At 32.7% G+C, this 47,808-nt stretch carries 41 protein-coding genes and 1 tRNA gene; 20 read left to right on the forward strand and 22 right to left on the reverse strand.

Translation table 11 applies throughout. From position 1 onward, the window contains the following. Positions 1–404: 404 nt before the first annotated feature. Both ACJBCC_RS12940 and ACJBCC_RS12945 read right to left on the reverse strand, forming a co-directional pair. Entirely contained in the window at positions 405–1,931 is a 1,527-nt protein-coding gene (locus ACJBCC_RS12940; RefSeq protein WP_299103388.1) for an OmpP1/FadL family transporter, read from the reverse strand. Positions 1,932–1,966: 35 nt separating this feature from the next. After that, positions 1,967–2,977 carry a hypothetical protein gene (locus ACJBCC_RS12945; RefSeq protein ID WP_299103391.1) on the reverse strand — a complete coding sequence of 337 codons (1,011 nt, stop codon included), beginning with the start codon at positions 2,975–2,977 and terminating at the stop codon, positions 1,967–1,969. Positions 2,978–3,077: 100 nt separating this feature from the next. Here ACJBCC_RS12945 and proS point away from each other — a divergent pair, with 100 nt between their 5' ends. The 4 genes from proS (at position 3,078) to era (ending at position 6,284) form a co-directional block, all read left to right on the forward strand. Next, entirely contained in the window at positions 3,078–4,556 is a 1,479-nt protein-coding gene (gene proS / locus ACJBCC_RS12950; RefSeq protein WP_407557403.1) for a proline--tRNA ligase, read from the forward strand. Positions 4,557–4,664: 108 nt separating this feature from the next. Beyond that, positions 4,665–4,736, forward strand: a tRNA-Glu gene (locus ACJBCC_RS12955). Positions 4,737–4,759: 23 nt separating this feature from the next. Beyond that, a complete protein-coding gene (gene rpsT, locus ACJBCC_RS12960; protein WP_299103395.1) occupies positions 4,760–5,011 on the forward strand; it encodes a 30S ribosomal protein S20 in 252 nt (83 codons plus the stop codon). Positions 5,012–5,402: 391 nt separating this feature from the next. Further along, positions 5,403–6,284, forward strand: coding sequence for a GTPase Era (era, locus tag ACJBCC_RS12965; protein WP_299103397.1), 882 nt, complete (start codon positions 5,403–5,405; stop codon positions 6,282–6,284). 45 nt (positions 6,285–6,329) lie between these two features. Here the strand turns inward: era and ACJBCC_RS12970 are convergent, their stop codons facing one another. The 5 genes from ACJBCC_RS12970 to ACJBCC_RS12990 all read right to left on the reverse strand — a co-directional run bounded on the left by ACJBCC_RS12970 (position 6,330) and on the right by ACJBCC_RS12990 (position 18,157). Beyond that, a complete protein-coding gene (locus ACJBCC_RS12970) occupies positions 6,330–6,830 on the reverse strand; it encodes a GTP-binding protein (RefSeq protein WP_299103399.1) in 501 nt (166 codons plus the stop codon). A gap of 20 nt (positions 6,831–6,850) precedes the next feature. Continuing rightward, positions 6,851–8,734: an OmpA family protein gene (locus ACJBCC_RS12975; protein ID WP_299103401.1), complete on the reverse strand. Its 1,884-nt coding sequence runs from the start codon at positions 8,732–8,734 to the stop codon at positions 6,851–6,853. A 10-nt stretch (positions 8,735–8,744) separates the two neighbouring features. Next, positions 8,745–9,683: a type IX secretion system membrane protein PorP/SprF gene (locus ACJBCC_RS12980; RefSeq protein ID WP_299103402.1), complete on the reverse strand. Its 939-nt coding sequence runs from the start codon at positions 9,681–9,683 to the stop codon at positions 8,745–8,747. 15 nt (positions 9,684–9,698) lie between these two features. Then, positions 9,699–15,848, reverse strand: a complete 6,150-nt coding sequence (locus tag ACJBCC_RS12985) for a gliding motility-associated C-terminal domain-containing protein (protein ID WP_407557404.1) — start codon at positions 15,846–15,848, stop codon at positions 9,699–9,701. Between the two features lie 191 nt (positions 15,849–16,039). Next, positions 16,040–18,157 carry a LysM peptidoglycan-binding domain-containing protein gene (locus ACJBCC_RS12990; protein WP_299103404.1) on the reverse strand — a complete coding sequence of 706 codons (2,118 nt, stop codon included), beginning with the start codon at positions 18,155–18,157 and terminating at the stop codon, positions 16,040–16,042. Positions 18,158–18,522: 365 nt separating this feature from the next. On the opposite strand from ACJBCC_RS12990, the gene der reads away from it, so the two are divergent. The 3 genes from der (at position 18,523) to ACJBCC_RS13005 (ending at position 25,135) form a co-directional block, all read left to right on the forward strand. Beyond that, the gene (gene der, locus ACJBCC_RS12995) at positions 18,523–19,827 is read left to right on the forward strand and encodes a ribosome biogenesis GTPase Der (RefSeq protein ID WP_299103405.1); all 1,305 of its coding nucleotides are present in this window, start codon (positions 18,523–18,525) and stop codon (positions 19,825–19,827) included. Positions 19,828–19,833: 6 nt separating this feature from the next. Continuing rightward, positions 19,834–22,260: a T9SS type B sorting domain-containing protein gene (locus ACJBCC_RS13000; protein ID WP_407557405.1), complete on the forward strand. Its 2,427-nt coding sequence runs from the start codon at positions 19,834–19,836 to the stop codon at positions 22,258–22,260. A 94-nt stretch (positions 22,261–22,354) separates the two neighbouring features. Next, positions 22,355–25,135: an outer membrane beta-barrel protein gene (locus ACJBCC_RS13005; protein ID WP_407557406.1), complete on the forward strand. Its 2,781-nt coding sequence runs from the start codon at positions 22,355–22,357 to the stop codon at positions 25,133–25,135. A gap of 13 nt (positions 25,136–25,148) precedes the next feature. Here the strand turns inward: ACJBCC_RS13005 and ACJBCC_RS13010 are convergent, their stop codons facing one another. Genes ACJBCC_RS13010 through ACJBCC_RS13030 form a run of 5 tightly spaced genes read right to left on the reverse strand, consistent with a single transcriptional unit; the run spans position 25,149 to position 28,333 of the window. Continuing rightward, the gene (locus tag ACJBCC_RS13010) at positions 25,149–25,973 is read right to left on the reverse strand and encodes a YgcG family protein (protein ID WP_299103408.1); all 825 of its coding nucleotides are present in this window, start codon (positions 25,971–25,973) and stop codon (positions 25,149–25,151) included. After that, complete coding sequence (locus tag ACJBCC_RS13015) at positions 25,973–26,410, reverse strand: TPM domain-containing protein (RefSeq protein WP_407557407.1); 438 nt, start codon at positions 26,408–26,410, stop codon at positions 25,973–25,975. Before ACJBCC_RS13015 ends, ACJBCC_RS13010 begins: the two co-directional genes overlap by 1 nt. 11 nt (positions 26,411–26,421) lie before the next feature. Next, positions 26,422–27,018, reverse strand: coding sequence for a LemA family protein (locus tag ACJBCC_RS13020; protein WP_407557408.1), 597 nt, complete (start codon positions 27,016–27,018; stop codon positions 26,422–26,424). Positions 27,019–27,030: 12 nt separating this feature from the next. Beyond that, complete coding sequence (locus ACJBCC_RS13025; RefSeq protein WP_299103412.1) at positions 27,031–27,360, reverse strand: MerR family transcriptional regulator; 330 nt, start codon at positions 27,358–27,360, stop codon at positions 27,031–27,033. Between the two features lies 1 nt (position 27,361). Beyond that, positions 27,362–28,333, reverse strand: coding sequence for a M23 family metallopeptidase (locus ACJBCC_RS13030; protein WP_299103413.1), 972 nt, complete (start codon positions 28,331–28,333; stop codon positions 27,362–27,364). 131 nt (positions 28,334–28,464) lie between these two features. Between ACJBCC_RS13030 and alaS the strand changes: the two genes are divergently transcribed. Both alaS and ACJBCC_RS13040 read left to right on the forward strand, forming a co-directional pair. Further along, entirely contained in the window at positions 28,465–31,077 is a 2,613-nt protein-coding gene (alaS, locus tag ACJBCC_RS13035) for an alanine--tRNA ligase (RefSeq protein WP_299103414.1), read from the forward strand. Positions 31,078–31,114: 37 nt separating this feature from the next. Beyond that, the gene (locus tag ACJBCC_RS13040; RefSeq protein WP_407557409.1) at positions 31,115–32,068 is read left to right on the forward strand and encodes a GSCFA domain-containing protein; all 954 of its coding nucleotides are present in this window, start codon (positions 31,115–31,117) and stop codon (positions 32,066–32,068) included. A 14-nt stretch (positions 32,069–32,082) separates the two neighbouring features. On the opposite strand, the gene ACJBCC_RS13045 is transcribed toward ACJBCC_RS13040, so the two are convergent. Continuing rightward, positions 32,083–32,508: a HEAT repeat domain-containing protein gene (locus ACJBCC_RS13045; protein ID WP_407557410.1), complete on the reverse strand. Its 426-nt coding sequence runs from the start codon at positions 32,506–32,508 to the stop codon at positions 32,083–32,085. A 201-nt stretch (positions 32,509–32,709) separates the two neighbouring features. On the opposite strand from ACJBCC_RS13045, the gene ACJBCC_RS13050 reads away from it, so the two are divergent. From ACJBCC_RS13050 to ACJBCC_RS13060, 3 genes are all read left to right on the forward strand, one after another. Next, the gene (locus ACJBCC_RS13050) at positions 32,710–33,756 is read left to right on the forward strand and encodes a hypothetical protein (RefSeq protein ID WP_407557411.1); all 1,047 of its coding nucleotides are present in this window, start codon (positions 32,710–32,712) and stop codon (positions 33,754–33,756) included. Positions 33,757–33,860: 104 nt separating this feature from the next. Beyond that, the gene (locus tag ACJBCC_RS13055) at positions 33,861–35,801 is read left to right on the forward strand and encodes a tetratricopeptide repeat protein (RefSeq protein WP_407557412.1); all 1,941 of its coding nucleotides are present in this window, start codon (positions 33,861–33,863) and stop codon (positions 35,799–35,801) included. A gap of 9 nt (positions 35,802–35,810) precedes the next feature. Next, the gene (locus ACJBCC_RS13060; RefSeq protein WP_407557413.1) at positions 35,811–36,461 is read left to right on the forward strand and encodes a response regulator; all 651 of its coding nucleotides are present in this window, start codon (positions 35,811–35,813) and stop codon (positions 36,459–36,461) included. Here ACJBCC_RS13060 and coaD read toward each other — a convergent pair. Beyond that, on the reverse strand, positions 36,454–36,915 hold the full coding sequence (coaD, locus tag ACJBCC_RS13065; RefSeq protein WP_299103420.1) for a pantetheine-phosphate adenylyltransferase: 462 nt from the start codon (positions 36,913–36,915) through the stop codon (positions 36,454–36,456). The two genes, ACJBCC_RS13060 and coaD, sit on opposite strands and share 8 nt — an antisense overlap. Positions 36,916–36,969: 54 nt before the next feature. Next, positions 36,970–37,947, reverse strand: a complete 978-nt coding sequence (locus tag ACJBCC_RS13070; RefSeq protein WP_407557414.1) for a D-alanine--D-alanine ligase — start codon at positions 37,945–37,947, stop codon at positions 36,970–36,972. Between the two features lie 162 nt (positions 37,948–38,109). On the opposite strand from ACJBCC_RS13070, the gene ACJBCC_RS13075 reads away from it, so the two are divergent. From ACJBCC_RS13075 to ACJBCC_RS13090, 4 genes are all read left to right on the forward strand, one after another. Next, positions 38,110–38,658, forward strand: coding sequence for a PASTA domain-containing protein (locus ACJBCC_RS13075; protein WP_299103422.1), 549 nt, complete (start codon positions 38,110–38,112; stop codon positions 38,656–38,658). A gap of 9 nt (positions 38,659–38,667) precedes the next feature. Next, complete coding sequence (locus tag ACJBCC_RS13080; protein ID WP_407557415.1) at positions 38,668–39,705, forward strand: RluA family pseudouridine synthase; 1,038 nt, start codon at positions 38,668–38,670, stop codon at positions 39,703–39,705. A 581-nt stretch (positions 39,706–40,286) separates the two neighbouring features. After that, complete coding sequence (gene yaaA, locus ACJBCC_RS13085; RefSeq protein WP_299103424.1) at positions 40,287–41,045, forward strand: peroxide stress protein YaaA; 759 nt, start codon at positions 40,287–40,289, stop codon at positions 41,043–41,045. Positions 41,046–41,075: 30 nt separating this feature from the next. Continuing rightward, positions 41,076–41,798 carry a hypothetical protein gene (locus ACJBCC_RS13090; RefSeq protein WP_299103425.1) on the forward strand — a complete coding sequence of 241 codons (723 nt, stop codon included), beginning with the start codon at positions 41,076–41,078 and terminating at the stop codon, positions 41,796–41,798. Here the strand turns inward: ACJBCC_RS13090 and ACJBCC_RS13095 are convergent, their stop codons facing one another. After that, a complete protein-coding gene (locus tag ACJBCC_RS13095) occupies positions 41,799–42,173 on the reverse strand; it encodes a GNAT family N-acetyltransferase (protein ID WP_407557462.1) in 375 nt (124 codons plus the stop codon). Positions 42,174–42,178: 5 nt separating this feature from the next. Further along, on the reverse strand, positions 42,179–42,343 hold the full coding sequence (locus ACJBCC_RS13100; RefSeq protein ID WP_407557416.1) for a hypothetical protein: 165 nt from the start codon (positions 42,341–42,343) through the stop codon (positions 42,179–42,181). An 89-nt stretch (positions 42,344–42,432) separates the two neighbouring features. Between ACJBCC_RS13100 and ACJBCC_RS13105 the strand changes: the two genes are divergently transcribed. The 4 genes from ACJBCC_RS13105 (at position 42,433) to ACJBCC_RS13120 (ending at position 45,098) form a co-directional block, all read left to right on the forward strand. Continuing rightward, positions 42,433–43,239, forward strand: coding sequence for a tryptophan-rich sensory protein (locus tag ACJBCC_RS13105; RefSeq protein WP_407557417.1), 807 nt, complete (start codon positions 42,433–42,435; stop codon positions 43,237–43,239). A gap of 103 nt (positions 43,240–43,342) precedes the next feature. Then, positions 43,343–44,641 (forward strand): DEAD/DEAH box helicase, encoded by a 1,299-nt coding sequence (locus ACJBCC_RS13110; protein WP_407557418.1) that lies wholly within the window; start codon positions 43,343–43,345, stop codon positions 44,639–44,641. Between the two features lie 6 nt (positions 44,642–44,647). Further along, entirely contained in the window at positions 44,648–44,863 is a 216-nt protein-coding gene (locus ACJBCC_RS13115; RefSeq protein ID WP_407557419.1) for a DUF6500 family protein, read from the forward strand. Between the two features lies 1 nt (position 44,864). Further along, positions 44,865–45,098: a VF530 family DNA-binding protein gene (locus tag ACJBCC_RS13120; RefSeq protein WP_407557420.1), complete on the forward strand. Its 234-nt coding sequence runs from the start codon at positions 44,865–44,867 to the stop codon at positions 45,096–45,098. A 66-nt stretch (positions 45,099–45,164) separates the two neighbouring features. Here the strand turns inward: ACJBCC_RS13120 and ACJBCC_RS13125 are convergent, their stop codons facing one another. The 5 genes from ACJBCC_RS13125 to trpA all read right to left on the reverse strand — a co-directional run bounded on the left by ACJBCC_RS13125 (position 45,165) and on the right by trpA (position 47,620). Then, the gene (locus ACJBCC_RS13125) at positions 45,165–45,530 is read right to left on the reverse strand and encodes an EF-hand domain-containing protein (RefSeq protein ID WP_407557421.1); all 366 of its coding nucleotides are present in this window, start codon (positions 45,528–45,530) and stop codon (positions 45,165–45,167) included. A gap of 84 nt (positions 45,531–45,614) precedes the next feature. Further along, positions 45,615–46,070 (reverse strand): tRNA (cytidine(34)-2'-O)-methyltransferase, encoded by a 456-nt coding sequence (locus tag ACJBCC_RS13130; RefSeq protein WP_299103432.1) that lies wholly within the window; start codon positions 46,068–46,070, stop codon positions 45,615–45,617. 96 nt (positions 46,071–46,166) lie between these two features. After that, positions 46,167–46,553: a DUF805 domain-containing protein gene (locus ACJBCC_RS13135; protein ID WP_299103433.1), complete on the reverse strand. Its 387-nt coding sequence runs from the start codon at positions 46,551–46,553 to the stop codon at positions 46,167–46,169. A 70-nt stretch (positions 46,554–46,623) separates the two neighbouring features. Continuing rightward, positions 46,624–46,857: a hypothetical protein gene (locus ACJBCC_RS13140; RefSeq protein WP_407557422.1), complete on the reverse strand. Its 234-nt coding sequence runs from the start codon at positions 46,855–46,857 to the stop codon at positions 46,624–46,626. Between the two features lies 1 nt (position 46,858). Then, positions 46,859–47,620 carry a tryptophan synthase subunit alpha gene (trpA, locus tag ACJBCC_RS13145; protein WP_407557423.1) on the reverse strand — a complete coding sequence of 254 codons (762 nt, stop codon included), beginning with the start codon at positions 47,618–47,620 and terminating at the stop codon, positions 46,859–46,861. Positions 47,621–47,808 lie beyond the last annotated feature (188 nt).

Consider the following 47,808-nt stretch of genomic DNA (forward strand, 5'->3'; position numbering starts at 1 on the left):
CACAGTAGAGTATGACGAGCCAGGTACTGATATCCGTAAAGAATTTAAAGCCCATTTTACCTTGAAACGATAAAGAATAAAGGAGAATAACGATATAAAAAGGCCTAAACATGTAAAATGTTTGGGCCTTTTTTAGTTTACATATTTAATTGTACAGACAATACGTTAAGAAGGACTTATTAATTTAGATAATCAATACAGTTGTATTGTCTACTAACTCATTCTTAAGGGTATGAACATTTTGATGTTGTCTTGGAGTCATTTTTAACTTAGAGTTTCTACTACCAATATAAGTTCTTATTTGAGCTAAATAGATAGGCTTTCATCATAAGCAATAATCTATAAAATAAAAAAAACCAGAGAATTAAAATCCTCTGGCTGTAAATTAATTATGATTTACTTTATTAGATATCAAAACCTAAAGTCAAAATGAAATCTGAGTATTTAGATTGTAATGATGCAGAATCAGTAAGACCTGTATTATAAAGTTGTTGATTAAAATCTCTTTGCGACTGACTGTAAGCAAAATCTAAATTAAAATTTCCAAAGTTGTAACCTAAACCTAAAGAATAGCCATTTAAATCACCATAAAAATCGTTATCTTCATACGGACTTTCTTCGAAATGGTAACCACCTCTAAAACTTACTTGCTTGTATCGATATTCTCCACCAAGTTTATAAGATGCCGAAGTCGTTAATTCATTATTTATCTGATTATTTAGATTTGAGAATAAAATATCAGTTGAAGGCTTAAATTTTGAATTTGTATAATCCTTTACAGAGTAATCAAAACTAATTAATCCAGTTTTACCAAAGACATATGCTAAACTACCAGTAATTTTGCCAGGAGTTTGTAATTTATATTCTTCATAAATATTAATAATGTTGCCAATATAGCTAATTTCAGGATCTGCATTGTTAGAGTCAATACCTTGAGATAATTCATCACTAATTCTGTACCATGTTGGAGAGTTGTATGATAAACCTACTCTTAAATCATTAGTAATTTTAGCAATTGTACCTAATTGAAAAGAAAAACCACTACCTGTAGTGTTTAATAGATTTTCAAAAGCAATATTGTTTACAATAGACCCACTATTATTGTTTGTTTCTCTAAGTCGAGTTAATTTTTCATAGTTAATGAAGTGACTATTCAAATTTAATCCAAAGTATATTTTTTCATTATAATCAGCAGCAAAATTAAAAGCTAATTTTCCATTATAACCAGTTGATGCATAAAGATAATTCTGGTTAAAATTACCTGAAGCGACGTTAGACAAGTAATTAGTTTCATCATTGTTAGTTTCATCATCCAAATTTTCAGGATCTAAAATACCTGACCAATAACCTAAAAATGCTTGTTGAATAGAATATCCATTTTGTAATGTACCGATATCTGCATAAGCATCTTCAATAAATTCTCCAGGAAGGAGTTTCAAGATTCCAAAAGGAATAGTGTTATTGTTTGTAAAGGACAAGAAATAGCTATCTATAGAGGTTGTATTGGTACCACTAGCTACCCATTCGTCATCATAATCTGTAGAACGATCGTATGCAATACTTAACGTAAATTTTCTCCATTTAGAATTAGTATTCGCATTTTTAAATACAAATGCTGCTCCTAACTGATTTAAATCAACATTAGAATTTGATGAACTGTTTAATCCATTAAAATAACTTACATCATTTTTTTTATTAAACAGTCCTAATGATAAGGAGACTTCGCTATTATTAAAAATAGCAGATCCAGCAGGATTAATGTTTACACTAGATAAGTCACCACCTAATGCGCCAAACGCTCCACTCATGGCTCTAAATCTTGCGGTACCTTGGATTTCATCCATAGAATATCGTACAGCATCTGTAATATCTTGAGCTAAAATATAGGACGAGCTTAACAAGCCTATGCTTAACATAAGTAACTTTTTCATAATAATTTTTTTAAAATTTGGAATTAAACTCAAGTCTATCCTCTTCCTCTTCTGCTGCTAGATGAACTACTACTTCTACTGCTACCACTAGACCTAGAACTCGAAGATGATGATCTTACGCTTCCTGATGAGGAACTTCTAGATGATCGAGATGATCTCGTTGTAGTTGATCTTGAGTTACTTCTAGACGGCGTCGTTGTTCTAATTGTTCTGCTAGACGTAGATGATCTTGAAGATCTTGTACTTGGTCTAGTCGTTCTTGTTACATTAGTCGATCTTGACGATGGATTAGCACTTCTTAAACCAGAGCTTCTAGTTGTTGTGGCTGTAGATCTAGTTAATCTTCTAGTAGAATAATTTCTACTAGCTAGCGCTGAATTACTTCTTCTAGACAATGTAGTGTTAGTTCTTCTACTTAAGCTATTATTATATAACAATCCTCTTCTAGAATTATTGTAAGCATATCTATTACGTATTCCGTGATAACCATTAGCAAAACCATAGTTATGATAAGCATACCCAGAAAAGAACCAAGGTGACCCAAAGCCGTAGCCGTAATATCCTCCATAAGCCCAAGTATTATTCCAGCCTATTCCCCAAGGTCTACCCCAATGATTAAATCCGTATCCAAAGCCTCCATTCCACATCCATGGTGAATTGTAGCCATACCAGCCATTATCTATATAATTAATCGTTACAGAATTACTATTTTGTCCCCAACCACCATAAGGTGTTTGTTGTTCTATAGTGTCTTGAGCAGTTTCAACATAATCACTTTCATAAGCATCTATATCCGTAAAAATTTCACTTTCTTCGCTAATAGCATCCATTTCTGCAGAATTCTCAGCAAAGTAATTTTTATAATAATTAGAATTATTCGTTGAAGTTGTTACAACTGGTTCTTCGGTTTCATTTGCATCCGTAGAATAAATACCGTCATTATCGTATCCTGCGTATTGAAATGAACCACAAGAAGTGAGAATAGTAGTTAAACCGAGTACAACAATAAAAGGCATTTTTTTGAGTGTAAAAGTTTTAGTTTGCATATCTTTTTTATTTAATTGTTGAACAATGTAAAAATAGTTAGTTTTGTTGAACTATTTTAATATTTAACATAAGCACAATATCTGTGCCAAAACATAAAAAATGAGTAGAAATCTTACTAGTAGAGCTGAAGATTATTCTAAATGGTATAATGAATTAGTTGTAAAAGCTGATTTAGCTGAAAACTCAGCAGTTAGAGGTTGTATGGTTATTAAACCATATGGTTATGCTATTTGGGAAAAAATGCAAGCAGAGTTAGACAAGATGTTTAAGGAGACCGGACATCAAAATGCCTATTTCCCTTTATTTGTTCCGAAAAGTTTATTTGAAGCAGAAGAAAAAAATGCAGAAGGTTTTGCTAAGGAATGTGCTGTAGTAACACATTATAGATTACAGAACGATCCTGACAATGAAGGTAAGTTAAGAGTAGATCCTGAAGCAAAATTAGAAGAAGAACTTGTAGTAAGACCTACTAGTGAAGCCATAATTTGGAATACATACAAAGGCTGGATACAAAGTTATAGAGATTTACCAATTTTAATCAATCAATGGGCAAATGTAGTGCGTTGGGAAATGCGTACACGTCTATTTTTGCGTACAGCAGAATTTTTATGGCAAGAAGGACATACGGCTCATGCTACAAAAGCAGAAGCATTGGTAGAAGCTGAACAAATGAATGATGTCTACGCCAAATTTGCCGAAGGTTTCATGGCTATTCCTGTAATTAAAGGTGTAAAAACTGAAAGTGAACGTTTCGCAGGTGCAGTAGAAACGTATTGTATTGAAGCTTTAATGCAAGACGGAAAGGCACTTCAAGCAGGTACATCTCACTTTTTAGGTCAAAATTTTGCAAAAGCCTTTGACGTTAAGTTTACGAATAACGAAGGTAAGTTAGATCACGTATGGGCAACATCTTGGGGTGTTTCTACAAGGCTAATGGGAGCATTAATTATGACACATAGTGATGACAAAGGCTTGGTTTTACCTCCAAATTTGGCACCATCTCAAGTCGTTATTGTACCTATATATAAAAGCGATGAGCAATTTGATGCAATCACCGAGAAAGCAGAAAGTATAATAGATGAACTAAAAGCTTTAGGTGTAAGTTGCAAATTTGATAAAAGAACAACGCATAGACCAGGAGCTAAATTTGCTCAGCATGAATTACAAGGTGTGCCATTAAGAATTGCCATTGGACCGAAAGATTTAGAAAATAATACGATTGAGTTAGCAAGACGTGATACATTAACAAAGGAGATTGTTCCAATGGATGGTTTAGCTACTGTTATAAAGAATCTTCTAGAATTAATTCAGAATGAATTATTTAATAAGGCATTGACATATAGAGATGAACATATTACAGAGGTAAATGATTTTGAATCGTTTAAAAAAGTATTAGACACTAAAACTGGGTTCATTTCTGCGCATTGGGATGGAACTGCAGAGTCAGAACAGAAAATTAAGGAGATAACAAAAGCAACTATTCGTTGTATACCTATGAATAATAAAAAGGAGGAAGGTGCCTGTATTTACAGTGGTAAACCATCAACTCAGCGTGTGCTTTTTGCTAAGGCTTATTAATTTTTTTAAAAAAAATTGATTAGGTGTTGCAGAATTTAAAAATAGTTGTATTTTTGCATCCGCAATGGAAACGTTGTAGGTTCATTTAAATCATTTAATAACCAAAATGGCCCGTTCGTCTATCGGCTAGGACGCATGGTTTTCATCCATGTAAGAGGGGTTCGATTCCCCTACGGGCTACAATTTTAATAAGAATAAATATAATGGCAAATCATAAGTCAGCTTTAAAAAGAATTAGAAGTAACGAAAAAAGACGTGTACTTAATAAGTATCACCATAAGACGACTCGTAACGCTATAAAAAAGTTACGTGAAATCACTGATGCTAAAGAAGCTCAAACAATGTTACCATCTGTTATCAGTATGATAGATAAGTTAGCAAAGAAGAATATCATCCATTCTAACAAAGCTGGTAACTTAAAGTCACAATTAACTAAATATGTTGCTGCAATCTAGTTGTAGTTTCTACTAAGATATTGAAAAGTCTTTCCTCAACGGAAAGACTTTTTTGTTTTTACAGAGTCTATATTTTCTTTTTTAATAAATATTAAAAGCGATAATTCATAATATTTGTTAAGCACCTATCTCAGTCTTTATAAGCACTTAGGTTGTACTTGTATCGTAAATAAGTCTAATGGGTTTGCCAAAGAGACTGTGAACCTTGTAAATAAGACTTATAAAGTAGAATTTATTTAGAGCATTGATTTGGATATAGAACTTCTATAAGGGTTTGTTACGGTTCGATATAAGTATTTAGGTTCTGTGAGATATTCAATACTTTAATTACTAATCGTCACTTTTTTAAAATGTCATCAAATTAGTGCTACCTTTGTATAAAATTTAATGTATGCATAAAGCAGGTTTTGTAAATATCATCGGTAATCCTAATGTTGGAAAGTCAACATTAATGAATGCGTTTATAGGCGAAAAATTATCCATAATTACGTCTAAAGCCCAAACGACTAGACATCGTATTTTAGGTATTGTGAATGGCGAAGATTTTCAGGTCGTTTTAAGTGATACACCAGGTATTATTAAACCGGCTTATGAATTACAATCTTCAATGATGGATTTTGTAAAGTCTGCATTTGATGATGCAGATGTACTTATTTATATGGTAGAAATTGGTGAGAAGGAATTAAAGGATGAAGCATTCTTTAATAAAATTAAAAATTCAAAAATTCCTGTTTTATTACTACTGAATAAAATTGATAAATCTAATCAAGAACAACTAGAGGAGCAATCAGAATTATGGCAAAACAAAGTGCCAAATGCTGAATTTTTTCCAATTTCTGCCACAGAAGGTTTTAATGTACAGAACGTATTTAATAGAATTATAGAACTATTACCAGAATCTCCTGCTTTTTATCCTAAGGATCAGTTAACAGATAAGCCAGAACGCTTTTTTGTAAATGAAGCTATTAGAGAAAAAATCTTGATGCATTATAAAAAGGAAATTCCTTATGCAGTTGAAGTAGATACAGAAGAGTTTTTTGAAGAAGAAAATATTATTAGAATGCGATCTGTAATAATGGTAGAGAGAGAAACTCAAAAAGGAATTATTATAGGTCATAAAGGATCTGCTCTAAAAAGAGTAGGAGTAGAAGCTAGAAAAGATTTAGAAAAATTCTTTGGTAAGCAAGTGCATTTAGAACTCTATGTTAAAGTGAATAAAAACTGGAGAAGCAACCAGAATCAGTTGAAGCGTTTTGGGTACAATCAAAAATAGACTTGATTAGTTGTTACTAACGTATTTTTCTTAAAGATTCAATGCTTAGCGATAAGGATTTAAAACTTCATTCATAAAGTTATTCAATTGATGCATTTCAGGCATGCCTTTACTTCTTCCTATTCGTCCTGCAAAGTATAGAATAAACCAAACTAGAATCATTAAAAGTGCTAAGAAAAATTGAATTGAATAATTGCTTTTAAGTGTATAGTTAGTATATGTCCATATACTAAAACCTGTAAATAGGCCTGCCACCACAAAATGTAGAAACATAAATAGTGTCCATACAGTTGGGGTGGGTCCAAAAAGACCGTGAATTACGGACTTATCTTTTTCTTCGATATTAATTTCTAGATGCAATTGAGGTGACCAGAAATGTTGATCTTTCTTCTTGAATTTTATAAATACATGATCGTCAATTCGACTAACAACAAATTTAGATTGTGAAGTTTTTAATTTTTCAAATGCATTTAATAGGATATCATTATTTGTTGGTATGTCATATTTAAATCGCGGTCTTAATACAATATTATTTGATAACGCCATATCATGAAATGACTAAAATTTTATTTTAAGATAAGAAACTCGACACGTCTATTTATAGAGTGTTCTGTTTCTGTACAATTATCTCCACATGGAACTAATGGTTTAGTTTCACCATATCCTACTGATGTTAAACGTTCTCGAGGTATACCATTTTGAACTAAATATTCTAGTGCAGATTTAGCACGTTTATCAGATAAGTCTAGGTTAAACTGAAAGCCTGCTCTAGAATCCGTATGTGCACCAAGTTGTATCTCCATTCTAGGATATTTAACTAATAGTGCAACTAATACATCGAGGGTACTTGCTGCTTGAGGCTTAATATCCCATTTAGCAAAATCGAAATAAATATTTTCTAGTTGAATAAACGTATTACCAAAATCATCATCGGTGACGATATCTTCAGCATCCTTATAAGATTCAATTTCGAGCTCAATGTTAAATTCTATATTTCCCTTATCATTCGTATCAAAATACTCTAATTGAGGTATGTATTTAGGTTGAAAACCTTCAACTGAGTATTGCTGATTAGGTAGAGTTGGTAATTTATATTTACCATCTGCACCTACCACTTGTTCTGCCACTACATTACCGTCTTTATCAAATAAAGTAACGGTTGTGTTTGGTAAAATATCACCTGTAACTTTATCTGTTACCAACCCTTCTATAAAGTAAGTACGTTCTGTATCTATTCTTTTAAAGGTATAGATATTATCTAATCCAGATCTATTAGAGGATAAAAATCCTGTATTTAATGAGTCTACTACTACAAAGGCAAAATCATCTTTTTCACTATTAATAGTTTCTCCTAAATTAAGGGCATCTAAAAACTTATCGTTTCTTACCGAGCTAGAAAACAAATCTAAACCACCAAAGCCATGTTTACCATTTGAGGCAAAGTACAATGTACTGTCTTTAGCAATATATGGATATTGTTCTCGTCTAATAGTATTAATGTTATTTCCCAAATTTACAGGCTCACCAAAAGAATTATCACCTAAAATATCTACATAGAAAATATCAAAAGAACCTAAAGTATTTGGCATATCACTTGAAAAATACAATTTAGTTTCATCCTCGTTTAATGCTGGATGCATTGTAGAATATTCATTACTAGAAAAAGATACAGCTTCAACGTTTTTCCATTCATCATCCACTAATTCAGCTTTAAAAATACTGACAACAGCTATCTTAGTAGAATCTAAATCAATTCTTTTCTTAAGATTTCTTGAGAAATACATTGTTTTTCCGTCTTTGGTAAAAACGGCATTACTCTCATGTTGTTTTACTGTGTTTATTTTTTTACTTAAAGGTAAAATACTATCTAAAGTAATGGTGTCTCCTATAGAAACTTTAGCTTCATATAGATCTAAGTAAGGTTTACCATTCCATTGATAGTTTGGATTCTTAATGTTTTTTGTTGAAGCAAATACAATTTTGTCACCTTTTAGTCCTACACCAAAACTAGACCCACCAACATCTGAAGTAAGATTTACTAATTCGTATTCGTAAGGGATAATTCGTTTTAACAATGATTTAAAACTTTTGGTATTAAAAGGATTGTTCAAGTGATTTGTAGTAATCTCATCCGCTTCGTCATACTTTTTAATGCCTTTTAAAACATCAAAATATTTAAAATAGAATTCATCAGTAAGTTCTGCACTATCCTTTAAATCATAAACTTGTTTATAGGCTTTGTAAGCATTAGCAAACTCTGAATTATAATAATAGCAATCACCAAGTTTCTCTAAATTAGTTGCAGTCTTAGGCAAGTTTGTAAAGATTTCAGCAGCTTCGACATAGGCTCTATTTTCGTATAGCATATCTGCCTTGCTCTTAGATTGTGAGAAAGAAAATACACTAATTGTAAGTGTTGCTAATAGAATATATTGTTTAATCGTTTTCATTTGCTTTTAATTAGAAAAATCTTGGGGATTTATCGTAACCTTTCCCAAGTTTACCAATATTAAATAATAAAAATATTTCGTGAGATCCGGAATTAAAACGACCTAAGTTAGATAAAGTATGGTCATAGGCATATCCTATTCTAACAGCATCAGTCATTGTAAAATTCATCATGCCACTTACCGAATCCTCAAAGCGGTAACCTACGCCAAATTCTACTTTATTGTGAATTAAAACATTTGCGGTTAAATCTACAGATAGACGTGCGCCATCCACATGTTTTGCCATAAATGCATGTTTAAATTTATAATTTTCTCCAAAATCGATAACATACCCACCTGTAAAAAATACATGAATTTTATCTACACCTTCTGTTACAATTCCACTGTCTTCTTGTAAATATTTAGTTTCTAATAAATTTGGAGCCGAAAGCCCTAAATAATAATGTTCTGAGAATAAAAACAACCCTGCTCCAATATTTGGAAAAATATGGTTAATGTTTTCAGCATATGCTGGATCAGGTAGTGGGTCAGAATATACAAAGCCATCAAAATTAGTGCTGAAAAATGTCGCTCCGGCTTTAACGCCAAAGGAAAGTTTTGTAGTCTGACCTACGGGTAGTACATAAGCAATATCTGCATATGCATTGGTTTGTTTAACGACATCTCCAATTTCATCATGTACAAAAGAAATACCTCCTTCTAAACGATCTGTTATGGTTGAATGTGCAAAAAAAGTGGCGGTTGTTGGTCCTCCAATGGATCTAGCCCATTGAGATCTGTATAGTAAACCTAAATTCATTTTAGAACTATCATCTGTAGCGTAAGCAGGATTAATTACACTCATATTATACATGTATTGTGTATACTGAGCATCTTGCTGCGCATGAGAAAATAACCCTAAAACTAGAATTATAATTGTTATGCTATATGTTTTTATTTTACTGATCATTTTAAAGTTTCATAATTATCTATTTAAATAGACTCGTCCTTGTACAGCTTCTGTAATGCCATCATTAAATTCAAGTATATAAAAATAAACACCTACAGGTAGAACGGTATTGTTGTTTTTCCAAGTACCATCCCATTTAGGTGTATTAATATCGCCTTCATAGAGTATATTACCATATCTGTTATAAATACTCAGTTTAAAATTTGGGTAAAGATCATTTAAGAAAAGAATATCAAAAACGTCATTTATATTATCTCCATTTGGTGAAAAACCATCAGGAATTAATAAATCTCCTATACACTCAATAAAACTAATACTTACTTCTAATCTAATATTACTTTCACAACCATTAGTAGATCTAATTGCGCCATAATAAATAACACCCTCTTGTAACTCTGTTGTTGTAGAGTATAACGTTCCGTTTATAGGCTCATCATACCATACTATATTACCTCCTTGTACAACATTGCTAGATAAATCTGCAATGGTTGATTCTTGTTCTGCACAAAATTCGGTTCCATTTTCAATAAGTTCTGGAGTTTCAATTTCTTCCACAAATATTTTAATAGGATTAACAAAGCTTGTGTCTGCATTACAAGTTTGACCAAGTAAGAATAATTGAGATAAAGCTACTTCAGTTTCACCAGGATTCTGTAATAATGATTGTGGTATAGTAAATGAAGCTGTACCATTGACCACTGAAATTACCACTGTATTGGTAGAGGAATTGGCAAGACTTAATTGATATACAATGGCATAATTACCATCAGCTAATTGTGTAGCTCCAGTAATATTAATAATAGCATCTTCTTGGCCTATACACACTACATTATCATCTTGAACTTCCATGGTTAGACCAGTTACATCAGGGAAATCTACGATGTCTACTGTAACTGTAGCTACACTCGTTATATTACATTCTACCGTGATAATTGAGTAGGTATAAACTCCTGTAGCGTCAACGAGAGGATCAAAAACTCCAGTTCCACTTGCCAGAGCTGGAGACCATGTACCACCTGCTACAGGTGCACCTCCCAAGCTGTCAAATAAATCAACTTGGTTGGTATTGTCTATACAAATATTTAGAATGGCATCACTACCAGCACTTGGTATTGTATTTATAGTAACCACCACATCTGCGGTTGCTGGTGGACATGACGACGAACTATTAGAAACGGTATAGGTATATGTTCCTTCTGCATCTAAAGCTGGATCAAAAACACCAGTTCCACTTGACAGTGCTGGCGACCAAGTTCCTCCAGTTTCGGGAGTACCTCCTAAGCTGTCAAATAAATCACTAGGTAAATCATTAATACAAAATTCGATTGCTCCATTTGTTCCTGCATTATTTTCTGTAGAAAAAGTAACATCAACTGTTGCTGAACTTGTGCCACACGATGAAGTGATTGTGTATGTGTAAATACCTTCTGAATCAGAATTAGGATCAAAGATACCTGAGCCGCTTGTTAGTGTTGGAGACCATGTTCCGCCACCTTCAGGCGTGCCTATTAGACTATCAAATAAGTCAACAGATCCTATTGAAATACATAAGTCTAGTATTCCATTATTACCAGCATCTGGTCCTTCTGTAAATGTAACTACTACATCTGCCGTAGCTGTTGGGCAGCTAGATGAACTGCTTGAGATTGTATAAGTGTAGGTGCCTGCTAAATCTACTGCAGGATTAAAGACTCCAGTACCACTCGCGAGTGCTGGAGACCATGTACCACCAACTTGAGGTGTGCCACCTAAACTGTTAAATAAATCTGTTAATGGATCAGTATTACAAAACTCAATAGAGCCATCTGTTCCTGCATCATTTAAAGCAGAGAAATTTACTGTTACAGTAGCTGAACTTGTACCACATGAATTAGTTATTTGGTATGTGTAAGTTCCCTCTAAATCAATAGTTGGATCAAAAACTCCTGTTCCACTTGTAAGTGCAGGCGACCAAGTTCCACCCATTTCAGGAATACCAGAAAGACTATCAAATAAATCTACAGTCGCTGTACTATTACATAAGTTAAGTGTTCCGTTGTTTCCTGCATTTGCTAATTGATCTATTGTTACTGTTATCTCTGCAGTTGCAGTTGGGCAATTAGATGCACTATTAGAAATGGTATATGTGTATGTTCCGGCTGCATCTATTGACGGATCAAAAATGCCAGTTCCACTAACTAGAGCAGGTGTCCATAGTCCTCCTGTATTAGGTGTTCCTCCTAAGCTGTCAAATAAATCAACAGAAGTGTCTGTATTACAAAGTACTATAGATCCATTTGTTCCCGCGTCATTCAATTCTGAGAATGTAACTACAACTTCAGCTGAGTCCATTCCACATGAATTATTTAATGTATAGGTGTAAGTGCCTTCTAAGTCAATGTTTGGATCAAAAATACCTGTGCCACTTGTTAATGCAGGAGTCCAAGTTCCTCCTGTTTCTGGAGTTCCTGCAAGACTATCAAAAAGATCTACTGTTGCTGTACTGTTACATAAGTTTAAAGTTCCGTTATTACCAGCGTTAGGACTTTCAGTAACAGTAACTATGACATTGGCTTCTGCACTTGGACAGTCAGACGCACTATTAAATATCGTATAAGTGTATGTGCCTGAAGCATCGATAGCAGGATTAAAAACTCCTGTGCCACTTGCCAATGTTGGAGACCATGTTCCTCCAACTTGTGGAGTGCCACCTAGGCTATTGAACAAATCTATAGTTGCATCGGATTCACATAATTCTAAAGTACCATTTGTGCCTGCATCATTTAAATCTGAGTAAGAGACTGAAACGTTCGCAGAGCTAGTACCACATGAGTTAGTTAATGTGTATGTATAGACACCTTCAGGATCTATGTTAGGATCAAAAACTCCTGTTCCACTCGTTAATGCTGGCGACCATGTTCCACCAGTTTCAGGTGTTCCCGCCAAACTATCAAATAAATCTAAAGACGTAGTACTATTACACAAGTTTAAAGTTCCGTTGTTACCAGCGTCTGGACCTTGTATCACATTAACAGTTACTTCTGCTGTAACACTAGGGCATAATGAATCAGTATTAGATACAGTATACGTATAAACACCGCCATTATCTAAACTTGGATCAAAAATTCCAGTTCCACTATTAAGTGCAGGCGACCATGTTCCTCCAGAATCTGGTGTACCGCCTAAACTATTAAATAGGTCTATACTAGAATCTGTTGCACACAACTCTATAGTTCCATCTGTTCCTGCATCATTTAAATTAGTAAATGTTACCGTAACATCCGCAGAGCTCATTCCGCATATATTTGAAATGGTATAGGTATACACACCTTCTGGGTCAACATTGGGATCAAAAATACCAGTTCCACTACTAAGTGCAGGAGACCAAGTTCCATCGGTTTGAGTAACACCTGTAAGGCTATTAAATAAGTCTACTGTAGCCGTGTTGTTACACAAATTGAGGGTTCCGTCATTACTACTATTTAATTCTTGAGGAAATATTACTGTAATAGTTGCGCTATCATCAGGACATATTGTGGTACTATTAGATACAGTATAAGAGTAAGTCCCAGCTGAATCTATGGATGGATCAAATATGCCAGTTCCGCTATTAAGAGTAGGAGACCAAATGCCTCCTAAATCTGGCGAACCACCTAAGCTATCAAAAAGATTTATTGCTGCATCATTTGTACAAATTTCTACAATTCCATTAATTCCAGCTTGATTAGCGTCATCAACACTAACGGAAACAGTAGCTGTACTATTTCCGCAGTTAACTGTGGTTATAGTGTAAGTGTAGGTTCCTACTGTATCTAAATTTGGATTAAATATTCCTGTGCCGCTACTAAGCGATGGCGACCAAGCTCCTCCTGTTTGAGGTGTGCCTTCAAGACTATCAAATAAATCTGCATTAAAATCTAAACTACATAAGATTAATGTTCCGTCTAGACCAGCATCTGGCGAAACCTCTATTGATACGTTTACAGTTGCAGTATCGTCAGGACAAAGTCCTGTTCCTGTTGTGGTATAAGTATATATACCTTCTGGGTCAACTAATGGATCAAACAATCCTGAGCCACTATTAAGTGCAGGTGTCCAAACACCGCCTGTAGTAGGTGTACCACCTAAACTATCAAATAAATCAATTAATCCATCTTCAGAACATGCAGTTACGGCACCATCTAGTCCAGCACTAGCAAATGCAGAAACTGATATAGTTACGGTCGCAGAAACATCAGCACAAGGATCAGTTCCAGTAACTGTATACGTATAAGTACCATCTGCATCAATCAATGGGTCAAATAAACTTGAGCCACTATTAAGCACAGGTGACCAAACACCACCTGCATCTGGAGTACCGTTTAAGGTGGTAAATAAATCTACTATTCCTTCGTTGTCACATAGAATTAATGTGGCATTTTGACCAGCATTAGGTTCTTCAATAATTATAACTTCAACTTCAGCTGAAACATCAGGACAAGGCGCAGTACCTGTAATTGTATATGTGTAAATTCCCGGAGCATCAACCGCTGGGTCAAAAACGCCAGTTCCGCTTGAAAGGGCAGGCGACCATGATCCTCCAGTTTCAGGTGAGCCACCTAAATTAGAAAATAGGTCTACGATAGTTAAATCATTGCTACATATTTCTAGGACACCGTTTAATCCGGCATCAGATAATGAATTAATAACCACTGTGACTGTAGCAGAATCTCCAGGGCAAGGTATGGTATCTGGAAAGGTATAAGTATATACTGTAGCAGGATCAATTAAAGGATCAAAAATGCCTGTTCCACTGTTCAAAGCAGGTGACCATGTTCCTCCTGTATCTGGTGTTCCTCCAAGGCTATCGAATAAATCTATAGTGCCAACATTGTCACATATTTCAACACTACCATTTTCTCCAGCATCGCTAAAATCATTTACAGTTACATCAACGGTTGATGTGGCATCTGCACAAGGAGAAGTTCCACTTACCGTATAGGTGTAAATTCCTGAGGGATCAACAGCTGGATCAAAAATACTAGTTCCACTAGCTAAAGCAGGCGACCAAATACCACCAGCCTCTGGTGTACCACCTAAACTTAAAAATAAATCGATAGAACTGTCTATACTACAGAGTAATTCTGAACTGTTTGTACCTGCGTTTGGCGCATCAATAATTGACACTGTTACGGTTGCGGAATCATCAGGACAGCTGTTATTTGAAGGTACAGTATATGTGTAAACTCCAGAAGTATCGAGATTAGGATTATAAACACCCGTGCCACTATTTAATGCAGGTGACCAATTACCACCAGTTTCTGGTGTACCACCTAAAGAAGAAAATAAATCATAAGTTGTGCCTGTTTCGTTTTCACATACATCTAAAATACCATCATTACCAGCATCAGGTCCAGTTTCCAGAAGAACTAATACACTTAATCTTCCGAGACTTTCACAAGGAGGATCCACAGTTGTTGCATAATATGTTTGTCCATTTATTAATGGTGTTGTTGGAGCTAAAGGAAAAGAGGAAAAGAGTGATATGTACCAATTATTGTTACCACTAGCTACTAAATCGCCTACAGTAGGTGTTGAACCAGATGAGATACAAAATTCTTGAATCATGTCTCCAGTAGGTGTAGGATTTAAACCTACATTTACTAGAACGGCAAGCCTTGATGTTCTACAACTTCCGTCAGGAATTGCTTGATCAGCGTAATAAATAGCTTCATCTATTAACACATCAGTATTATTTAACGGTATTCCTCCTGTTGATGATAAATACCATTGTACATCATTTCCTGCAGCGACCAAATCTCCAACAGTAGCTAGAGATGCCGACTCTACACAAAAACCTTGAAAATTGTCACCAATTGGTTGAATATATATTGTAATATCTACACGTTGACGTGCACCACATGTACCAGTGCTATCATCTGCATAATAATCTTCACCATTTATAAGATTGTCCGAATTAGACAGAGGAATTGTTGAAGTCGCAGTATCGTACCAAACAATACCACCACCATTATCTGTAGCAATTAAATCACCTACTAAAACAGATTGGGTATTACATAAAATCTGATTGCTTTCTGTAACCGTAGGACACTGTGCATTAACACTAGTTAAAACACCTGAAATTGAAATAAGAAGAAACGCTAATAGTATAGAATAACTTTTAAAACTGTACTTTTTGGCTTTCATTAAAAAAATTTAAATAATTACTTTTAGTTGAAATCGATGCCATGGATTAAGAACAGCAAGTTCAAAATAAAATCGTTGTCTTGCTAATTTGTAAGATTAAGGGGGAAACAAATATATGTAAATAGCGTTTACATAGCAAAATTAAAATATGACAGTTTTAAAGTATTTTTTTATTTCTTTGGTTAAAAGTGTTAATCTACTTCTATTAATCCTTCATTTGAATTGTATTGTAACAAATGAAGACCTGAATTAGAATAATTTGAGGCATTAGATTTTTTGTATTCAAACCTTAAGTGAGGGTGTTCTGTTACGATATTATTAGCAGTTTCTTCAAATGAAGTATTTTGCGCTAATCTCAGTAAAATATCCAATGTAATATCAAACCCTAATATAGCATGTCTCGATGGTGCTATTTCGAATACATCCTTATAACTACGTTTAAAATCCTTGATATCTTTTTTGTTTTGAGGGTCTAAAACAGAAGGGAAGATAAGTTTTAAAACACGAAATCTCATATCGGAAACTTGGCCTTGTTTTGGTATTAAAGCAGATTCTAATAAGGCTAGTTCAATATTATAATTCGATAATTTGCTCATTAATGCAGTAGTTGAATTTAGAAACACACTGGTTTTATCACTATCTAATATTACATAATTTAGCTTATTAGTACTTAAAGCATTTTCTAATACATTAGGACTAAAATTTCCTGAATTATCAACTTTTAAAAATTTTGCGTTAGGAATAATACTTTGTACTAACACTTTATTCTTAGATTCCTCCTCTTCACTTACTACAATTACTCTAGCATTTTGCAATGCTAAATAATTTAAAGTTTTAATTTTTTGAAACTCATCACTAGGTATTGTTTTGTAGATTTGGCTACTATCATTAGCAACTAAATTAGATTCTATATCAACTACAGCGACATCTTCATTAGAATTAATTTTAGGAAAATGTGATGGATTGTCTAAAAAAGGAACAAGAAGTACATTTTTTTGGTGTGTACTATTGATGTCAAGTTTTGTTTTGGCTATGTTTTTCTTAATTAAAGTAACATCAAAATCTAAATTTAGAGCTTTAGCAGAATCAATAGCAATTTGAGCACCTTGGAAAAAATCAATGTAAAATTGTTGGTCAGGATCTGCGTTAACCATGTTTTGTCTTTCCTCCGGAGAACTAAGCTCTTGGCTAGAAAACGGTGTGTAAAAATATAAACCTGTTGTGGTTTCAGTATTTAAATTTGAAAATAATTGCGCATTTCTATTACTCGTATTTACAAGAATTTCATTGGTAGTATTATCTAAATTAACAGCAGTAGATTGCGTGTTCTGATTCGGGTTTCTAGGCATTTTGATAATGTCACCTTTGTTAACAGCATCTCTCAAGCTAGGGTTTAATGTCATAAGGTCTTCCATAGACATGCCAGCCTTCCTAGATAAACCATAAAGTGTTTCCTGAGGTTGAATAGTGTAATCAATGTAATCACCTTCTGTATTACTAATGTTCGTTTCGGTTACAGTATTTGTTTCTGTTGTATTAGATTCGGTATCAATACTAGTTATACTGTTTGGCTTGTTGGTGTCTATGCGATGACCTGCCATTAACATGTCTACAATATGTGGATTGTTTTCTTCGAGCTCAGCAATCGTCATATTGAAACGTCTTGCTAACTCAAATTTAGTGTCTCCTTTTTGTACTAAATATTCTCCGTCATTAGTTATAACGGAATTTTGGTCAGGTATGATAAGTGTTTGTCCTATTTGCAAAAACTCTGAAAGTTGACTAGAGTTTGCCGCTTCTAATTGTGCTACACTTATACCATTGTTTCTGGCAATTCCCCATAAAGTTTCTCCTTTAACGACAATGTGTTCTCCAGGGCCAGCCTTTGGTGCTTGCTCTGCAATTGTATTATCAACATTTATAATGTGTCCTGCTTGCAGCATCCTAACGATATGAGGATTCTGTTGCTCTAACATGGCTATGCTTACACCAAATCTCCTTGAAAGTCCAGATTTAGTTTCTCCTCGTTGTACTTCGTAATTAGAAATACCATTTGCAGTAACTTCAGTATTTGTTGAGGTCGTGTTATTAGTTGAAGAATTAGGAATTAGTAATGTTCTACCAGCATAAATTACGTCTCTAGAACCAGGATTAAGATCAAAAATAGCATTAACGCTTACTCCATATTGTCTTGAAATCTGATAAACACTTTCTCCTTTTTGTATCGAATGGACAATATTATCTTGTTGAGCAGTTGCCAGTTTAGATCCTAAAATCAAAACTATGATCACCATAAAATATTTCCCCATTCTTATTTGAATTTTAATTACTTAATAGCACTTGAATCAAGTAAACAAGTGCAATTTTGCTTGGTTTTCATCGTGATAAGTATTCAAGAAAAGGGGCGAACTCTTGAGCGATTTAAGCAGTAATTGCCTTACGTTTGATGATAAAAAAAACCATTATATATACAAACATTAAAATTACTAAAAATATAAGTGTTATAGTTTTATTTAAGACTTGTTATCAACAGGATATTAACAATATTTTTTCTGTAATTATCTCGTTTATTTAGATTGATATTTTGTTTTTAATTCTGTCTAGTTAAAAGACCTCTAATAGTTAACAATTAGTAATGCTTATGTACTATCTTTGTCGTCTTAAATAATAAATAATGAGTAGTATAGTAGCTGTAGTTGGTCGTCCTAATGTTGGTAAGTCAACCTTTTTTAATCGTCTTATCAAAAGACGTGAGGCTATAGTTGATGCCGTTAGTGGTGTAACTAGAGATAGACATTACGGAAAAACAGATTGGAACGGAAAAGAATTTTCTCTAATTGATACTGGTGGATATGTTGTTGGTAGTGATGATATATTTGAAGCAGAAATTGATAAGCAAGTAGAGTTGGCTATTGAAGAAGCAGATGCTATTATTTTTATGGTAGATGTTGAGACAGGTGTTACAGGCATGGATGAAGATGTTGCTCAACTTTTAAGAAAAATAAAAAAGCCAGTCTTTCTGGTGGTCAATAAAGTAGATAACAACAAACGATTAGAAGATGCTGTTGAGTTTTATTCACTTGGTTTAGGTGAGTATTTTGCGATAGCAAGTATTAATGGAAGTGGAACAGGAGATTTGCTAGACGCTTTAGTTAAGGCTTTACCAGAAAAAGAAGAGGTTGAGGAAGATGAATTGCCACGCTTTGCCGTTGTTGGCAGACCAAATGCAGGTAAATCTTCTTTTATAAATGCACTAATTGGTGAAGACCGTTATATCGTTACTGATATTGCTGGTACCACAAGAGATGCTATTGATACTAAATATAACCGATTTGGTTTTGAGTTTAACTTAGTAGATACAGCAGGAATAAGACGTAAATCTAAAGTAAAAGAAGATTTAGAATTTTACTCTGTAATGCGAAGTGTAAGAGCTATTGAACATTGTGATGTTTGTTTAGTCGTAGTTGATGCTACTCGTGGTTTTGATGGGCAAGTACAAAATATCTTTTGGTTGGCTGAACGCAATAGAAAAGGAATTGTAATACTTATCAATAAATGGGATTTAGTTGAGAAATCTACAAAAACAGCTAAAGAATTTGAGAAGCATATTAGAAATGAAATAGCACCTTTTACAGATGTGCCTATTGTTTTTATATCAGTATTGAATAAGCAACGTATATTTAAAGCTATTGAAACGGCTGTTGAAGTTTACCAAAATAGAGCAAAACGTATTAAAACGAGTGTGCTAAACGAAACATTATTACCAATTATTGAGCATCAACCACCACCAGCTTATAAAGGTAAATTTGTAAAAATTAAATATATAATGCAGTTGCCAACACCACAACCGCAATTTGCATTTTTCTGTAATTTGCCACAGTATGTGAAAGAACCTTACAAGCGTTTTTTAGAAAATAAATTGCGTGATCAGTTTGATTTTAATGGTGTGCCAGTGAGTGTTTACATGCGAAAAAAATAATTTCACATGAAAATAAAGTTGGTCTACACTATTATATTATTTCTAAGTTATTGTGGGTATTCGCAAAATGTACCTCCAGAAATAAGTATAACAGGTGGTCAAACGTATTGCGCTAATGTATCTGTTCCAATTGTTAGTTCTGCGGTTATTACCGATCAAAACCCAGAAGATACAACGTTATCACAGGTTTTTATTCAGATTTCAGAAGGCTATGAATTGGGACAAGATGTTTTAGAATTATTTGGTAGTCATTCAAATATTACCTCTGGTTGGGATATTGCGCAAGGCCGTTTATCGCTTATTGGTCCTGCTACGTTTGAAGAATTTTCTGCAGCTATTGAAAATGTAATGTTTCAAACAAGTCAAACGATTTTTACTCAGAACAGGCAATTTTCAATCAACTTAGGGAATGCTAATTACTTACCAAGTACAGGTCATTATTATTTTTATGTTGAAGCTACAAGTATAACTTGGACAGAAGCGAGAGACGCAGCTGCTGCTCAAGATTATTTTGGATTACAAGGATATTTAGCAACAATTACAACAGAAGAAGAATCTCAATTGACTGGTGCACAAAGTGCTGGTACAGGATGGATAGGTGGTTCTGATGAAGAAACTGAAGGTGTTTGGAAATGGATGACAGGACCAGAAGCTGGTCAAGTTTTTTGGCAAGGTGTATCTAATGGATTTGCACCTAATGATATGTTTGCATTTTGGAATACCAATGAGCCAAACGACTTTAATGATGAAAATTATGCGCATATCACAGATCCATCAATTGGTGTTTCGGGATCTTGGAACGATCTCGGAAATGAAGGAGATATTAATCCTGGTAGTCCATATCATCCCAAAGGTTATATTGTAGAATTTGGTGGATTGCCAAATGAACCTGAGATTGATTTATCTGCGAGCAGTACTTTAATAATGCCTAGAGTTACGAGCAATCCGGTTTCATACTGTGGTGAAGGTTTTTATAATTTAACTGTAGAAACGTCAACCGATGATGTTTGGTGGTTCGAAAATGAAAATGGAGCAGTTCCAATTAATTCTGGATTAGAATATGATGTTAATCTAAATGGGACCACTACATTTTGGTTATTACCAGCTGTTCAAGGTTGTGCAACTAACACTAGAGTACCTTATACGGTGACAATTTTTACGAATCCAGAAGTTTCAGATGTGGTTATTACTCAATGTGAGGATGATGTCATGGATGGAATTTCAAACTTTAAGTTAAGCGATTATAATGATGTTATTGTCTCTGGTAGTTTAGTAAATATTGAGGTAGATTTTTATGATTCAATTGACTTGTTTAATTCAATAGATGACCAATCCTATACTAACTTGGCTAATAATCAAATTGTGTATGCATTGGCAACAGATACCACAACAGGATGCAGTAATATTGCCGAAGTGACACTGTCTGTTAATACAACGATAGCAAATATTGCTACTTTAAGTGAGTGCGATAACATCAACGAAACAGGTTTAGTAAACTTTGATTTGAGTTTAGCAAATGCGCAAATTTTAAACAATGAAGCTTCTGATATTTCAATCTTAGGATACTATGAAACTTATAATGATGCTTTAGTTGAAGAGAATGAAATAGCAAGTAATTACACAAATACTGAGGTATATAACCAAACAGTATATGCAAGATTAGAACAAAACGGAAGTTGTTATAGTATTGCGAAAATTAATTTAGTTGTAGAAAGTCTTCCAATTTTGGAGGAAGACAACATTGTATATTATTGTACCAATAGTTATCCTGAAACAATAAGGCTTAATGGAGGCATTGCTGAAGATATTCCAAATAACTATTATTACAATTGGTCAACAGGAGAAACAACAATGTCTATTGAAGTCAATGAGCCTGGAACATACTCTGTAGAAGTGACAAAACCATTAGGTTGCACAAATGAAAGAGTAATTACTGTATTGCCAGCAAATACTGCTGAGGTTGAAAGTATAGAGGTAATTGATTTATCAGAAAACAATACCATTACTGTTTTAGTTTCAGGCGAAGGTGAATATTTATATTCGTTAGATAGCGAGAATGGCATTTATCAAATATCTCCTATTTTTGAAAATGTACCATCAGGTTTACATGACGTTTTTGTAAAAGATATTAAAGCTGATTGCGGTATTGTATCTGCAGAAATTTCTGTTTTAGGATTTCCTAAGTTTTTCACACCAAATGGAGACACTATAAATGATGTATGGCAAATAAAAGGCGTTTCTCTAGAGGATAATGTTATAGAAAGTGTTACTATATTTAATCGCTATGGTAAATTAATTACGGTGTTGAGTTCAAAAAATCCGTTTTGGGATGGTTCTTATAACGGAAAGTTAATGGCAACAGATGATTATTGGTTTGTAGCTGAATTATTAGATGGAAGAGTTAACTCGGGTCATTTTTCTCTAAAAAGATAGATTGAAATAATTAGCTTATAATTTTCATACAATTTTTTATTTTAGTACGTTTAAAGAATCAATCAACAATCTATCAATCAACCAATTATTTAATATGAAGAAACTATTTTTAGTTTTTGCATTTCTATTTTCGTTACTCACATTTTCACAAGAAAAATCATTTGAAATTACTGGCTTACTAAAGGCTGAAGACTCTAATAATCCTATAGAATCGGCTACAGTTTTTTTACAGCGTATCAAAGATAGTACAGTAGTATCATACACAATTTCTGACAAGGATGGGAAATTTAAAATAGAGAGTTCAACTTACGATACTGCTTTAAATTTTTACGTCTCTTATGTAGGCTATGGAACTTATTTTAAAAAAATAGCAATTGATAAAGAGAAAATTGATCTTAAAACAATTTCATTAAAGCTCGAAAACCAGCTTGGCGAAGTATTAATTAAGTCAACTGCACCAATAACGATTAAGAAAGATACTTTAGAGTTTAATGTAAAATCATTTAAAACTAAAAAGGATGCCAATGTAGAAGATCTGTTAAAACAGTTACCAGGTGTTGAGGTAGATGAAGCAGGCAATATAAAAGTGAACGGTAAACCTGTTAATAAAATATTAGTAAATGGTAAGCCGTTTTTTGGTAATGATCCTACAATTACAACCAAGAATTTAACTAAGGATATTATAGAGAAAATTCAGGTTGTAGATACAAAAACAAAGTCAGAGGCTTTTACAGGTGAAGAAGGTGATAAAGAAAATAAAACGATTAATCTTACTATAAAAGAAGAGAATAATAAAGGTGTTTTTGGTCGTGTCTCAGCAGGTGCTGGTACTGATGAACGTTATGAGTTTGCAGGTATGGTAAATCTATTTAACAATGATAGGAGAATTAGTGTACTTGCAGGCGGAAACAATACAAATTCTCCTGGCTTTAGTTTCGGAGAAATTCATAAAATGTTTGGTAGTGGAGGTGGAATCTCATTTAATAGTAACGGATCTTTTTCTTTAGGAGGTCGATCATTTGGTGGAGGACAAGGTATTACATCATCTCAAAATGTTGGTGTTAATTATGCTGACGTCATCGGAGAAAACACAGATATAGCTTCCGATTATTTTTATGCGTCTAGTAATTCTAAAAATGAATCTTCAACACAGCGCGAAACAATTTTATCAGATTCTAGGTTTTTTACAAATTCAGATTCAAATTCAGATAATGATACTTATAATCATTCTATGAATTTAGAATTTGAAATTGAAACAGATTCTACCTTTCAAATTAGTTTTGAACCTTCTTTTGGTTATTCAAAATCACAAACAAGGTATTTAAATAACGAAGAAACTCTAGATGAAGATTTTGTGTTAACCAATCAATCTGATGTTAATTCCTTTGTAGAAAGCTATGCCAAAACTTTTTCTAATGTGTTTTCAGCAACAAAACGAGTAGGTAATAAGGGATCTTATTTTAAGTTCGAATTAGAAACTGATATAAATGATCAGGAAAGTGAAGATTTTTTAAATTCTAATACAGAAGTATTTGGTAGTAACCCAGAAACAATAGATCGAAACCAGTTTACAGAAGGCGATAATTTTAGTTATGGTGTGTCTGCAGAACTGTCTTATAGAATAGCTTTATTGGCTAAAAAACTATTTTTAAATTTTGAATACGAGTATGCAAAAGATATAGATAATAATTTGGAGAGTACGTTTGATTTTAACAATGGAACCCAAGATTTTTCTGATTTTAATACGGACTTAAGTACAGATTTTAAATATTCAGATATTAGAAATGTACCAACCATAGGAGCAAATTATAGAGGAGAGAAGCTATCGCTTTATTTTAAAATGAGCTACAATTTCAGAACCTTAAAAAACGAAGATTTATTAAGACCACAATTTAATGTAGAAAGAGGATTTGAAAACATTGAAGCTAATTACAGAATTAATTATAGGTTTAGCCCTAAGTCTTCAATCTACGCAAATTATAGGTTAAGTAATAGACCACCTGGATTAAGACAATTACAAGCATTTGAAGATGTTTCCAATCCATTGGTTACTGTAATAGGAAATCCAAATTTAGAACCTTCAAATAGACATAGTTTTTATGGAGGTTATAATGGATTTGATTGGCAAAAACGAACAGGATTTTATGCGAATTTTAATGCTAATATTAGTAATAATCAAGTCGTATCTAAAACTATTGTTGATGCCGAAACATTAAAAAGAACAACCACCTATGAAAACGTAGATGGTAATTATAATTATGGCGTAACAGGCAATTACACTAAAGACTTTAAAATAGATACTTTAAGAACCATAAAGTTGGCAATTAGAACGCGTTATAATTTTAATAAGCGTATTAACTTTAATAACGATGTAAAATATTCTAGTGAAGTAAGGACTATTTCGCCAAGACTTGGTATAGATTTTCTTTGGGATAAGGTCATGGAGATAAAACCATATTATCAGCTTAGTTTTACTAATAACGCATATGATATAGAATCTTTTGAAGATAGGGAATTTACAAGTCACAATGCTGGCTTGCGAACGGCAACATTTTTACCTAAAAATTTAGAATGGCGAAATGATATTAATTTCAATTATAACCCAAATGTCGCAGATGGTTTTCAAAAAAGTGCTTGGTTTTGGAATTCAAGTTTAGCGTATAGTATTTTTAAAGAGAAAGTAATCCTAACTGTAAAAGTTTACGATTTATTAAATCAAAATACTAATGCTAGACGAATAGCTACTCAAGATTATATTGAGGATAGTCAAAGTACAGTATTACGTCAGTATTTTATGTTGAGCCTCAGTTATAAGTTTAATAGCCTTGGTAATAAGGGAAATACAAGCGATGGAGATATTATTTTCTTTGATTAGAGTAGTACGTGTTTTACCAGCTTCCACCAGCGCCTCCACCTGAGAAGCCGCCTCCACCTCCAAAGCCGCCTCCAAAACTTCCTCCTCCAGAACTTCCGCCAAAACCACCTCCAAAGCCACCTGTAGATGAACCTCTAGAATAACTTCCGCGACCCATATTACTTAAAATTATGGCTTCGAGAATACTTCTACTGTCACTTCGATTGCCTCCGTTTCCACCGTTTCCGCCACCACGTGATTTAGATATGGCAATAATAAAAATTACGAAAATTATAAAAAGGAAAAATATAACTTCAATTGGAATACCACCAGAACTTTGTGGCTTATTATTTTTATATGCACCACTAAGCACATCAATTATAGCATCAGTACCTTTATTTAATCCACCGTAATAATCTTCTCTTTTAAATTCAGGAATTATAATATTACGAGTTAGTTCACCTACAATACCAGCAGTAAGTCTATCCTCAACACCATAACCAGGAGAAATCCAGATTTTTCTATCCTTTCTAGCTAATAAAATAAAAACGCCATTATCTTCCTCTGCCTGGCCAATTCCCCATTTTTGTCCCCATCTTGGAGTAAGTAAGCCAATGTTTTCGCCTTTTGTTGTTGGTATAATTACAACTATAATTTCTGTAGAGGTGCTATCGTTATAGCGTCGTAACTTTTCAGATAGTGCAGAAAATTCGTATGGTTTTAATACCTTAGTGCTATCAATAACCGAAGGTATAAAATCCGGCTTTTCTGGAACATTGTATTGTGCGTTGGCAGTGTAAAAAACTCCAGCCAATACGCTCAAGAATAATGAAAATACTAAAGTTCTAAATTTTTGCATTAGTTTTTTGAAATTGAATTTTCAAGTTCATTAGTATCACCATGTTCCCAAGGAAAGTGTGTTGATAATTCTTTTCCTGCCTTATTGATTCCGTCAATTAGACCACCAACAAAATTACCTTTTTTGAATTGAGTTGTAATTATGTCTCTTGTAGAATTCCAGAAATCCGCATCCACAACAGTATTTATACCTTTGTCACCATAAATCATAAAAGATTTATCTTCTACAGCAACATAAATGAGTACGCCGTTTTGTTGTTTAGTGTTATCCATTTTTAAATAATGAAAAACTTCTAAAGTATGCTCAAAAATATCTTTTGAGCAATGCTTCTCTATATGCACACGGATTTCGCCAGAAGTATTTTTTTCGGCATTACGTATAGCTTCTACGATTCTCTCTTCATCTTCAGCACTAAGAAAATCTTCAAGTTTAGACATTTTGCATTTAATTATAAATCGAATTCTACTTCAACTGGTTTATCAGCACCTGCTTCAGCATCAAAATAAGGCTTTTCATCAAAATTAAGAAAACCTGCTAAAATGCTATTTGGAAATGTATTTACGTGAATATTATAAGGTTTTATTTTCTCGTTGTATCGCGTTCTAGCAGTTTGTATAGTATTTTCAGTACTTGTTAATTCATCCTGCAATTTCAAAAAATTCTGATTAGTTTTTAAATCAGGATATTTTTCTACAGTAACTAGTAAACGAGATAATGCACTACTTAAACCACCTTGTGCTTGGTTGAATGCTTTTAATTGTTCTGGTGTAATGTTAGAGGGATCAATAGTTGTCTTTGTAGCTTCAGATCTTGCTTTTATTACAGCTTCTAAAGTTCCTCGTTCAAAATCGGCAGCTCCTTGAACTGTTTTTACTAAATTACCAATAAGGTCATTTCGTCGTTGGTAAGAAGTTTGAACATTTCCCCAAGATTCTTTTACATTTTCATTCAATGTAACGGCAGTATTATTAAAATTCTTTCCCCAAGAATAAAATCCAAATGCAATTATTGCGATTACGATCACAGGAATTAGCCATTTTTTCATAATAGTTTAGTTTTAAAGTTGTGTTTTAATTTTAGTTAGTTGTGCTTTTATACTTTCTAGCTTATCAATAATTTCAAATTTATCTAAAGCTTGCTTTTTTTCTTCTTTTAGATGTGTTTTTGCACCTTCAAGCGTAAATCCTCTTTCCTTTACTAAATGATAAATGAACTTAAGATTTTTAATATCTTCAGGTGTAAACTTTCGGTTGCCTTTGGCATTTTTTTTCGGCTTTAAAACGTCAAATTCTTTTTCCCAAAATCTAATTAAGGAAGCGTTAACTTTAAAAGCTTTGGCAACTTCACCAATGCCATAATAACGTTTTTCTGGTAAATCTATGTGCATCTTAATCTAGAGATTGGTTTTCTAATGACGCTTTTTTAAGCAAAATATCATATTCTTCTGCAGATAAATTGCCATAGTAAAAGTTAATTGGGTTAATACGCTCGCCATCTTTAAATACTTCGTAATGTAAATGTGGTGCTTCAGATCGGCCAGTGCTACCAACGTAGCCAATTAAATCGCCTCGTTTTACACGCTGATTAACCTTTACGTTATACTTGTATAAGTGGGCGTACAATGAAATGTATCCATAGCCATGATCTATCCTTATGTGATTACCATAACCTGTAGAGCCATTATCTGCTCGTTTAATTACGCCATCTCCAGAAGCATATATTGGTGTGCCTCTTGGTGCCGTAAAATCCATTCCAAAATGAAATTTTCTAACTTTAGTAAATGGGTCAGTTCTATAACCATAACCAGAAGCCATACGTGTTAAATTCACATTGTTAATGGGTTGTATTGCTGGTATAGCCTCTAAAAATTTCTCTTTATCTTCTGCTAATTTTGCAATTTCATCTAAAGATTTAGATTGCACAACAATGGCTTTTTCTAAAACGTCTAAGCGCTTAAAACTTTCGGAAATTAACTGAGAGTTATTATAACCTTCATATTTTTTGTAGCGGTTAATACCACCAAATCCTGCTCTTCGTTGTTCCGTAGGTATAGGGTTGGCTTCAAAATAAAGTCTGTAGATCGCATTATCGCGTTCTTCAACATTTTCTAAAGCCGCAAAAGCGTCATCTGTTCTTTTGTTTAATAGCTCATATTGCAATTCCATATTTTGCAATTCTCTAGCCATTTGTCGCTCTTTTGGCGACTCAATATATTGACTAGCTATAAAAAATGACAAAAATCCAAAAAGTGCAGCCGCAGTTAAAAATACAGCAACATACTTAAAAGTTGTTCTTTTCTTCCGCTTTATTTTGCGGTAAGAAAGCGTTTCAGAATCATAATAATATTTTACTTTAGCCATGTTTGAATTTATACTATTTTTGCAGCAAATAAGTGTACAAAGCAAGCGTCTTATATTAGCGTAACGACCAAAGATAAAAAAATGTTTTGCAATTACGTAAATTTATTAAAAACAAGCTTTAATTTCAGCATATGAAGTCTCAAGACATACGATCTAAATTTTTAAATTTCTTCGAAAGTAAACAACACCTCATTGTGCCATCTGCACCAATGGTTTTAAAAGATGATCCAACTTTGATGTTTGTAAACTCAGGAATGGCGCCATTTAAAGAATACTTTTTAGGTAATGCAGAGCCAAAGAAAAATAGAATGTCAGATTCGCAAAAATGTTTACGCGTCTCTGGTAAGCACAACGATTTAGAAGAGGTAGGTTATGATACATATCATCACACGTTATTTGAAATGTTGGGTAACTGGAGTTTTGGTGATTATTTTAAAAAAGAAGCTATTGCTTGGGCTTGGGAATTATTGACAGAAGTTTATGGTATAGATAAAGACATTTTATACGTTACGGTTTTTGAAGGTAGTGATGACGATGATAACCTTGATATGGATACGGAAGCTTACGATATTTGGAAACAATATATCGCAGAAGATCGCATACTAAAAGGTAATAAGAAAGACAATTTCTGGGAAATGGGTGACCAAGGACCTTGTGGACCTTGTAGTGAAATTCATGTAGATATTCGATCCGCTGAAGAAAAAGCTAAAGTAGACGGCAAATCGTTAGTGAACATGGACCATCCTCATGTAGTTGAGGTTTGGAATTTGGTCTTTATGCAATACAACCGTAAAGCAAATAAATCTTTAGAGCCATTACCAAATAAGCATATTGATACAGGTATGGGATTTGAACGTCTCTGTATGGTATTACAGAACGTACAATCTAATTATGATACTGATGTATTTACTCCTATAATACGTGAAATTGAAACCATTACAGACAAAAAGTATGGTAAGGATGATGACGCAGATATTGCAATTCGTGTAATTTCTGATCATGTAAGAGCTGTAGCATTTTCTATTGCAGATGGGCAATTGCCTAGCAATACAGGAGCAGGTTATGTAATTAGAAGAATTTTACGAAGAGCAATTAGATACGGATTTACGTTTTTAGATAAGAAGGAACCATTTATATACAGATTAGTAGATGTGTTGAGCAAAAAAATGGGAGATGCTTTTCCAGAAATTCGCTTACAGAAAGCACTAATTGAAAATGTAATAAAAGAAGAGGAAGCTTCTTTTTTAAGAACCTTAGATCAAGGTTTAATATTATTAAATCGTATCGTCGAAGAAACTAAAAGCGATACCGTTTCTGGTGAAAAGGCTTTTGAGTTATATGATACTTATGGATTTCCTATCGACTTAACGGCTCTAATCTTATCTGAAAAGAATTTAAAATTAGACGAAAAAGGCTTTAAGGTTGAATTACAAAAACAAAAAGACAGATCGCGTTCTGCTAGTGAAACCTCTACAGATGATTGGACGGTTTTATTTGAAGATGATGTACAAGAATTTATTGGTTATGATACTGAAGAAGCAAATGTAAAAATTGCGAAGTACCGAAAAGTTACCTCAAAAAAAGATGGCGAAATGTATCAATTGGTCTTTAACTTAACACCATTTTATCCAGAAGGAGGTGGCCAAGTAGGAGACAAAGGCTTTTTAGAAGATAAACATGGTGATGTAGTTTATATTTTAGATACAAAAAAGGAAAATAATGTAGTGTATCATTTAACCAAAGAGTTACCAGATCATTTAAATGAGAGTTTTAAAGCTGTTGTAAGTGATGAACATAGAACATTATCTTCTAGTAACCATACAGCAACACATTTATTACACCAAGCATTACGAACTATTTTAGGAGAGCATGTGGAGCAAAAAGGATCTTTAGTGAAACCTAATGCTTTGCGATTTGATTTTTCTCATTTCTCTAAAGTTACAACAGAACAACTTCAAGAAATAGAAGATTTTGTTAATGCAAGAATTGAAGGAAAACTACCATTAGAAGAAGGTCGAAACGTACCAATGGAAAAAGCTATTGAAGATGGTGCTATGGCTTTATTTGGAGAGAAATATGGAGATACAGTAAGAACTATACGATTTGGGAATTCTATTGAGTTATGTGGAGGAATCCACGTAAAAAACACATCTGATATTTGGTATTTTAAAATTACTTCAGAAAGTGCAGTAGCCTCAGGTATTAGACGTATTGAAGCTATTTCTAATAAAGCTGTAAGAGATTATTTTTCAGAGAATAATTCTTCTTATTTAGAAATAAAAGGTTTGCTTAACAATGCAAAAGAACCTGTGAAAGCTGTAGTGAATCTACAAGAAGAAAATGCAGATTTAAAAAAGCAAATAGAAGGCTTATTAAAAGACAAAGCAAAAAATATTAAAGCAGAACTAAAAAATGAAATTACCGAAATTAATGGTATTCAATTTTTGGCTAAGAAGTTAGATTTAGATGCTGCAGGAATTAAAGATGTTTGTTTTGAATTAGGCAGTCAGTTTGATAATTTGATGCTTTTATTTGGAGCTGAAAATAATGGTAAAGCAATTCTATCTTGTTATATCTCTAAGGAATTAGTGGCAAGTAAAGATTTAAATGCTGGTACAATTGTTAGAGAACTAGGTAAACATATTCAAGGAGGAGGAGGAGGACAGCCTTTCTTCGCAACAGCTGGCGGAAAGAATCCTCAAGGTATTGAAGCTGCTTTGGAGGCAGGAAAAAATTACCTATAAGTTTGTCATTCAGATAGTGATTAAGAATCTATATTAAATGAAATTACAAACAGAAATACCGCTTAAATCACCACAGCATAATCAAATAGATTACAGCTCTAAATTGCTTTTATTTGGTTCATGCTTTTCTGAAAATATAGGTGCTAAGTTTGAGTATTTTAAATTTCAAAATACTGTAAATCCATTCGGTATTTTATTTCATCCTTTGGCGATAGAAAATCTAGTAACGCGTGCCATTAATAAAGATTATTATTCTAAAAATGAATTATATTTTCATAATGAGCAATGGAGTTGCTTGGATGCACATTCAAAATTAAATACAGCTTCAAAAGAGGACTTATTACATTCATTAAATTATCATATTGATAAAACATACGATCAACTCAAAAGTGCAACTCATGTCATAATTACATTAGGAACAGGTTGGGTTTACAGACATATAGCATCAGATAAAATAGTTGCTAATTGCCATAAATTACCTCAAAAACATTTTTTAAAAGAATTACTTTCCGTAGAACAAATTACGGAATCATTAGAAGCAATCGTCAGCTTAATAAAAAGTGTAAATCCTGAAGTTTCGTTTTTGTTTACTGTTTCACCAGTAAGACATATTAAAGATGGCTTTGTAGAGAATACCCAAAGTAAATCGCATTTACTAACTGCAATCCATCAGGTTGTAGAGCCTAGAGAGCAGTTTTATTATTTTCCATCTTATGAAATTATGATGGATGAATTGAGGGATTATCGTTTTTATAAATCAGATATGCTGCATCCCAATACTACAGCTGTGAATTATATTTGGGAAAAATTTACCACAGTTTGGTTATCTAAAGATGCTTTAGAAACACTAGAAAAAGTTAGTTCAATTCAGTCTAGAAAAGCACACCGACCGTTTAATTCAAATTCACAAGCACATCAAGATTTTCTGAACAAGCTTCAAAAGGATATTGAAAACTTAAAATTAGAATATTCCTTTTTTGATTTTAAATAATATCGATTTCAAGTTCATCTAATTGGTTTTTTTAACTGTGCTTTTACGCGGTCAAAAGATTGCTTGCTAGCGCGTTTCCAGCGGTAAATATTATGTTTTTTAGTTATTATAACGTTACGTTTTTCTTCTTTATCTCTAATGGTTTTTACCCAATTAAAACGTTTACTCGTAATAGATATAGTTAACTCGTTATTGCAACCTAAAGCTTCTAGAGCATTTAAAGCAGCGATTGATACATTCTGAATTTTATCGTTAATAGTATACAAGAGAACAGGAACTGAAGATGCTCTACCTTCATGTTCTAATCCTTCCGCTGCCCATAATCTCGTTTTATAATTTCCATGTTTTAAGGTATATTCTAGTTTCTCAACAGCATTGGTATTAACCCAATAATCAATAGTGTTTTCTGATGGCTGAGTCAGCTTCAGTTTAAACAGCATATATGTGATTTGATTTAGCATAGAATTGAAACAATATATTAATTATGTGTAGTTAAAAGTCTCCTTTTGTTACAACTATTATTAATATGCCATGTTGTTTTGGTTTAAAAATATACGCAATTCGTCGTATGGTTTGGCTTTGTCTTTTTATTCAAATTTGTGACATAGAAACCCATAATCAATTTTATAAACATATTAATCATGAAAAAATTACAACACATTATTGTTATTATTAGCTGCCTACTTATTGGCACAACGTATGCTCAAGATTTAGAAGAATTTAAACCTGGTAAAGAAAAGTATGGTTTAGGTAAACTTAAAAAAGGGCCAAAAAAAATATACATAGCGAGTTTTAACGTGAATTTTGAAACTTATAAAGAGGCTGTGTCTTATAAATCTTCAGGAGGATTTAGAAACACGGCAAAAGGAGAAGCTACTGCATCTGCTGCAATTGGGATTAATGGACTACAGGAAGCTGATATTCAAGAAAAAACAAATCAGCTTTACAATGATTTTATTGAAGATTTAAAAGCAAAAGGTTTTGAGATTATAACTGCTGAAATGGCAGGAAAAACAGATACTTATGAAGGTTGGGAAAAGGCTAGTGGACCTTATGTAATAGAATCTGGTCTACCTGGTGTTATGACGTCTGTGCCAGATGGTTATTCGTTTTTTTATAAAGGAGAAACAAAGAAAGGCAAGAAGAAAAAAGGATTTTTAAATGGTTCTTTAGTGCCTCAAAAATTATCTGATGATTTAGATGATGCTGTCGTAGCTAATGTAAATCTCTACTTTATGTATTCTGAAGCTGGTAATGATTTCTTTAAAAATGCAGGTGGAGCTAAAGTGAAAATGTTTACTAACTATAGGTTAATAGGAGATTATGTTGTTGCTGCACCAAAAAAGAAAGGCTTAAGATTAAAAGGTGCACAAACTTCAGAAAGAATTAACTCTATGGTTTCTTTTACTAAAGGTAAAACGGGATTAGGAGCAGAGACGCAATATAACGGAACTTTAAAAAAGGATTTAGAAATCAATGGTGTCATTAAAAAAGAAAAAGTCGTGGCATATTCTAAGCAAACTTCAGAAACAGCAACGTCATTTAAACCTGTGGTTATTGCAGGAGCAAGTTACAGTTCACTTACTAAATGGATTGATGTAGACTCAAAAAAATATGTAGAAGGACTTTATAATGCTGGTAATAAATTTTTAGATTTTCATACGAGTGAATTTCTAAGTAATTATTAAAACCTAGATTGTTTTAGATGATATTCAATGGTATAAAAAGTGTTGAGTCTGTGTTCTGATTTCAATAAGAAATAGTATTTAACACTTTTTAATTAAATTTAGACATGAAAAAAATACAAATCGCATTCCTAACATGCTTTTTATGTTTGATTGGTTTTGCTCAAAATTTAGACAGTTTACTCGTTGTTGCAAAACAAACAGCTAATGATTCGGCAAAAATTAGAATGTATAATAACATTGGATTTAGATATATTTTCAATGACTCAGATAAAGCAATCCAAGTTTTAAAGGAAGGTATACAAATTGCTGAAGATGCTAATTTTAAATATGGTTTAATAGAACTTATCAATACGCAAGGCATCTATATGGATGTTATGGGTAAAAGTGATTCTGCTCAATTTTATTTTGAGAAAGCTTTAAAAATGAGTAAAAAGCATCAGTTCAAAACTATTGAAGCCTTATGTATTAACAATCTTGGCATGTTTAATTGGAATAGAGGCAATTTTGACCAAGCTTTAGATTACTTTTTTCAATCGCTTAAAATCAATGAATCCTTAAATCAAGAAAGTGCAACAGCCAATGCTTTAAATAATATAGGGCTCATTTACCAAGAAATGTATCTTAACGAAAAAGCTTTAGAGTATCACAGAAGAGCTTTACAAGTTAGAGAAAAATATAATTTAGAAAACGATCAGGTAGCATCACTTAACAATATAGGGATAAATTTAAAAGAATTAGGACGTGTAGATGAAGCTATTCTAACCTATAAAAAAGGTATTGAATTAGCACTTCGAAAAAACAATAATTTAGATTATCATAAACTGTTAGATAACTTGGCGAATGCTTACAACATTAATGGCGATACAGATTTAGCGTTACAGACATATTTTCAGGTCATTGAAAAAACGAAAGAAGCCAAAGCAAATGAAAAAGCTTTGCTGTCAACATATAATAATATTGCTACACTATACAATGATGCTAACCGACCAATAAAAGCTTTAAGTCATATTAATGACGGTTTTTTACTGGTAGAAAAATATCCTGAGAGTGAACTTATGTCTGCAGATTTGTATCTAACAGGTGCAGAAAGCTATTACATGCTTAATAATTTTAATAAAGCTAGAGAATTTAAAAGTCAATATATAACCTTGAAGGATTCTATCTTTTCCGAAAAAAATGCAAAGGCCATTGCAGATTTGGAAATTAAATATGAGACTGAAAAAAATCAAAAGCAAATATTAATTCAACGAGCAGAATTAGCAGAACAAGATTTAATTATACAGAAGCGGAATTATCAAATTTATGGTCTAATTGGTTTGGTTTCGATATTCAGTTTTATAGGTTATCTTTTTTATAACCAACAACGTTTAAAAAATCATCAACTTGAAAAGGAAAAGGAGTTGAACAATGCTTTGATTAAAATTGAAACTCAAAATAAATTACAAGAACAACGCCTAAGTATTAGTAGAGATTTACACGATAATATTGGAGCACAATTAACCTTTATAATCTCGTCTATAGATAATATTAAATATGCTTTTAAGCTGCAAGACGAAAAACTAAAGACCAAATTAAGTACAATAAGTGATTTTGCTTCAAGCACTATTTATGAGTTACGAGATACTATTTGGGCTATGAATAAAAACGAGATTACGTTTGAAGATTTACAAGTAAGAATTTCAAATTTTATAGACAAAGCCAACCTTGCTGCTCAAAATATAGATTTTCAATTTAATGTAGATAAAGATGTGAATAATGATGCTGTTTTTTCTTCAGTACAAGGGATGAATATTTATAGAATAACCCAAGAAGCAATTCACAATACTTTAAAATATGCTAAGGCTTCAAAAATTAATGTTGAAATTTACCAAGTAAATAATCATATTAGAGTGTCAATAAAAGATGATGGCATTGGGTTTAATGATACCAATACAGTATTGGGTAATGGTATAAGAAATATGAAAAAACGCGCGCATGAATTAGGTGGAAATTTAAGTGTAGAAACAAAAGAGAATAAAGGAACATCAGTAACCTTATTTTTGTAATAATTACGAATGAAAATAAAAATTGCTATTGTAGATGATAACTCGTTTTTAATAAAAACGGTAGAGGAAAAATTATCTTTTTTTGAAAACTTAGAGGTAAAATTCAAAGCAATGAATGGTGCCATTCTGTTAAGTCAATTAGAAGAAAATTATAATCTAGATTTAATTTTAATGGATATTGAAATGCCAGAAATGAATGGTATTGAGGCAACTGAAAAAGTAAAACAAAAGTATCCTCATATTAAAATTATAATGCTAACGGTTTTTGATAATGACGAAAACATTTTTAATGCCATTAAAGCTGGTGCAGACGGTTATTTACTAAAAGAAATCAATGCAGGCGATTTACATTCTGGTATATTAGAAACCTTAAATGGAGGTGCTGCTATGAATCCTTCAATTGCTTTAAAAACCCTTAAATTATTACGAAATCCATTTGTTCCTAACGATAATAATAAGTTAGTAGAAATTAAACTCACAGAAAGAGAAGTTGATGTATTAGAGCAGCTAAGCAAGGGGTTAAGTTATAAATCTATAGCGAGCAACCTTATGCTATCTACTGGGACAATAAGAAAGCATATTGAAAATATTTACAGAAAACTACAAGTACATAATAAACTCGAAGCTGTTCAGAAAGCGAAACGGAATAATCTTATTTAGTATTTACCCTAACACTATCAGGCACTAAAACCGTGTAATCGCCATTATTTCTTAATACATCTCTCACAATAGAAGATGATATAAAGGATGTTTTAGCTGCAGTTAATAGAAATACAGTTTCAATTTTTGATAGCCTTCTGTTGGTATGCGCAATAGCCTTTTCAAATTCAAAATCCGCAGGATTTCTTAAGCCTCTAAGAATAAATTTTGCATCAATTTTTTCACAAAAATCAATAGTTAAACCAGTGTAAGTAACCACTTTTACTTTAGGTTCGTTCTTAAACGCTTCTTCGATAAACTTTTTCCGTTCTTCAAGAGAAAACATATATTTTTTTTCGGCATTAATACCAATAGCAACAACAACTTCGTCAAATAATTTAATACCACGTTTTATAATATCGAAGTGTCCGTTTGTAATAGGATCAAAAGATCCTGGGAATAATGCTCGTTTCATTGATAGTGTTTTACAACTTATAAAAAGACGTCTTAATTATTTCAAATATAACTATTAATTATTGATAGTTTCTTCAATAGCATTTTCAAATAAAGCTTCCATGCTAATGCCAGCTTTTGCAGCTTGTTGCGGTAAAATACTTTCGTTGGTTAAACCTGGCACTGTATTAACTTCTAGCAAATAAGGTTCATCGTTTTTAAAGATAAATTCACTTCTAGAGAAACCTTTCATTTTTAAAATTTCATAGATGCGTTTAGCTTCAATATTTACTTTATTAGCATAATCATCAGAAATACGAGCAGGTGTGATTTCTTGAGATTTTCCTTCGTATTTAGCTTGGTAATCAAAGAAATCATTTTCAGAAACAATTTCTGTAATTGGTAAAACTAAAGTTTCGCCTTTATAAGAAATAACACCAACAGAGACTTCAACACCATCTAAAAATTGTTCAATAATAATTTCATTATCTTCTTTAAAAGAGTTGTCTATTGCCGCTTGTAATTCTTCCTTTTTATACACTTTAGAAATTCCAAAACTACTACCAGCTTTATTCGCTTTTACAAAACACGGCAAACCTACCTTGGCAATGATAGCATCTTCATTTATTTGGTCTCCAAGGTTAAGCGGAAAACTTTCAGCCGTTTTAATTCCATAAGGTTTCAAAGTCGCTAACAAATCGCGCTTATTATATGTTAATGCAGCTTGGTACATGTTGCAGCTGGTTTGCGGAATGTCTAACAGTTCAAAATACGCTTGCATAAAACCATCTTCGCCTGGCGAACCATGTACAGCGTTAAACACACAATCGAATGTGATTTTTGTGCTATCTACTACAATCGAAAAATCATTTTTATCAACCGAAATTTCTTCATCAAGTTCATTAACAAAAACCCATTTCTCTTTAAAAATATGAATACGAAACGCATTATATTTAGCCTTATCTAAGGTATTGTAAACCACGTTACCACTTTTAAGGGAAATCTTGTATTCGCTAGAATAGCCACCCATAATAATTGCAATATTTTTCTTCATTTTATGTACCCAATAAAATGGGTTTGTTTTAGTTTATATAAGCGATAGCGTAAATGTATAATTTATTTTTAATAATCTAAATGGGTTATTCATACGTATTTTATTTGCGAGACGTTAATATAACGTTAGAATTTCTTAGTTTTGTCCACAATTATATAGCTTATGAGTTTAGTTAAGTTTCTTACCAGTAAAGTGTTTTTTAAACAAATAGCATTGGCCATTGTGGCGCTTGTTGTTTTGTGTTTTATTGTTTTAAAATGGTTAAACATTTCTACCAATCACGGAGAATTTGTAATTGTACCAGATTTAAAAGGTAAATCTTTAGAAACTGTTGGTATAGAATTAAAGGATTTAGATTTAACGCTAAAGATTCAAGATTCAGCTAATTACAATCCAAAATATCCAAAGTATTCTGTTATTGAGCAAAAGCCAGCAGCAGGTTCTCAAGTAAAGGAAAATAGAAAGATTTATTTAATATTAAATCCTTCTGATTATCGTAAAGTTGAAGTGCCAAATATTTTAAAATTTACATTTAGACAAGCTGAACCACAATTAATAGCCTTAGGTTTTAAAGTAGGAGAAATTACGTATAAAGATGCTATTGGAGAAGGTGTAATGTCTATGTCTTATAAAGGCAAACCTCTTAAAGCAGGTACAAAATTACCATTAACATCTAAGATAGACTTGGTGTTAGGAAACGGTAAATTATAAAACAATTCAATGCCAAATGTTCCTGATATTTCAGACGAAGGAGAAAACGAACTTTACGAGCACCATGCTTTTAGAGTAGTCGCTGGTCAGCAGCCACTTCGTATCGATAAATACTTAATGAATTTTATAGAAAACGCGACGCGTAATAAAATTCAAGCTGCAGCAAAAGACGGAAGTATTTTTGTGAACGATGTACCTGTAAAATCTAATTACAAGGTAAAACCAAACGATTACATCACTGTAAAGTTTGAGCATCCACCACACGAAAATCTTTTAATTGCAGAAGATATTCCTATTGATGTGGTTTATGAAGACGACGATTTACTGGTGGTTAACAAACCAGCAGGTATGGTTGTGCACCCAGGACACGGAAATTATTCGGGTACATTGATTAATGGTTTAATTTTTCATTTCGAAAATTTACCTAACAACTCAAGCGAAAGACCAGGTTTGGTGCACAGAATAGATAAAGATACTAGCGGATTGTTAGTGGTTGCCAAAACCGAACAAGCCATGGCACATCTTTCTAATCAGTTTGCGAAAAAGACGAGTGAGCGCGAATATGTTGCACTTGTTTGGGGAAATATTGAAGAGGAAGAAGGCACCATTGAAGGTAATATTGGTCGTCATCCAAAAAATAGATTACAAAACACGGTTTTTCTAGATGACGAAGAAGAACAAGGTAAACCAGCCGTAACACATTTTAAAGTTATAGAACGTTTGGGTTATGTAACCTTAGTAAGTTGTAAGCTCGAAACAGGACGTACACACCAAATCCGTGTACATATGAAACATATTGGTCACACCCTTTTTAATGACGAACGTTATGGAGGCGAACGCATCTTAAAAGGGACCACATTTACAAAATATAAGCAGTTTGTAGAAAACTGTTTTAAGATTTTGCCGAGACAAGCTTTACATGCCAAAACGCTTGGGTTTGTGCATCCAACCACAGGAGAATTCATGAAATTCGAATCTGAAATTCCTCAGGATATCGCGCAATGTATAGAGAAGTGGAGACATTATGCAAAGCACGCTAATGATTAGTGCCAAATTCCTGCGAAAGCAGTTCCGATAGCTATCGGAATCAAAAGTAGATTTAACAAAGACTCAGTAACGTCTAAAACAATATGTTTTGGGCGTTTTATTTTTTTTAACCTTCAAGGGTTTTTAAAACCTTGTAGGAAAAAAATAATCAGGCTGTCCACTATATCTTTTTTTCGTGCCTCAAAAAAGGATGCCGTTTCCATCCTTAACGCGCTTTCCCAAGACTATTGAGAGAAGATGAGAAAACTGCACATCTTGAGCAAGTTTAAAAATACTCACTCACTCACTCAGTTTGTCATGCTGAACTAGTTTCAGCATCTCAAAAGCATCTTCATTAAATTAGATTCTGAAACAAGTTCAGAATGACAAATCATTACTTATCACGTTTAGGTTAATAACCAATTCTTTTAGCTATTCTTACGTTGAACATATTTGTGAATTGGCATAGTTATTTCTAATAGTGATATCAATTTTACTATTAATAAATATTAGAAAATCTTTAAGATACATCGTATTTTTACTACTGAGAAAGAAGAAGTGTTTAACCATAAATTAGAGGTCTGCAGTAGCAGCAAATACATATGAAATTAGTACTATCACCAGCAAAATCTTTAGATTACGAGACTAAATTACCAACCACTAAAACAACGGAAAGTAGTTTTTTAGCGGAATCAGAACGTTTAAATAAAGTATTAAAAAAGAAGTCGGCAAAGAGTTTATCTAAACTAATGCATATTTCAGATAATTTAGGGCAATTAAATTATGAGCGCAACCAAGACTGGGAATTACCATTTACAAAAGACAATGCAAGGCAAGCCATATATGCATTTAGTGGCGACGTGTATAGAGGATTAGATGCCTATACAATTGATACTGATAAATTAGATAAAGTAGAAGATACCGTTAGAATATTATCTGGTTTATATGGTGTTTTAAAACCATTAGATTTAATTCAGCCTTACCGATTAGAAATGGGAACTAAAATGCCAGTTGGTAAAAACAAAAATTTATACGAGTTCTGGAAAAAGAAAGTCACTAAAGCTTTAAACGAAGAGTTAGAAGATGATGAGCTTTTCCTTAACCTGGCAAGTAATGAGTATTTCAAAGCCATAGATACAAAAGCTTTAAAAGTACCAGTCGTTAATGTAGCGTTTAAAGAATTTAAAAACGGACAGTATAAAATCGTAGCCATTTTTGCTAAATTAGCTAGAGGATTAATGACCAGATACATCATTGATACAGATGCTAAAACTTTAGATGATGTAAAAGGATTTAATTTAGAAAACTACGGATTTAGCGAAGAATTATCTTCTGAAAATGAATTGGTATTTACAAGATAGTTACTATATTTAGATACCTAATTCTAATCCATGTATTACTATTTAATTGTAGCGCTTCAGGCGTTTTGTATTTATCATGTCTATAAAAATCATAAACCATATTATTGGTTTTTTCTCATCTTCTTTATTCCTGTTGTAGGTTCAATTATATACATCATAACGCAAGTTTATAATAAGAATGATGCCGATAAAATTCAAAGTGAATTAACGTCTATCATCAATCCAACTAAGAAAACAAAGGACTTAGAAAAGAAGTTAGAATTTTCAGATACGTATACAAACAGAATTGATTTGGCAGATGCTTATTTCGCTAATAACGATATGCCTAATGCTATTGTTAATTATAAGCATACGTTAAAAGATACATCCCAAAATAATTTATACGCACATCAACAACTTATTTTGTGCTATTTTAAATTACAAGATTATGCTGGAGTTTTAGATAGTGTAGAAGTCATAAAATCTAAACCAGAATTTAAAGGGTCTAAACAACAATTTTGTTATGGTTTAGCTTTAAAAGAACTAGGTCAACTAGAAGATGCTGAAGTACAATTAAAACAGATAGATAGACCATATTCTAATTATAATGAGCGTTTAGAATTAGCAAAATTCTATATAGAAAATAATAGAGCTAATGAAGGCAAGGATTTATTGAATGAAATCTCAACAGAATCTAAGCATATGACGAAACCTAATCGTCGTATCTACAGAACTGCAATTGCTGAGGTAGAACGTTTGTTGAAATCTTTATAATTAGCTGTTTACAATTCCATCAAAAATCTCATAAATTAAATTAGACTCATTATCTACATCTTTTCGAGAAGGGTTTAAAATAAATCCATTTTTAGTTAAAAGTCGTTTAGAATTTTCATTTTTGGTATCTGTAAAAGCTTCAATTTTCTGAAGTTTTAATTGATTAAATCCAAAGTCGAGAACCAAATTTAAGGCTTCCGTCATAATTCCTTTATTGTGAAATTTGGGATTTAAGTCATAACCAACTTCTGCTACTTTTTTGTCTACAGAGAAGTTCCACAAGCAAATAGTACCTATAAGTTCTGATTTGTCTTTTAGCGTAATTCCCCAAACAATCGAAATACTATGCTCTAGATTATTATGCTGTGTTCTTATAAAGTTTAACGCATCTGAATAGTTTTAGTTTGTCTATGCTCAGGTCTTTTAATATACCGATTTACAATTTCGTTGGAACGTAAAAAGAGAATGGTATCAGCATCAGATTCTTTCAGTTTCCTGAGGGAGAGTCGTGCAGAAGTAAGTTCAGTAAAAGGTGTGAAATTCATCTCTTGATGTTATAAGTTGCTCAAATATTGATAGTATTCAAACTTAAAGATATTTCAAATATTTATTACCTTAGTATGAAATACAAAAAATGAGAAAAACGCTTCAGATATCTAATGCAATAGCATTGATTATAACCATATTTATTAATTACCTGTCTAATACAGGTATAATGAATAACACTACTATTGGAGAAGTTTCTAACAGTTATAAATCGCTTTTTACGCCTGCAGGTTATACGTTTTCAATTTGGGGAATTATTTATATTATGTTGGTATGCTTTGTGGTTTATCAAGCGAGAACTTCAAGTTTTAAGACTAAAAACGATGATTTTGTTTTAAAAAAAGGTTGGTGGTTTGTTATGTCTTGCATGTTTAATTCACTATGGGTTTTTGCATGGATTTATGAATTTACAGGCTTATCTTGTCTATTCATCTTTTTATTATTGTTTTCAATTTTAAAAATTATTGTAAATAATAGAATGGAACTCGATGATAAACCATTTCCCATTATTGCCTTCTTATGGTGGCCATTTGTAATTTATGCAGGTTGGGTTACATTAGCTAGTATTGCAAATGTGTCTACGTATTTGGTTAAAATAGATTGGAATGGATTTGGGTTAGAACCTAAATTCTGGGCAATTTCACTAATAGTTATTGCCACAATAATTAACCTTACCGTTATTTGGAAACGTAATATGCGCGAATTTGCTCTAGTTGGTGCCTGGGCATTAGTTGGTATTGGTGTTGCTAATAAAAATGATAATTACTCGATTGCTGTTTTTGCATTTATTGCTGCTGCTGTATTAATGATAAATGCAGCAATGCATGGTCATAAAAACAGAGCGACGAATCCTTTTTTTAAATTTTTAGAATGGAAAAAATCGAGAAATTCATAATAAGAAGGTAATTAGTTATGTCAACAAGAAAATAGGCGTAACTTCGCGCCAAATTAAAGGAGTGACCTAATATAATATAGAGTTTGCTTCATAAACACTATATATGTCATTTAAAGAATTAGGCTTATCTGAGCCGTTATTAAAAGCAATCAGTAAAAAAGGATACGAAACACCATCGCCAATACAAGCAAAAGCCATCCCTTCAGTTTTAGAAGGAAAAGATGTTTTGGCTTCAGCACAAACCGGAACTGGTAAAACTGCAGGTTTTACATTACCATTATTACATCTCTTATCTGAAAATCCAAAGGAAAAATACAGACCAATAAGAGCATTAATTTTAACGCCAACACGTGAGTTAGCAGCTCAGGTATTTGCTAACGTAAAGGAATACAGCGAATTTTTAAATTTAAGAAGTGCTGTAATTTTTGGTGGTGTTAATCAAAAACCGCAAATCGCAACCATAAGAAAAGGTGTTGATGTCTTAGTAGCTACACCAGGACGATTACTAGATTTACAAAATCAAGGTGCATTATCTTTAAAACGTGTTGAAATATTTGTTTTAGACGAAGCAGATAGAATGTTAGATATGGGATTTTTACGTGATATTGAACGCGTAATGAAGTTAATGCCGGACAAGCGACAAAACCTTTTGTTCTCGGCAACATTCTCAAAAGACATTAAAAAATTAGCTTATTCTATTTTAAATAATCCGGTTCAGGTTGAAACAGCACGACAAAATACGGCTGTAGAGGTTATAGACCAAAAAGTATATAGAGTTGCAAAAGGCAAAAAAACAGGCTTAATTATTAAACTAATTTCTGAAGGTAATTGGAACCAAGTTTTGGTTTTTACAAGAACCAAACATGGTGCTAACAAACTTTGTAAAAAGATGATTAGTGCAGGTATATCAGCAGCAGCTATACACGGAAATAAAAGTCAAGGAGCTAGAACAAAAGCCTTAGCAGGTTTTAAAAATGGTTCTGTTAGAGTATTGGTAGCTACAGATATTGCTGCAAGAGGTATAGATATTCCATTATTGCCACATGTTATAAATTTTGAATTACCTAACATTTCTGAAGATTATGTACATAGAATCGGTAGAACAGGTAGAGCAGGAGCAGAAGGCCAAGCATTATCTTTAGTTAGTGCAGATGAAACTAGTTATTTAAAAGGTATTGAAAAGTTGATTGGAGAATCTATTGAAGTAGAAATAGTGGAAGGTTTTGAACCAGACCCAAATGCTTCAACAGCACCAATAAAACCTGGTCAAAACAGAAATCAAAATAAAGGAAGAAGAACTAATAACAGAAACTCTAATTCTAAAGGTTCAGGTAATAACAGAAATTCTAATAGAAATAAAAGTAGAAACCGAAACCGAAATAACGATTCTAGACGTAGTTAAATTCTAATGACAGATAGCTTAAAACATAAAATAATAGAAGTCTGCGATAAGAAAATTGCACAAAAAGGAACTAATGTTGGTGTTTCTTTTTATGCCTTTTTTAAGAACAAAAATGACAATCCAGAATTGTTGATGGAAGCCGCTACGTGGTGGATAAAAACACATGAGCTAGACCATTTTGAAAAAGCCGTTAAGATTAAAACCTTAGTAAATAGCTTGTAACATGTCTATACAACCAAATAACCCATTGCATGGAAAAAAGCTCGCTGATATTGTAACAGAGCTACAAGCGCATTATGGATGGGAATACATGGGTTATCAGATTAATATTAGATGTTTTACGCATGACCCTTCAGTTAAATCCAGTTTAAAATTTTTAAGACGAACGCCTTGGGCTAGAACTAAAGTTGAGCAAATGTATTTAGCGTATTTAAAAAAGAATCCTAACTTAAAGTAAAACTAATTATCATAAAAAAAATCCTCATTGTTAAATGAGGATTTTTTAAAATGTTTAAAAAAGGATTTAATCTTTTTTTAGCGTTGCTTTTTTGTTTTTTTCAATCTGCTTCAATTCTGTCTTTTGAGCAGATTTTTTTTTCATTTCGAAAGCTACAGAAAATTCATCCAAACTTATTGAACCATTTTTATTTGTATCCATTTTAAGAAATTTGTTTTTAACCTCTTCTTCACTAAATTCGTCTTTTTTGTAATTAGCTTTAAGTTCTTTTAAATTTATGGTTTCGTCGGAATTAGTGTCAAGTGCTTTAAAACTTTTTATAGCTCTTTTATTCTGAACTTTTTGTGTTTCAAGTTTCTGTTGAGCATTTGCAAAAGAGAAAGATGTTATAGCTATGAAAAATAATCCTGTTTTTATTGTATTTAAAATCATAATATTAATTTTTTAATTATTCATTAATGAGAGCAATATAAGGTAAAAAGCTTTAAAATTTAGTTAATTTAATAAGTTGCTGAATTATGCCCTTAATTGTCTTAAGCCCTCATACACTATTATACTTACGGCATTCGCTAAATTTAAACTTCTAATAGATTCACTATAAAGTGGAATTTTAAAAAGGTCATTTTTATGAGCTTCAATAATTGTTTTGGGCAAACCAACGGATTCCTTTCCGAAGACTAAGAATAAATCATCTTCAAACGTTATATCCCAATGGCTTTGAGTGCCATGACTAGATAAGAACACCATTTTTGCATTGTCATTCTTTTTGAAAAAATCATCAATATTTTCATAGTAAATAACGTCTAGATGCTTCCAATAATCTAATCCTGCACGTTTAAGTCGTTTATCATCGATTTCAAAACCAAATGGTTTTACTAAATGTAAGGTAGAACCAGACGCTAAAGCCAAACGACCAATGTTACCCGTGTTATTTGGGATTTCGGGTTCAATGAGTACGATGTTTAATGACATTATTAAGTTTAATTAAGAATAAAAAAATGCCTATTCAATTAATAAGAATAGGCATTAAATATAAGTTTTTAATTGTTCAGTTTAAAGTGTGATGACTTAAACAGTAACAGTAGAATCTATTTCTTTAGGATCTGGTCCGTAAGCGTTAGGTCCTTTGTCGCCTTCTGTTGCAAATAAAACGATTAACCATATACCTCCTACTAATGGTATAAGTGCTACTAAGTAAAACCAACCACTTTTTCCTATATCGTGTAATCGTCTTACCGCAACGGCTAAACTAGGAATTATGATACCTAAGATATATATTAGATATAGTCCTGCGAATGCACCTATTTCTGTCAATGCAACTAATCCACCAGCAACAAGTACAATTGCAAAAGCAAAAAGCATATTAAACAAAACAAACATCCAATATTCTTGACGTCTTGCTCTACCTGTAAAATTTGCGTAATTATCTCTTACGACTTTTAAATACCATTCCATAAATTTGATTTTAGTTGGTTAATGTGACTCAAATATAAACTTTAATTTAAAATAGATGTATTGAAGTTTATTATTCTCGATTAACGTTCGGCTTTTTTAAAAGTTTTATGATTAGTATTCGGACTAATAGAATAAATGGAAATCCATGAAAAACAACATCAAACCAATCTTTTACGGTCATGCCATTTGCACCTCCTGCAATCCATCTGATTTTACCAACGATATGAGGTTCAGGAAAGAATGGCGCTAACCCAAGAGTTAGACATAAAAGGATGATTAATTTCCAGTCGTTTAAGAGTTTCATATTATAAAATAGCAGTTACAAAATCATCGATTTTATCGACACCAGAATTAGTTAAGTGTTTTACAAATGCACTACCAATAATGGCGCCTTTGGCGTATTTCGTTGCTTGCGTGAATGTTTCGTTATTAGAAATTCCAAAACCAACAATTTGTGGGTTTTTTAATTTCATGTTGGCTATACGTTGAAAATATTGCGTTTGTACATCTCCAAATCCTGATTGACTACCTGTGACACTTGCAGAACTTACCATATAAATAAATCCGTTTGAAATAGAATCTATATATCTAATACGTTTTTCTGAGGTTTGTGGTGTAATTAAGAAGACGTTGATTAGGCCATATTTTTCGAATATAGATTTGTAGTTATCATGATACACGTCAACTGGTAAATCAGGAATAATAAGTCCATCTATGCTAACCTCTTGACATTTTTTACAAAATTCTTCTACACCATATTGCAACATTGGGTTAAAATAACCCATTATGATTAGGGGCATTGAAACCGTTTTACGAACGTCTTTTAATTGTTCAAAAAGATGTTCGCTAGTCATGCCATTATGCAGTGCTTTTGTAGAACTTGCCTGAATCGTAGGACCATCAGCTAAAGGGTCACTGAATGGTAGTCCTATTTCTATCATATCTACACCAGATTTTTCAAGATTTTCTATGACAGTAACTGTGTCGTTAATGTTTGGGTATCCTGCTGTGAAGTATATGGATAATAGCTTTTTGTCTTCTTCTAGTTTTTGGTTTATTCTGTTCAAAATGTTATAGTTTTATTTAGTTTGTTCATTTTGTCTTGAAACAAAACGAACCAAAAGTTCAAAACGATTTGCAGTTCCATCCTATCGCTCATTATTTCTAAAAATCGTTGCTTCCGACTATGTCGAAATTTGGGACATTAATTTTTGCTGCTTTTTGTTTTGTTCCCAAAATATATTTTAATTTTTGC

It is taken from the genome of Winogradskyella sp. 4-2091 (genome assembly GCF_045765065.1).
Classification (GTDB): domain Bacteria; phylum Bacteroidota; class Bacteroidia; order Flavobacteriales; family Flavobacteriaceae; genus Winogradskyella.

Excerpts from the sequence above, each read along its gene's own strand:
- ACJBCC_RS13120 (WP_407557420.1), top strand. The coding sequence starts at position 44,865 with ATGTCTATACAACCAAATAACCCATTGCATGGAAAAAAGCTCGCTGAT.
- ACJBCC_RS12940 (WP_299103388.1), bottom strand. The coding sequence starts at position 1,931 with ATGAAAAAGTTACTTATGTTAAGCATAGGCTTGTTAAGCTCGTCCTAT.
- ACJBCC_RS13025 (WP_299103412.1), bottom strand. The coding sequence starts at position 27,360 with ATGCACATAGATTTACCAGAAAAACGTTATTATGGCATTGGTGAAGTT.
- ACJBCC_RS13105 (WP_407557417.1), top strand. The coding sequence starts at position 42,433 with ATGAGAAAAACGCTTCAGATATCTAATGCAATAGCATTGATTATAACC.
- ACJBCC_RS13040 (WP_407557409.1), top strand. The coding sequence starts at position 31,115 with ATGAAATTACAAACAGAAATACCGCTTAAATCACCACAGCATAATCAA.
- ACJBCC_RS12970 (WP_299103399.1), bottom strand. The coding sequence starts at position 6,830 with ATGGCGTTATCAAATAATATTGTATTAAGACCGCGATTTAAATATGAC.
- ACJBCC_RS13140 (WP_407557422.1), bottom strand. The coding sequence starts at position 46,857 with ATGAAACTCTTAAACGACTGGAAATTAATCATCCTTTTATGTCTAACT.
- ACJBCC_RS13010 (WP_299103408.1), bottom strand. The coding sequence starts at position 25,973 with ATGCAAAAATTTAGAACTTTAGTATTTTCATTATTCTTGAGCGTATTG.
- ACJBCC_RS13070 (WP_407557414.1), bottom strand. The coding sequence starts at position 37,947 with ATGAAGAAAAATATTGCAATTATTATGGGTGGCTATTCTAGCGAATAC.
- ACJBCC_RS13005 (WP_407557406.1), top strand. The coding sequence starts at position 22,355 with ATGAAGAAACTATTTTTAGTTTTTGCATTTCTATTTTCGTTACTCACA.
- ACJBCC_RS13015 (WP_407557407.1), bottom strand. The coding sequence starts at position 26,410 with ATGTCTAAACTTGAAGATTTTCTTAGTGCTGAAGATGAAGAGAGAATC.
- ACJBCC_RS13045 (WP_407557410.1), bottom strand. The coding sequence starts at position 32,508 with ATGCTGTTTAAACTGAAGCTGACTCAGCCATCAGAAAACACTATTGAT.
- ACJBCC_RS13030 (WP_299103413.1), bottom strand. The coding sequence starts at position 28,333 with ATGGCTAAAGTAAAATATTATTATGATTCTGAAACGCTTTCTTACCGC.
- coaD (WP_299103420.1), bottom strand. The coding sequence starts at position 36,915 with ATGAAACGAGCATTATTCCCAGGATCTTTTGATCCTATTACAAACGGA.
- ACJBCC_RS12990 (WP_299103404.1), bottom strand. The coding sequence starts at position 18,157 with ATGGGGAAATATTTTATGGTGATCATAGTTTTGATTTTAGGATCTAAA.
- ACJBCC_RS13000 (WP_407557405.1), top strand. The coding sequence starts at position 19,834 with ATGAAAATAAAGTTGGTCTACACTATTATATTATTTCTAAGTTATTGT.
- yaaA (WP_299103424.1), top strand. The coding sequence starts at position 40,287 with ATGAAATTAGTACTATCACCAGCAAAATCTTTAGATTACGAGACTAAA.
- ACJBCC_RS12985 (WP_407557404.1), bottom strand. The coding sequence starts at position 15,848 with ATGAAAGCCAAAAAGTACAGTTTTAAAAGTTATTCTATACTATTAGCG.
- ACJBCC_RS13060 (WP_407557413.1), top strand. The coding sequence starts at position 35,811 with ATGAAAATAAAAATTGCTATTGTAGATGATAACTCGTTTTTAATAAAA.
- ACJBCC_RS12980 (WP_299103402.1), bottom strand. The coding sequence starts at position 9,683 with ATGATCAGTAAAATAAAAACATATAGCATAACAATTATAATTCTAGTT.
- alaS (WP_299103414.1), top strand. The coding sequence starts at position 28,465 with ATGAAGTCTCAAGACATACGATCTAAATTTTTAAATTTCTTCGAAAGT.
- rpsT (WP_299103395.1), top strand. The coding sequence starts at position 4,760 with ATGGCAAATCATAAGTCAGCTTTAAAAAGAATTAGAAGTAACGAAAAA.
- ACJBCC_RS13125 (WP_407557421.1), bottom strand. The coding sequence starts at position 45,530 with ATGATTTTAAATACAATAAAAACAGGATTATTTTTCATAGCTATAACA.
- ACJBCC_RS13090 (WP_299103425.1), top strand. The coding sequence starts at position 41,076 with ATGTATTACTATTTAATTGTAGCGCTTCAGGCGTTTTGTATTTATCAT.
- ACJBCC_RS13115 (WP_407557419.1), top strand. The coding sequence starts at position 44,648 with ATGACAGATAGCTTAAAACATAAAATAATAGAAGTCTGCGATAAGAAA.
- ACJBCC_RS13020 (WP_407557408.1), bottom strand. The coding sequence starts at position 27,018 with ATGAAAAAATGGCTAATTCCTGTGATCGTAATCGCAATAATTGCATTT.
- ACJBCC_RS13130 (WP_299103432.1), bottom strand. The coding sequence starts at position 46,070 with ATGTCATTAAACATCGTACTCATTGAACCCGAAATCCCAAATAACACG.
- ACJBCC_RS13075 (WP_299103422.1), top strand. The coding sequence starts at position 38,110 with ATGAGTTTAGTTAAGTTTCTTACCAGTAAAGTGTTTTTTAAACAAATA.
- ACJBCC_RS13080 (WP_407557415.1), top strand. The coding sequence starts at position 38,668 with ATGCCAAATGTTCCTGATATTTCAGACGAAGGAGAAAACGAACTTTAC.
- der (WP_299103405.1), top strand. The coding sequence starts at position 18,523 with ATGAGTAGTATAGTAGCTGTAGTTGGTCGTCCTAATGTTGGTAAGTCA.
- ACJBCC_RS13100 (WP_407557416.1), bottom strand. The coding sequence starts at position 42,343 with ATGAATTTCACACCTTTTACTGAACTTACTTCTGCACGACTCTCCCTC.
- ACJBCC_RS13135 (WP_299103433.1), bottom strand. The coding sequence starts at position 46,553 with ATGGAATGGTATTTAAAAGTCGTAAGAGATAATTACGCAAATTTTACA.
- ACJBCC_RS13050 (WP_407557411.1), top strand. The coding sequence starts at position 32,710 with ATGAAAAAATTACAACACATTATTGTTATTATTAGCTGCCTACTTATT.
- ACJBCC_RS13055 (WP_407557412.1), top strand. The coding sequence starts at position 33,861 with ATGAAAAAAATACAAATCGCATTCCTAACATGCTTTTTATGTTTGATT.
- ACJBCC_RS13110 (WP_407557418.1), top strand. The coding sequence starts at position 43,343 with ATGTCATTTAAAGAATTAGGCTTATCTGAGCCGTTATTAAAAGCAATC.
- era (WP_299103397.1), top strand. The coding sequence starts at position 5,403 with ATGCATAAAGCAGGTTTTGTAAATATCATCGGTAATCCTAATGTTGGA.
- ACJBCC_RS12945 (WP_299103391.1), bottom strand. The coding sequence starts at position 2,977 with ATGCAAACTAAAACTTTTACACTCAAAAAAATGCCTTTTATTGTTGTA.
- ACJBCC_RS12975 (WP_299103401.1), bottom strand. The coding sequence starts at position 8,734 with ATGAAAACGATTAAACAATATATTCTATTAGCAACACTTACAATTAGT.
- proS (WP_407557403.1), top strand. The coding sequence starts at position 3,078 with ATGAGTAGAAATCTTACTAGTAGAGCTGAAGATTATTCTAAATGGTAT.